The 57,671-nt window shown below is 65.7% G+C and carries 45 protein-coding genes and 4 tRNA genes (2 of these 49 cut by a window edge); 32 read left to right on the plus strand and 17 right to left on the minus strand.

Features of this window, described 5'->3' with window-relative positions; genetic code table 11:
- Positions 1–128 carry the 3' portion of a GNAT family N-acetyltransferase gene (locus LCI23_RS03380; protein ID WP_224944056.1) on the plus strand. The gene continues 529 nt to the left of window position 1, outside the view, so only the last 128 of its 657 coding nucleotides appear in the window; its start codon lies beyond the left edge, outside the window; it ends in the stop codon at positions 126–128.
- A 188-nt stretch (positions 129–316) separates the two neighbouring features.
- On the opposite strand, the gene LCI23_RS03385 is transcribed toward LCI23_RS03380, so the two are convergent.
- On the minus strand, positions 317–832 hold the full coding sequence (locus LCI23_RS03385) for an Lrp/AsnC family transcriptional regulator (RefSeq protein ID WP_224944069.1): 516 nt from the start codon (positions 830–832) through the stop codon (positions 317–319).
- Between the two features lie 181 nt (positions 833–1,013).
- On the opposite strand from LCI23_RS03385, the gene LCI23_RS03390 reads away from it, so the two are divergent.
- From LCI23_RS03390 to LCI23_RS03400, 3 genes are all read left to right on the plus strand, one after another.
- The gene (locus tag LCI23_RS03390; protein WP_224944072.1) at positions 1,014–4,568 is read left to right on the plus strand and encodes an indolepyruvate ferredoxin oxidoreductase family protein; all 3,555 of its coding nucleotides are present in this window, start codon (positions 1,014–1,016) and stop codon (positions 4,566–4,568) included.
- Positions 4,569–4,736: 168 nt separating this feature from the next.
- Entirely contained in the window at positions 4,737–6,308 is a 1,572-nt protein-coding gene (locus LCI23_RS03395; RefSeq protein WP_224944086.1) for a S41 family peptidase, read from the plus strand.
- Positions 6,309–6,415: 107 nt separating this feature from the next.
- Positions 6,416–8,176 (plus strand): M14 family metallopeptidase, encoded by a 1,761-nt coding sequence (locus LCI23_RS03400; RefSeq protein WP_224944089.1) that lies wholly within the window; start codon positions 6,416–6,418, stop codon positions 8,174–8,176.
- Here LCI23_RS03400 and LCI23_RS03405 read toward each other — a convergent pair.
- The 5 genes from LCI23_RS03405 to LCI23_RS03425 all read right to left on the minus strand — a co-directional run bounded on the left by LCI23_RS03405 (position 8,136) and on the right by LCI23_RS03425 (position 12,229).
- A complete protein-coding gene (locus LCI23_RS03405; protein WP_224944092.1) occupies positions 8,136–9,329 on the minus strand; it encodes a helix-turn-helix transcriptional regulator in 1,194 nt (397 codons plus the stop codon). The two genes, LCI23_RS03400 and LCI23_RS03405, sit on opposite strands and share 41 nt — an antisense overlap.
- Positions 9,330–9,468: 139 nt before the next feature.
- Positions 9,469–9,978: a histidine phosphatase family protein gene (locus LCI23_RS03410; RefSeq protein ID WP_224944095.1), complete on the minus strand. Its 510-nt coding sequence runs from the start codon at positions 9,976–9,978 to the stop codon at positions 9,469–9,471.
- Between the two features lie 131 nt (positions 9,979–10,109).
- Entirely contained in the window at positions 10,110–11,027 is a 918-nt protein-coding gene (gene ttcA, locus LCI23_RS03415; protein ID WP_224944098.1) for a tRNA 2-thiocytidine(32) synthetase TtcA, read from the minus strand.
- On the minus strand, positions 11,024–11,422 hold the full coding sequence (locus tag LCI23_RS03420) for a dihydroneopterin aldolase (protein ID WP_224944101.1): 399 nt from the start codon (positions 11,420–11,422) through the stop codon (positions 11,024–11,026). The genes ttcA and LCI23_RS03420 overlap by 4 nt, the downstream gene beginning before the upstream one ends.
- A gap of 12 nt (positions 11,423–11,434) precedes the next feature.
- A complete protein-coding gene (locus LCI23_RS03425; protein ID WP_224944103.1) occupies positions 11,435–12,229 on the minus strand; it encodes an SDR family oxidoreductase in 795 nt (264 codons plus the stop codon).
- A gap of 84 nt (positions 12,230–12,313) precedes the next feature.
- On the opposite strand from LCI23_RS03425, the gene LCI23_RS03430 reads away from it, so the two are divergent.
- The 18 genes from LCI23_RS03430 (at position 12,314) to LCI23_RS20565 (ending at position 32,714) form a co-directional block, all read left to right on the plus strand.
- Entirely contained in the window at positions 12,314–13,462 is a 1,149-nt protein-coding gene (locus tag LCI23_RS03430; protein WP_224944105.1) for a class I SAM-dependent methyltransferase, read from the plus strand.
- Positions 13,463–13,552: 90 nt separating this feature from the next.
- Positions 13,553–14,617 carry a J domain-containing protein gene (locus LCI23_RS03435; protein ID WP_224944107.1) on the plus strand — a complete coding sequence of 355 codons (1,065 nt, stop codon included), beginning with the start codon at positions 13,553–13,555 and terminating at the stop codon, positions 14,615–14,617.
- Positions 14,618–14,816: 199 nt separating this feature from the next.
- A complete protein-coding gene (locus LCI23_RS03440) occupies positions 14,817–16,481 on the plus strand; it encodes a tetratricopeptide repeat-containing response regulator (RefSeq protein ID WP_224944108.1) in 1,665 nt (554 codons plus the stop codon).
- A 33-nt stretch (positions 16,482–16,514) separates the two neighbouring features.
- Entirely contained in the window at positions 16,515–18,050 is a 1,536-nt protein-coding gene (locus tag LCI23_RS03445; protein ID WP_224944109.1) for an HDOD domain-containing protein, read from the plus strand.
- Positions 18,051–18,311: 261 nt separating this feature from the next.
- A tRNA-Tyr gene (locus LCI23_RS03450) sits at positions 18,312–18,396 on the plus strand.
- Between the two features lie 35 nt (positions 18,397–18,431).
- Positions 18,432–18,505 (plus strand) — tRNA-Gly (locus LCI23_RS03455).
- A 33-nt stretch (positions 18,506–18,538) separates the two neighbouring features.
- Positions 18,539–18,613: transfer RNA gene (locus LCI23_RS03460), tRNA-Thr, on the plus strand.
- An 85-nt stretch (positions 18,614–18,698) separates the two neighbouring features.
- Complete coding sequence (tuf, locus tag LCI23_RS03465) at positions 18,699–19,889, plus strand: elongation factor Tu (protein WP_224944110.1); 1,191 nt, start codon at positions 18,699–18,701, stop codon at positions 19,887–19,889.
- Positions 19,890–19,989: 100 nt separating this feature from the next.
- Positions 19,990–20,065 (plus strand) — tRNA-Trp (locus LCI23_RS03470).
- A gap of 36 nt (positions 20,066–20,101) precedes the next feature.
- Positions 20,102–20,491: a preprotein translocase subunit SecE gene (secE, locus tag LCI23_RS03475; RefSeq protein ID WP_224944112.1), complete on the plus strand. Its 390-nt coding sequence runs from the start codon at positions 20,102–20,104 to the stop codon at positions 20,489–20,491.
- Positions 20,491–21,105, plus strand: coding sequence for a transcription termination/antitermination protein NusG (nusG, locus tag LCI23_RS03480; protein WP_224944115.1), 615 nt, complete (start codon positions 20,491–20,493; stop codon positions 21,103–21,105). Before secE ends, nusG begins: the two co-directional genes overlap by 1 nt.
- Before the next feature lie 108 nt (positions 21,106–21,213).
- A complete protein-coding gene (rplK, locus tag LCI23_RS03485; RefSeq protein ID WP_020653552.1) occupies positions 21,214–21,645 on the plus strand; it encodes a 50S ribosomal protein L11 in 432 nt (143 codons plus the stop codon).
- Positions 21,645–22,343 carry a 50S ribosomal protein L1 gene (rplA, locus tag LCI23_RS03490; RefSeq protein WP_224944117.1) on the plus strand — a complete coding sequence of 233 codons (699 nt, stop codon included), beginning with the start codon at positions 21,645–21,647 and terminating at the stop codon, positions 22,341–22,343. The genes rplK and rplA overlap by 1 nt, the downstream gene beginning before the upstream one ends.
- A 310-nt stretch (positions 22,344–22,653) precedes the next feature.
- Positions 22,654–23,178 (plus strand): 50S ribosomal protein L10, encoded by a 525-nt coding sequence (gene rplJ / locus LCI23_RS03495; protein ID WP_211518320.1) that lies wholly within the window; start codon positions 22,654–22,656, stop codon positions 23,176–23,178.
- A 69-nt stretch (positions 23,179–23,247) separates the two neighbouring features.
- Positions 23,248–23,622 carry a 50S ribosomal protein L7/L12 gene (rplL, locus tag LCI23_RS03500; RefSeq protein WP_224944119.1) on the plus strand — a complete coding sequence of 125 codons (375 nt, stop codon included), beginning with the start codon at positions 23,248–23,250 and terminating at the stop codon, positions 23,620–23,622.
- 285 nt (positions 23,623–23,907) lie between these two features.
- Positions 23,908–28,017: a DNA-directed RNA polymerase subunit beta gene (rpoB, locus tag LCI23_RS03505; protein WP_224944129.1), complete on the plus strand. Its 4,110-nt coding sequence runs from the start codon at positions 23,908–23,910 to the stop codon at positions 28,015–28,017.
- 223 nt (positions 28,018–28,240) lie between these two features.
- Positions 28,241–32,488: a DNA-directed RNA polymerase subunit beta' gene (rpoC, locus tag LCI23_RS03510; RefSeq protein ID WP_224944132.1), complete on the plus strand. Its 4,248-nt coding sequence runs from the start codon at positions 28,241–28,243 to the stop codon at positions 32,486–32,488.
- A gap of 91 nt (positions 32,489–32,579) precedes the next feature.
- A complete protein-coding gene (locus LCI23_RS20565; protein ID WP_268824695.1) occupies positions 32,580–32,714 on the plus strand; it encodes a hypothetical protein in 135 nt (44 codons plus the stop codon).
- 78 nt (positions 32,715–32,792) lie between these two features.
- Here the strand turns inward: LCI23_RS20565 and LCI23_RS03515 are convergent, their stop codons facing one another.
- The 3 genes from LCI23_RS03515 to LCI23_RS03525 all read right to left on the minus strand — a co-directional run bounded on the left by LCI23_RS03515 (position 32,793) and on the right by LCI23_RS03525 (position 34,579).
- The gene (locus tag LCI23_RS03515; protein WP_224944135.1) at positions 32,793–33,188 is read right to left on the minus strand and encodes a hypothetical protein; all 396 of its coding nucleotides are present in this window, start codon (positions 33,186–33,188) and stop codon (positions 32,793–32,795) included.
- A 209-nt stretch (positions 33,189–33,397) separates the two neighbouring features.
- Positions 33,398–33,757: a hypothetical protein gene (locus LCI23_RS03520; protein WP_224944138.1), complete on the minus strand. Its 360-nt coding sequence runs from the start codon at positions 33,755–33,757 to the stop codon at positions 33,398–33,400.
- A gap of 171 nt (positions 33,758–33,928) precedes the next feature.
- Positions 33,929–34,579, minus strand: a complete 651-nt coding sequence (locus LCI23_RS03525; protein ID WP_224944140.1) for a hypothetical protein — start codon at positions 34,577–34,579, stop codon at positions 33,929–33,931.
- A 20-nt stretch (positions 34,580–34,599) separates the two neighbouring features.
- On the opposite strand from LCI23_RS03525, the gene LCI23_RS03530 reads away from it, so the two are divergent.
- The 3 genes from LCI23_RS03530 to sodC all read left to right on the plus strand — a co-directional run bounded on the left by LCI23_RS03530 (position 34,600) and on the right by sodC (position 39,116).
- Positions 34,600–37,377: a GAF domain-containing protein gene (locus LCI23_RS03530; protein WP_224944142.1), complete on the plus strand. Its 2,778-nt coding sequence runs from the start codon at positions 34,600–34,602 to the stop codon at positions 37,375–37,377.
- A gap of 126 nt (positions 37,378–37,503) precedes the next feature.
- A complete protein-coding gene (locus LCI23_RS03535) occupies positions 37,504–38,424 on the plus strand; it encodes a hypothetical protein (RefSeq protein WP_224944144.1) in 921 nt (306 codons plus the stop codon).
- Between the two features lie 170 nt (positions 38,425–38,594).
- The gene (gene sodC, locus LCI23_RS03540) at positions 38,595–39,116 is read left to right on the plus strand and encodes a superoxide dismutase family protein (RefSeq protein ID WP_224944146.1); all 522 of its coding nucleotides are present in this window, start codon (positions 38,595–38,597) and stop codon (positions 39,114–39,116) included.
- A 49-nt stretch (positions 39,117–39,165) separates the two neighbouring features.
- Here sodC and hpaR read toward each other — a convergent pair whose 3' ends face one another.
- The gene (hpaR, locus tag LCI23_RS03545; RefSeq protein WP_224944149.1) at positions 39,166–39,636 is read right to left on the minus strand and encodes a homoprotocatechuate degradation operon regulator HpaR; all 471 of its coding nucleotides are present in this window, start codon (positions 39,634–39,636) and stop codon (positions 39,166–39,168) included.
- A 144-nt stretch (positions 39,637–39,780) separates the two neighbouring features.
- On the opposite strand from hpaR, the gene LCI23_RS03550 reads away from it, so the two are divergent.
- Positions 39,781–40,722 (plus strand): bestrophin family protein, encoded by a 942-nt coding sequence (locus tag LCI23_RS03550; RefSeq protein ID WP_224944151.1) that lies wholly within the window; start codon positions 39,781–39,783, stop codon positions 40,720–40,722.
- Positions 40,723–40,770: 48 nt separating this feature from the next.
- Entirely contained in the window at positions 40,771–42,282 is a 1,512-nt protein-coding gene (locus tag LCI23_RS03555) for an acetyl-CoA hydrolase/transferase family protein (RefSeq protein WP_224944153.1), read from the plus strand.
- A 141-nt stretch (positions 42,283–42,423) separates the two neighbouring features.
- On the opposite strand, the gene LCI23_RS03560 is transcribed toward LCI23_RS03555, so the two are convergent.
- The 3 genes from LCI23_RS03560 to LCI23_RS03570 form a co-directional block, all read right to left on the minus strand.
- On the minus strand, positions 42,424–44,067 hold the full coding sequence (locus LCI23_RS03560) for a M28 family peptidase (protein WP_224944156.1): 1,644 nt from the start codon (positions 44,065–44,067) through the stop codon (positions 42,424–42,426).
- Positions 44,068–44,135: 68 nt separating this feature from the next.
- The gene (locus tag LCI23_RS03565) at positions 44,136–46,451 is read right to left on the minus strand and encodes a M28 family peptidase (protein WP_224944159.1); all 2,316 of its coding nucleotides are present in this window, start codon (positions 46,449–46,451) and stop codon (positions 44,136–44,138) included.
- A gap of 129 nt (positions 46,452–46,580) precedes the next feature.
- Complete coding sequence (locus LCI23_RS03570) at positions 46,581–47,246, minus strand: energy transducer TonB (RefSeq protein WP_224944161.1); 666 nt, start codon at positions 47,244–47,246, stop codon at positions 46,581–46,583.
- Positions 47,247–47,569: 323 nt separating this feature from the next.
- Between LCI23_RS03570 and LCI23_RS03575 the strand changes: the two genes are divergently transcribed.
- Genes LCI23_RS03575 through LCI23_RS03590 form a run of 4 tightly spaced genes read left to right on the plus strand, consistent with a single transcriptional unit; the run spans position 47,570 to position 52,385 of the window.
- Positions 47,570–48,220 (plus strand): response regulator transcription factor, encoded by a 651-nt coding sequence (locus LCI23_RS03575; RefSeq protein WP_224944173.1) that lies wholly within the window; start codon positions 47,570–47,572, stop codon positions 48,218–48,220.
- 7 nt (positions 48,221–48,227) lie between these two features.
- A complete protein-coding gene (locus LCI23_RS03580) occupies positions 48,228–49,154 on the plus strand; it encodes a hypothetical protein (RefSeq protein ID WP_224944177.1) in 927 nt (308 codons plus the stop codon).
- On the plus strand, positions 49,151–50,683 hold the full coding sequence (locus LCI23_RS03585) for a sensor histidine kinase (protein WP_224944179.1): 1,533 nt from the start codon (positions 49,151–49,153) through the stop codon (positions 50,681–50,683). Before LCI23_RS03580 ends, LCI23_RS03585 begins: the two co-directional genes overlap by 4 nt.
- Positions 50,684–50,696: 13 nt before the next feature.
- Positions 50,697–52,385, plus strand: coding sequence for a M14 family zinc carboxypeptidase (locus LCI23_RS03590; protein WP_224944182.1), 1,689 nt, complete (start codon positions 50,697–50,699; stop codon positions 52,383–52,385).
- A gap of 42 nt (positions 52,386–52,427) precedes the next feature.
- On the opposite strand, the gene LCI23_RS03595 is transcribed toward LCI23_RS03590, so the two are convergent.
- The 4 genes from LCI23_RS03595 to LCI23_RS03610 all read right to left on the minus strand — a co-directional run bounded on the left by LCI23_RS03595 (position 52,428) and on the right by LCI23_RS03610 (position 56,861).
- Positions 52,428–53,150 (minus strand): choice-of-anchor K domain-containing protein, encoded by a 723-nt coding sequence (locus LCI23_RS03595; protein ID WP_224944185.1) that lies wholly within the window; start codon positions 53,148–53,150, stop codon positions 52,428–52,430.
- 184 nt (positions 53,151–53,334) lie between these two features.
- Positions 53,335–55,131, minus strand: a complete 1,797-nt coding sequence (locus LCI23_RS03600; RefSeq protein ID WP_224944188.1) for a DUF885 family protein — start codon at positions 55,129–55,131, stop codon at positions 53,335–53,337.
- A gap of 16 nt (positions 55,132–55,147) precedes the next feature.
- Complete coding sequence (locus LCI23_RS03605; protein ID WP_224944193.1) at positions 55,148–56,293, minus strand: branched-chain amino acid ABC transporter substrate-binding protein; 1,146 nt, start codon at positions 56,291–56,293, stop codon at positions 55,148–55,150.
- Between the two features lie 82 nt (positions 56,294–56,375).
- Positions 56,376–56,861, minus strand: a complete 486-nt coding sequence (locus LCI23_RS03610; RefSeq protein WP_224944196.1) for an Lrp/AsnC family transcriptional regulator — start codon at positions 56,859–56,861, stop codon at positions 56,376–56,378.
- A gap of 147 nt (positions 56,862–57,008) precedes the next feature.
- Here LCI23_RS03610 and LCI23_RS03615 point away from each other — a divergent pair, with 147 nt between their 5' ends.
- A protein-coding gene (locus LCI23_RS03615; RefSeq protein ID WP_224944199.1) for an aminotransferase class V-fold PLP-dependent enzyme crosses the window boundary here: on the plus strand, positions 57,009–57,671 show its beginning. The gene runs 1,323 nt beyond the window's last position; the window shows 663 of its 1,986 coding nt (coding positions 1–663); its start codon is at positions 57,009–57,011; its stop codon lies beyond the right edge, outside the window.

Genomic DNA, 57,671 nt, shown 5'->3' on the forward strand with positions numbered 1-57,671 from the left:
TGCAGCTGCCGCCGCCCAGCCCGGCGAGCGTGATGGCCGAGGCGCTGGAAGAGCAGTGGGCGATGATCGACTACAACGTCAAGGCGAATGCGCGCGCTGCCGTGAAGTGGTTGTCGCCCAAGAAGTAGGGTGGGCGGCTGTACCCGGCACGACGGGCCGCCGCGCTGCTTGAAGCCGCCCACGCGTTCAGGCGGGGCTGCTGCTGGCGCTGTTGCTGCCGGGGACCGGCTCCTCGCCTGCTTGCTGGACGCGTGGGCGGCGTCGAGGTCGCGGCGGCTCGCGCTCACGGGTGGAGCCGCCCACCCCACAGAGGCGCTCAGCCGGCGACCGGCAGCGCCGTGGTTTCCTTGATCCGCTGTAGCGCAAAACTCGACTTCACGTCCAGCACCGCGGGGTGCTTGAGCAGCGTGCCCATCATGAAGCGCGAGAAGTGGTCCATGTCTTCCACGTGCACGCGCAGCAGGAAATCCATCTCGCCCGTCATCGCATAGCAGGCCACCACTTCCGGCCAGGTACCCACCGACACCGCGAAATCGTTGCGCGGCGAGGTCGCCGGCAGGCTGGGCGCACCGCGCGCGCCACCCGCCACTTCGCTGTGCTTTTCCAGGCGCACGTTCACGTAGGCCAGCAGCCCCAGCCCGATCTTGTCCGGGTCCACCAGCGCCACGTACTGGCGGATCACGCCGGCTTCTTCCAGGCGCTTGATGCGCCGCAGGCAAGGCGAGGGCGAGAGGTTGACCCGCTCGGCCACGTCCTGGTTCGACAGCCGGCCATCGGTCTGCAGCACCGCCAGGATCTTGCGGTCGGTCTTGTCGAGCTCGATTCTTGACATGTTTTCCTCGGTGGATTCGCGAACACGGCAATTTTATTGCGCAAATCATTTGGTGGGGGGAATTGTTTGGAATTTAATGCCGGAGGGGCCGGACTATACTGTGCGGCTTGCGGCAGCGCCCCATGGCCAACAAGAGCCCTGTGCCTGCCGCAGCCCTCGCGACAGTTGACGGAGACACCCCATGAACGCACCCCTCGAGCGCGCCGAGCTGGCGCTGCCCCAGCACGACATCAGCCTTGACGACAAGTGGACTTTGGCCCGCGGCCGCGCGTTCATGACCGGCACCCAGGCCCTGATCCGCCTGCCCATGCTCCAGCGCGAGCGCGACCTCAAGGCCGGCCTGAACACCGCCGGCTACATCACCGGCTACCGCGGCTCGCCGGTCACCGCCGTCGACCAGACCGCGATGAAGGCGAAGAAGCACCTCGACGCCCACCACGTGAAGTTCCACCCGGGCATGAACGAAGACCTGGCGGCCACCGCCGTCTGGGGTACCCAGCAGACCAACCTGTACAAGGACGCCAAGTACGACGGCGTGTTTGCCATGTGGTACGGCAAGGGCCCGGGCGTGGACCGCTGCGGCGACGTTTTTAAACATGGCAACAACGCCGGCTCCTCGCAGCATGGCGGCGTGCTGGTACTGGCCGGCGACGACCACGCGGCCAAGTCCTCGTCCACCGCGCACCAGTCCGACCACATCCTGACCGCCTGCGGCATCCCGGTGCTGTACCCGTCGTCGGTCCAGGAATACCTCGACTACGGCCTGCACGCCTGGGCGATGAGCCGCTACACCGGCCTGTGGGTGTCGATGAAGTGCGTGACCGACGTCATCGAATCGGGCGCCGTGGTCGACCTCGACCCGGACCGCGTGCAGATCAAGCTGCCCACCGACTTCGCACTGCCCGAGGGCGGCCTGAACATCCGCTGGCCGGACGCCGTGCTGGACCAGGAAGTCCGCATGAACAACCATAAATGGTATGCGGCCCTGGCCTATGCCCGTGCGAACAAGCTGAACAGGATCATCTGGGACAGCCCGCAGCCGAAGATCGGCATCATCACGGCCGGCAAGAGCTATGTGGACACGCGCCAGGCCTTGGCCGACCTCGGCATCGACGAGGAGGCGGCACGCGATATTGGCATCCGCCTCTATAAAATCGGCATGACCTGGCCGCTCGAATCGGAAGGCGTGCATGCGTTCGCGCGCGGCCTGGACGAGATCCTGGTGGTCGAAGAGAAGCGGCAAGTGCTGGAATACGCGCTCAAGGAAGCGCTGTACAACTTGCCGGACGGCGAACGTCCACGCGTGGTCGGCAAGTTCGACGACACCGGCGAATGGAGCAACCGCGACCGCAAGGGCCACGGCGACTGGCTGCTGCCCGCCACCTACGAGCTGAGCCCGGCGCAGATCGCGCGCGCCATCGCCTCGCGCATTTCGCACTACTGCGCCGGCCACCCGGTGGAGCAACGCGTGAAGCAGCGCATCGCCTACCTGGAAAACAAGGAGCTGGTGCTCAAGTCCATTCCGGCCAAGGCCAACCCGCAGACCGACCGCATTCCCTATTTCTGCTCGGGCTGCCCGCACAACAGTTCCACCAAAGTGCCTGAAGGCTCGCGCGCCATGGCCGGCATCGGCTGCCACTACATGGTGCTGTGGATGGACCGCGAGACCTCCACCTTCACCCACATGGGCGCGGAAGGAACGACCTGGATCGGGCAGTCCCCGTTCACCGACGAGAAGCACGTGTTCGTGAACCTGGGTGACGGCACCTACTTCCACTCGGGCATCCTGGCGATCCGCGCGGCGGTGGCGGCCAAGGTCAACATCACCTACAAGATCCTGTACAACGATGCCGTGGCCATGACCGGCGGCCAGAACGTGGATGGTCCGCTCGACCCGGGCATGATCACGCGCCAGATCGCCGCCGAAGGCGTGCGCCCGATCATCGTCGTCACCGACGAACCCGGCAAATACCCGGCCGACTATGCCTGGGCCGAAGGCGTCACCGTGCGCCACCGCGCCGAGCTGATGGACGTGCAGAAGGAACTGCGCGAGATGCCGGGCGTCTCGGCCGTGATCTACGACCAGACCTGCGCGTCTGAAAAGCGCCGTCGCCGGAAAAAAGGCGAGTTCCCCGACCCGGCCAAGCGCGCCGTCATCAACGAAGCCGTCTGCGAAGGCTGCGGCGACTGCTCGGTGCAGTCGAACTGCCTGTCGGTCGAGCCGCTGGAAACGGAACTGGGCCGCAAGCGCCAGATCAACCAGTCCTCCTGCAACAAGGATTTCTCCTGCGTCTCGGGCTTCTGCCCGAGCTTCGTCACCGTCGAAGGCGGCGGCCTGAAGAAGCCCAAGAAAGCGGCGACTGCCGAGGCCACGCCGCCGGCACTGCCGATGCCGGCCATCCCGCAGGTCGCCGAACCCTTCGGCATCCTGGTCGCCGGTGTCGGCGGCACCGGTGTCGTCACCGTCGGCCAGATCCTGGCGATGGCGGCCCACGTGGAAGGCAAGGGCGCCGTCGTGCTCGACCAGTCCGGCCTGGCCCAGAAAGGCGGCCCGGTGATGTCGCACGTGCGCCTGGCCGAACACCAGGCCGACCTGCACTCGACCCGCGTCGGCACCGGCAGCGCCGACCTCGTGATCGGCTGCGACCAGATCGTCGCCGCCTCGCGCGACGCCCTGAGCCGCATGGGCGAGGACCGCACCTGGGCCGCCGTGAATTCCACCGGCGCCACCACCGCGGCCTTCGTGAAGAACCCGGACTGGCAGTTCCCGGCCGAGGGCTCGAAGGGCGCCATCGTGCAGGCCTGCGGCGAGGGCAATGTGGACTTCGTCGATGCCGGCAGGATCGCCACCGCCCTGATGGGCGATGCGATCGCCACCAATATGTTCATGCTGGGCTATGCCTTCCAGAAGGGCCGCGTGCCCCTGACGGAAGCCTCGCTGCTCAAGGCGATCGAGCTGAACGGCGTCTCGGTGCCCTTCAACAAGGCCGCCTTCCACTGGGGCCGCAGCGCCGCCCACGACCTGGCCGCGGTGAACAAGCTGGCCACGCCGAGCCAGGTGATCGAGTTCAAGCGCGCCGAGAGCCTGGACGACATCATCGCCCGCCGCGTCGCGCTGCTCACCGCCTACCAGGACGCCGCCTATGCCGCGCAGTACAAGGCTTTTGTGGACCAGGTACGCGCCGCGGAAGCGAAGCTGGGCAAGGGCAGCCGCCTGACCGAATCGGTCGCGCGCTACTTCTACAAGCTGATGGCCTACAAGGACGAGTACGAAGTCGCGCGCCTGCATACCGATCCGGCGTTCAAGGCCAAGATCGCGAACATGTTCGAAGGCGACATCAAGCTGAAGTTCCACCTGGCGCCGCCGCTGCTGGCGAAACACGACAAGGAAGGCCGCGCGCTGAAGCAGGAGTATGGTTCCTGGATGATGGGGGCCTTCGGCGTGCTGGCGAAGCTGAAGCGCCTGCGCGGCACGCCGTTCGACGTGTTCGGCTACAGCGCCGAGCGCCGCACCGAGCGCGCCCTGATCGGCGACTACCGCCGCACCGTGGAAGCGCTGCTGCCGAAGCTGGACGCCGGCAACCTGCAGCAGGCGGTCGCCATCGCCAGCATCCCGGAAGACATCCGCGGCTATGGCCATGTGAAGGAGCGCCACCTGAAGGCGGCCAAGCAGAAGGAAGCGGCACTGGTCGCGGCCTTCCATGGCCTGCCCGCCGCCACGGCACGCGCGGCCTGATCTTGCGTTAATTCTCGCGCCCATGCCAGGAAGGCAAGCCGTCCAGCGCGGTCTGTCTTCCTGGCATTTTTTGTTGTCGATCAGAATAACTGTTACAGTTGGTTGCACTCCGCGCCAAGGCCGGCGTCTATAATCGGACGCATGAACTCGCCATATGCACATGGTCGTGTGCCGACCGCTCCCCGCCTGCTCGTTTCGCTGCTGGCAGCAGCCCTGGTCCTTGCCGGTTGCGGCGGCGGTGGCGGTTCGCCCGGCGCCACCACGGGTTCCGGCCAGACCGGCCAGCAGCCGGGCACGCCAACCATCCCCACCACGCCCACCACGCCAACCGGCGGCCCGACCCCGGAAGACCTGAACCCGAACCTGCTGGGCGACGCTTTCGGCACCTACTGGAACCGCTGCGCGGTGCCGCGCACCGGCGTGGACTTCCAGGGCAAGCCCTTCCCGGACAAGCAGGGCACCCTGCTCGACGAGCTGAAGTTCCTGCGCGCCTGGATCAATGAATCCTACCTCTGGTACAACGAAGTCCCGAACACCTTCAAGATGGCGGACTTCACCAATCCCGTCGACTATTTCAACGTGCTCAAGACTTCGGCGCTGACCCCATCGGGCCAGCCGAAGGACAAGTATCACTTCACCTATACCACCGAGGAGTGGGACAAGCTGAACGAGGCCGGCATCGACCTCGGCTACGGCGTGACCTGGAAGCGCAACAGCTCGACCGCGCCGCGCACCTGGCTGGTGACGCTGGTGGAGCCGGGTTCGCCCGCGGCCGCGGCCGGCCTGCAGCGCGGCGACATGCTGGTCAAGGTCGATGGCGTGGACTTCGTCAACGCGTCCGACGCCGCCTCGGTGACCACCATCAACGCCGGCCTGTTCCCGGAAACGCCGGGCGTCGCCCACCGCTTCACCCTGCAGCGCGGCAGCGTCAGCTACGAGGCGACGATGACGGGCGCCGAAGTGCGCATCGATCCGGTCAAGCACGTGCAGGTGCTGGACACCCCGACCGGCAAGGTGGGCTACCTCAGCTTCGAGACCCATAACGCGGTGTCGGAAAAAGAGCTGGTGGACGCCTTCAACACCTTCAAGGTGGCCGGCGTGAGCGACCTCGTGCTCGACATGCGCTACAACGGCGGCGGCCTGCTGTACATCGCCAGCGAGCTGTCCTACATGATCGCCGGCCCGTCCCAGACCGCCGGCAAGATCTTCGCGCGCCAGCAATACAACGACAAGACCCCGCCGCAGGGGGCGATTCCCTTCCTGGGCAGCGCCTATGGCTTCAGTTCCCCGAATCCGGTGCGCGCCGGTACGCCGCTGCCCTACCTGGGCCTGAACCGTGTCACCGTCCTTACCACGCCCGGCACCTGCTCGGCCAGCGAGTCGGTGATCAACGGCCTGCGCGGCGCCGACATCCAGGTCGATGTGATCGGCAGCCAGACCTGCGGCAAGCCCTACGGCTTCACGCCGGTGCCGAACTGCGGAACGACCTATTTCGCGATCGAGTTCAAGAGCGTGAACAACAAGGGATTCGGCGACTACGCGGACGGCCTGGCCGCGACCTGCCAGGTGGCCGACGACCTGTCCAAACCGCTGGGCGACCGCAGCGAAGGCCTGCTGGCTGCCGCCCTGAGCTACCGCGAAACCGGCACCTGCCCGCCGGCCAGCCGCGCGCGCCAGGTGCCGATGGAGCTGGTGCGCCATCCGGCCAGGGAAATCTCGATCCTGACGAAACCACGCTAGGGAGACGCACACCCGCGTGATATGGCCCGCCAGTGCGGGCCGTTTTCATTGTGGAAACAGGACTATAATCTTCGGCTTTGCCACCCGTCGATTGCTGGAGTCTTCCGATGATCCGTTCCGCCCTGCTGCTGTCCCTGCTGGCCGCGCTGCCCCTGGCCCATGCCGCCCCCGACCTCACGACCGTGTCCGAGCGCTCGGGCTTCCAGGCCACCGGCCGCTACGAGGAAGTCGTCAAGCTGTGCGCGGATTTCCAGAAGGCCTATCCGAAACGGGTGAAATGCACCGAGTTCGGCCGCACGCCGGAAGGCCGGCCGATGCTGGCCCTGGTGGTATCGAACACCGGAGCGTTCACGCCGCAGGCGGCGAAGAAGCAGGGCTTGCCCGTCACCCTGATCCAGGGCGGCATCCATGCCGGCGAGATCGATGGCAAGGATGCCGGCTTCCTGGCCCTGCGCGAGACCCTCGACGGCAAGCTGGCCAGGGGCGCCCTGGACAAGCAGGTGCTGCTGTTCATCCCGGTGTTCAACGTCGACGGCCACGAGCGCTTCGGCAAGTGGAACCGCCCGAACCAGCGCGGCCCGGTCGAGATGGGCTGGCGCACGACGGCCCAGAACTTCAACCTGAACCGCGACTACGTGAAGGCCGACTCGCCCGAGATGGGGGCGATGCTGAAACTGGTGAACGCCTGGGACCCGCTGACCTACGTCGACCTGCACGTGACCGACGGCGCCAAGTTCCAGCACGACGTCTCGATCCAGGTCGAGCCGGTGTATGCGGGCGACCCGGAATTGCGCAAGGCCGGCCTGGCCCTGCGCTCGGGCGTGATCGCCGACATCGCCAAGCAGGGATCGACCCCGCAGTCCTACTACATGTCCTTCGCCAGGACCGACGACCCGCAGTCGGGCTTCGTGGACAGCGTCTCGGACCCGCGCTTCTCGACCGGCTACTTCCCGCTGCGTAACCGCATGGCCCTGCTGGTCGAGACCCATTCGTGGAAGGACTACCCGACCCGGGTACGGGTCACCCACAACACGGTGGTCTCGATCCTCGAGCAGGTGGCCAGGAACGGCAAGGACTGGCTGCTTGCGGCTGCCGCGGCCGATGCGCGCGCATCGCGGCTGGCGGGGGCTCCGGTGGCGCTCACCTACCGCACCACCGAGAACAGCCGCATGGTCGATTTCCAGGGCTATGCGTACACCCGCACCGAGTCCGATGTGTCGGGCATCCTGATGACGCGCTATGACGAAAGCAAGCCGCAGGTCTGGCGCGTGCCGCTGCGCGAGGATGTGGTGCCGGACCGCGTGATCGCGGCGCCGCGCGCCGGCTACATCGTACCGGCCGCCCATGCCGACCTGGTGGCGGGCAAGCTGGCGCTGCACGGCATCGCCTTCCGCCGCCTGGACCGCGCAATCGCGCAGCTCGATGCCGAGACCTTCCGCGCCGACAAGGCGAGCTTCAGCGCCACTTCCTTCGAATCGCACCAGCGCCTGAGCCTGGAGGGCGCGTGGAAGGCCGAGGCGCGTGCGGTGGCCAAGGGCGCGCTGTTCGTGCCGGTGAACCAGCCCAAGGCGCGCCTGGTGGTGGCGATGCTGGAGCCGCAGGCGCCGGACTCGCTGCTGGCCTGGGGCTTCTTCAACAACGCCTACGAGCGCAAGGAGTACATGGAGGAATACGTGGCCGAGGAAGTGGCGCGCGAGCAGATGGCGGCCGACCCGGCGCTGGCTGCGGAATTCAAGCGCCGCATCGAGACCGATCCGGCGTTCGCGAAGAATCCGCACGCGCGCCTGGAATTCTTCGCGCGCCGCCATGCATCCTGGGACGAGCGCTTCAACCTGTACCCGGTCCTGCGCACGGCGACGGCTCCCTGAGCGCACGCCGCACCGCCGACGCCGGCAGGTTCATCAGGAGCCGCACCAGTTCCGGCTGGCGGTTGGTGGCGGTCTTCTGGTAGATCGACACGAGCTGCTTGCGCACCGTGTCATACTGCACGCCAAGCGCGTCGGCGATGCCCTTGAGCGGCACGCCGTCGGCCAGCAGCGCCGCCACCCGCGACTCCGCATGCGACAGGCCGAAGGCGGCCGTGAGCAGGGCCGAGTCGATCTCCTGGGCCGACCCCGGGTGATAGAAGAACAGCATCACCAGCGGCCGCAGTCCAAAACTGCCCATGGTCCGTTCCGGCACCAGCAGCGAAAAGAAGCCATACAGCACGTCGGGCGCCTCGCCCGGTCCGCTGCGCATGGGCAGCGTACGGAAGTCCCGGCCATCGGCCTCGCCGCTGCGCATCTGGTGTTCCAGCGCCGCGCACTGCTCCAGGAAAAGACGGTGGTAGGCTTGCGGCAGCACCAGACGCCGGCCGTCCAGCTGCGCCAGGCTGGTGGCACCAAGCAGGCGGCGCGCGGCCTCGTTGGCCAGCACTACGTCGCCCTCGGTGGTCAGGAGCATCACGGGCTGGCGCAGCCGGTCGACCAGGGCGTGGCCGACCAGGGCCTGGGCCGAATACACGAAGCGGGCCAGACCCATGCGCGCGGCGCGCTCCATGTGGGGGCGCAGGCGGTCCAGGAAGGCCAGGGCATCGGGCGGCAGCGGGCCTTCGCCGGGACGGCGCAGGAAGGCCAGCATCACCGTCGCTTCGCTGTTCTCGACCAGCTTGCAGATGCTCAGGTAGCGCGCGCCGTGCGGAATCAGGAAGCCCTGGTAGAAAGGATCGCCGGCGACGAAGGCGTCGTCGAAATGCTCGTGACAATGCAGCCATGTGTCCGGCCAGGCACTGCGCAGCAGTGCCACGCGCGGGTCGATGAACTGGTATTTCTGGATGTATTCCAGGTCGATCTGCGGCGCCATGTCGGCCCCGTCGCTGAACGACAGGGTGCCGTGCCTGGCGTCGAAGGCGAGCAGGTGGACGGCACGTCCGCCCACCGCCTCGTGCAGGCACTCGAGCACGCTTCGCCAGGAGGCACGGTCGTCCAGCGTGTCGTAAATCAGGTTGATGGCGCGCTCGAAACGCGCCTGCGACAAGTCCACAATCAGCTCCGTTCTAAATTCTGTACGCATCGTAACCGATGGCGCGAAGCATTGGAATTACCGGTTTTCCGGTTTTCCATTCGTTGCGACAATGCTTCAATCTAGCCGGATCGCTGTGCGTCCCTGGCGCGTGCGCGGTTCAGGGCAGCATCGGAGAGCTGAGCAGGACGGTGCGGACCGCACCATCGGCGCCAGGGGTGAGCTGGTACAGGCGGTCGTATTCGTCGTCGCCGATGTCGCCGCCGGGCGCGCCGCCAAACAGGCGCACCAGCTCGGGCAAGGTATTCGAATGGCCCACCACCAGTACCGGGCCCGACAGCGTCTTCACTTTCTCCACCAGCGCCTTCGGCGCGCCCGGGTCGTACAGCTGCACCTCGATGCCCAGGCGCTGGGCCAGCGGCTGCGCGGTCTGGCGCGTGCGCTGGGTCGGTGTGCTGTGGATGCTGGTGATGCCGGTGCGCCCCAGGATGGCGGCGATGACCTGTGCCCGTTTCTGGCCTTGCGTGGTCAGCGCCGGGTCCTGGTCCGCGGTCGCCTTTTCCCCGTGGCGCACCAGGTAGATGGCGCTTGGTTCGGCGAAGGCCGCGCAGGGCGCGAGCATGGCCAGGCTGAGCGACAGGCAGCGGAACAGGCGGGCGGGCAGTTTCATGGAGTCCTCGTATTGAAGCCAAGCGAAAAGAGGAGCGTAGCACGCCGCGGCCGGGATGCGACAGCCGATGCCGGCCGGCGCGCCCACGCCGCGTTGGTCCACGCGCCGGGCCGGCTGCGCGGCCCGTTCGATCAGAGCTGGGTCAGCGAGATCGTGTTCGGCGCCGGCGTCGAGCACGGCTCCTCGTCGAAGGCGATGTCGCCCAGCGGATTCGGCACGCCGTCGGTCTTCAGGTCGACGAAGCCGAACAGGCTGCGGTCCTGCAGGTGCGAAGGCACCACGGTGGAGAGCGACGAGAACACGTTTTCCACCCGGCCCGGATGCTTCTTTTCCCAGTCGCGCAGCATGGCCTTGATCTGCTTGCGCTGCAGGTTTTCCTGCGAACCGCACAGGTCGCACGGAATGATCGGGAAGCCTTTCACTTCCGCATAGCGCTCGGTATCGGCTTCCTTCACGTAGGCCAGCGGGCGGATCACCATGTGCTTGCCATCGTCCGAGACCAGCTTGGCCGGCATGCCCTTCAGCTTCCCGCCGAAGAACATGTTCAGGAAGAAGGTTTCCAGGATGTCGTCGCGGTGGTGGCCGAGGGCGATCTTGTTGCAGCCCAGCTCGTCCGCCACGCGGTACAGGATGCCGCGCCGCAGGCGCGAGCACAGCGAGCAGGTGGTTTTACCCTCCGGGACCAGGCGCTTGACGATGCTGTAGGTGTCCTGGTTTTCGATGTGGTACGGGATGCCCAGCTTCTCGAGGTAGGCCGGCAGGATCTCGGCCGGGAAGTTCGGCTGCTTCTGGTCGAGGTTGACCGCGACGATGTCGAAGTGGATCGGCGCGCGCTCGCGGAGGGTCATCAGGATGTCCAGCAGGGCATAGCTGTCCTTGCCGCCCGACAGGCAGACCATCACCTTGTCGCCATCCTCGATCATGTTGAAGTCGCCGATGGCCTGGCCGACCAGGCGGCACAGGCGCTTGTGCAGCTTGTTGTTCTCGTAGGCGATCTTGTCCGCCTTCTTCGCGTCGGCATTCACCTGGTCGAAATCCGCTTCGCTCATGCTGCTTCCTTCATCTGGAACACTTCCACGCCCACGCCTTCGCAATCCGGGTAGACGTCGGGCTTCATGGTCGACACCCGCGCCGCGCGCACGCGCGGGTGGGTCAGCATCGCCTTGACCATGTCGTCGCACAGGGTTTCCTGCAGGTGGATGTGGCCCCTGGCGATACGCTGCGCGATGGTTTCGCGCATGAAGTCATAGTCGACCACTTCCGCCAGCTGGTCGGCCTTCGGGGTGGACTGTTCCAGCGGAATGTAGAGGTCGACGTTGATCAGGACCCGCTGCTCCGCCTTCTTCTCGAAATCGTGCACGCCGATATTGATCATCACTTCGTAGTTGCGCAGGAATAGCCGGCGACAGTCGCGCAAGCTCGGGTGAATCAGGGCGGATAACATGCTAAAGCCTTATTAGGAATATTGATTGTTTTCAGTGAGGAACATTACGTCGCGTGATAATGGCGCCAGGTGCTGGCCGCCATCGACCAGCAGCGTGGTGCCGGTCAGCGCGCGCGCACCGGCCGCATAGACCACGGCCTCGGCGATGTCCTGCGGGGTCGAGGAACGCTGCAGCGGCGTCATCCGGTGCGCCTGGGCGAAGCCTTCCTCGCTCTGCTCGCCCGAGACCAGGGTAAGGCCGGGCGCCACGCCCACCACCCGCAGGCGCGGCGCCAGTGCCTGGGCCAGCATCGTGGTGGCCGTGTGCAGGGCCGCTTTCGACAGCGTGTACGACAGAAAATCCGGGTTGAGATTGTACAGTTTCTGGTCCAGCAAGTTCACGACCACGGCCTGGCTGTCCGCCGCGGTCATGGCGTGCAGGGCCTGGGCCAGCAGCAGCGGCGCAGTGAGATTCGCGCCCATGTGGCTGGCCAGCAGGGCGGGCGAAAACCCGGTGGCACTGTCGTATTCGAACAACGAGGCATTGTTGACGATGCAATCCAGGCGCCCCAGTTCGGCGGCCACGCGGGCCGGCAGGGCGCGCACCGCGTCCTGGTCCAGCAGATCGCACTGGAACAGGGCAGCGCGCCGGCCGAGGGCGCGGATGGCCCCGGCCGTATCCTGCGCTTCACGCTCCGACAGGCGGTAGTGCACGGCCACGTCCCAGCCGGCCGCGGCCAGCCCGAGCGCGATCGCGCGCCCCAGGCGGCGGCCGGCGCCCGTCACCAGGGCGACCTTGGGAATGCTGGCGGAAAGGAATGGCGTCATGCTGGACCTGTGCGAAGTGGCTGTGCTGATGTCGATGTTTGCGTGTGTTTGGCTGCCGGCAGGCCGTTTCGCTACAATGCCGGCATGTCCCTGCCCGCACCCACCCCCGACGCGCTCGCCGCGTCCCAGTCCCTGCAACAGCTGATCGCCGCCGACATCGAAGCACACGGCGGGGCGATCGCGTTTTCGCGGTTCATGGAACTGGCGCTGTATGCGCCCAGGCTCGGGTACTACAGCGGCGGCGCCTCCAAGCTGGGCGCGAGCGGCGACTTCACCACCGCGCCCGAGATCTCGCCCCTGTTCGGCGCGGCCCTGGCGCGCGCGGCAGCCGCTATTATCGCCCAAAGCGCGCCCGAGATCATCGAATTCGGCGCCGGCACCGGCAAGCTGGCGCGCGACGTGCTTGCCGCCCTGGACGAACTGGGCGTGGCCGTGCAGTCGTACACCATCATCGAGCTTTCCGGCGAGCTGCGCGCGCGCCAGCAGGAAGCCTTGCAAGACCTGCCGCAGGTGCGCTGGCTGGACGCCATGCCGGATGCATTCAGCGGCGTGGTGCTGGCCAACGAAGTGCTCGACGCGATGCCGGTCGAACTCGTGATCCGCCAGGACGGCCGCTGGCAGCGCCAGATGGTCACCGTCACGGACGGCGCCTTCGCCTTCGTGCAGGCGGCGCTGCCGGAAGCGCTGGCGGCCCAGCTGGCGCGCCAGGTCCCGGATGCCGAGGCGCTGCCGGACGGCTACCTTACCGAGATCCACCCGGTGGCCGAAGGCTTCATGGCCTCGCTGGCCGCCATGATGCGGGACGGCCGCGGCGCCGCCTTCCTGTTCGACTACGGCTTCCCGGCGCACGAGTACTACCTCGACCAGCGCGTCGGCGGCACCCTGATGTGCCATTACCGCCACCACGCCCACCCGGACCCGTTCTACCTGCCGGGCCTGCAGGACATCACGGCGCACGTGGACTTCACTGCGATGGCGCTGGCGTCCCAGGACGCCGGCCTGCCGGTGCTGGCCTACATGAACCAGGCCTCCTTCCTGCTCGGCTGCGGCATCGGCGAACTGCTGCTGGCCACCAGCCCCGAGGACGCGCTGCGCTTCCTGCCACAGTCGCGGGCGGTGCAGAAGCTGGTCTCGCCGGCCGAGATGGGCGAGCTGTTCAAGGTGCTGGTGGTGGGGCAGGGAGTGGCGCTGCCGGAGGCGCTGGCGCGGGCCGACCGTAGCCACCGGCTCTAGGATGCCGGACATCTTGCGCTCCGGATACAAATCCGGCTAAGCTGTACCACCGGCCTGTCCGTACGGCGGAACAGGCGCACCCTTGAAAACATGGCCAAGATCCATACCCACTACGACAACCTGAAGGTCGCGCGCGGCGCGCCTGCGGAAGTCATTCGTGCGGCATACAAGGCCCTCAGCCAGAAATACCATCCCGACAAGAATCCGGGCGACGAAAAGGCCGCCCGCATCATGGCGATCGTCAACACTGCCTACAACACCCTGTCCGACCCGGTGCGCCGCAAGGAACACGACGAATGGATCGCGTCGGAAGAATGGGAAGTCGAGTGGCTGGAAAGCAGCGGCGCGGAAGAGGGCGGCGGCCAGGCCGGCCGGTCCCGTCCCGACCACTGGGAGCCGCACTCCGCCGATGCGCCGGCGCGCCGGCGGCCGCGCCTGATGCGCGATCCGCGCTGGTGGCTGGGCCTGGCGGGCTGCTTCGTGGCCGGCGCCGGGGCCACCGCGCTGCTGCTGGAGGCACCACGCGAGGGCTGGCCGGCGGCACTGGCCTGGGCCGGCAAGCCGGCGGCCGCGGTATCGGTTCCGGCACCGGTGCCGGTATCGGCGCCTACTCCCGCTGCCACCCTCGCATCCGCATCCGCCCAGGCCGCCGCATCCGAGCGCGCCGAGCGTGCCGACGAGCCCGGCGCCGATGCCGAAGGCTGGGCACGCCCTGCCGGCGGCGAAGGCATGGCGCCACCACCCGAGGTCAAGGCACTGGCCGTGGCCCAGCTGGCGGTGCCGGCGCGCGTCCCTGGTTGCCCTACTGGCCTGCAAACCCTGCATGCGCCGGGCGGCGCCCCGTGGCCGGCGGAATCGGGCTACCTGCCGGGCTACCCGGCCGGCAACAACGGTGCGGAGATGCAGGTGCAGATCGACAATGGTGCGAACGCTTCGCCGATCTTCGTCAAGCTCTACGACCTCGACCGCCGCATCCACGTGCGTCACGCCTATGTCCAGCCGCATGGCAGTTTCACGATCGACAAGCTCAGCGCCGGCCGCTACGAAGTCCGTTACCAGAACATCCTTGGCGCCGATGGCAAGGGCACCTGCCCGGAGGCGGCCACGGGGCAGCCCCCGCTGCGCCAGGCGGCCGCCTTGGCGCCGGGCGGCTGACGGGCCACGCGGGCCGCAGGCCGCTTCCCGCCGGTGTCGCCGGCTGTGGTTTTTTCAACGCACTCCCCCTTGGCGGCCAGCGCTTTTGCGCTGCGTCTTTACCCAGATTCACTATTTATTTTCCAGCCGTACTATACTGGGCCGATGCAGCCCGCCCATGCAGCGGCTTCGCCCATGCCCAACGCAGGCTTACGGAACCATGAACGAACTGGAAGGTCTCACCGCGCTGATCATCGAGCCCCATTCGGGCATGCGCGCCAATATCCACACCATGCTCAACATGTGCGGCCTGACGCGCATCGAGCATGCCAGTTCATCGAACCTGGCGATCAAGCACCTGAGCCTGCGCAGCTTCGACATGGTCCTGTGCGAATACGACCTCGAAGGCGGCCAGGACGGCCAGCAGCTGCTCGAGGACGTGCGCCACCACAAGCTGATGCCGCTCTCGACCATGTTCTTCATGGTGACTGCCGAGGGCAACCACAGCAAGGTGGTCAGCGCCGCCGAGCTGGCTCCCACCGACTACATCCTCAAGCCCTTTACCGCCGACCGCCTGCTGGACCGCATTGCGCGCGCGCTCGACCGGCGCAGCGCCTTCATGCCGGTGTATACCCTGATGGAAGCGGGCGACCAGCGCGAGGCGATCGAGGCCTGCATCGAGGGTGCCCAGGTCCACCCGCGCTATGCGGTCGACTTCCTGCGCCTGCGCGCCGAACTGCACGTGTTCCTGGGCGAACCGGAGCACGCCGAGCCAATCTACCGCAAGCTCATCGACCTCAAGGCGATCGCCTGGGCGCGCCTGGGCCTGGCCAGGACCCTGTTCCTGCGCAAGCAGTACGACGAAGCCAAGGGGATGCTCGAAGAACTGGTCGATACCAACCGTAACTTCGTCGATGCCTACGACTGGCTGGCGCGCACCCATGCCGCGGTGGGCGAGCTGGACAAGTCGCAGGCCGTGCTGAACGACGCGGTGGCGGTGTCGCCGCATGCCGTGCGCCGCCTGCGCACGCTGGGCGAGACAGCCTTCGAGGCGGGCGACACGGCCGCCGCGGAGAAAGCCTTCAAGCAGGTGATCACGAAGGCCAAGTATTCCGAATTCCGCGATCCGGAAGATCATGTCAAGCTGGTGCGCACGCTGGTCAAGAAGGGCGATCCGGTGGCCGCGGCCGCGGTCATCCGCGACCTCGACCGCTCGATGGGCGGGCGCCCCAACACCCCGCTGTGCAGCGCGATCTCCTCCGCCCTGCTGCACGAGTACACCGGCAACGAAGGCCGCCTGAACGAAGCGCTTGCCAGCGCCCTGGCCGCCTGCCAGGAAGCGCCGTCGCTGTCGGCCGACATCAAGCTGGAACTGGCCCGCACCTGCCTCGAGAACAAGATGGAAGAGGGCGGCGCCGAGCTGGTGCGCGACGTGATGCGCAACGCCGCCAACGAGGCCGGCATGGCGCGCGCGGTCAGCGTGATGGAAGGGGCCGGCTTTCCCGACCTGGCGCGCACCCTGGCCCAGGAAAGCCGCCAGCACGTCGTCGACCTGGTCGCCGACGGCGCCGCGCGCGCCAGGAACGGCGACTACAAGGGCGCGGTCGGCCTGATGCAGGAAGCTGCCACCAAGCTGCCGCACAATCCCTCGGTGGCCTTCAATGCCGCGCTGGCGACCCTGCGCTGCCTCGAGCACGAAGGCTGGGACGACAAGCTCGGCCAGCAGGCGGTGGTCCTGATCGGCAACGTGCGCAGGCTCGACCCCGGCAATGCGAAGCTGGGTGCGCTGTCGGCGCTGCACCACCAGGTACTGAAAAAATACGCGCGCACCGCCCAGGGCCGCCCGGTCCGGCCGGCGCCGGCGCAAGCGGGCAGGGCGGCATGATGCGCGCGACCGGCAGGGTGAACAAAGCGGCACATGACTGATCAATCCCAGGTGCCGGAGAGCGCGACCCGCCGCGTGCGCGCGGCGCTGATGCACAAGGTCTGTGGCGACCAGGAAATGTTCGCCCTTGGCGCCTCGATCGCGCGCGTGGTCGAGATGGCATCCAGCGAAGACCATGGCACGCACGACCTGGCTTATTACGTGGTGTCCGACCCGGCCCTTACCCAGCGCATCCTGCGCCTGTCGAACACGATCCAGTACCGCACCGTGGGCGGCACCCCGGTGACCACGATCTCGCGCGCGATCTCGCTGCTCGGCTTCGACAACGTGCGCACCACCGCGCTGGCGATGCTGCTGGTGGATGCCCTCGACAGCTCGGAACATGCCGGCAGCGTGCGCCTCGAACTGGAAGCGGCCCTGTGCGCCAGCCTGGTCGGTCGCGAGCTGGCGCGCAACAGCGCCTTCCAGGGCGCCGAGGAAGCGGCGATCTGCGCATTGTTCAAGAACCTGGGGCCGCTGCTGGTGGCCAGCCACGAGCACGAGCGCTACCGCGAGATCGGCGCCCTGGTGGCGGCCGGCAAGCACACGGTGGGGCAGGCCTCGCAGATGATCCTGGGCTGCAGCTACGAGACGCTGGCCCAGGCCGTGCTGACCGAATGGAAGCTGCCGGATCAGATCGTGCGCGCCCAGGCCTCGCTCGGTCCGGGCCCGGTGCGGGTGGCCGCCAGCCGCGGCGAGTGGATGCGCCAGGTCGCGGCCTTCAGCCTGGATCTGGCGCGCCTGCTGGCGCGCACCCACGAGCCGTCGGGTTCGCCGGAGGCGCTGGCGCTGCAGGCCCGCTACGGCGAGGCGCTCGAGCTCGACCGCATCCGGATGGACGCCCTGATGGCGGCGGTACAGGACAGCATGCGCGGGCTGCTGGAGAGCATGGAGATGCAGCCGGCGCCCAAGAGCGCGCCCCAGGACCCGGGCCGCGGGCTGCCCAACGTGCTGCTGCTGGCGACGCTGGATGCGGGCGAAGACGAGCAGGAAGGCAGCTACCCGAGCGGCAAGCCGAAGAATGCGCGTGACCTGCTGCTGGCCGGGGTACAGGACGTGACGCAGCTGCGCGCCTCGGGCAGCAAGGTCAACGACGTGGTGCTGGCGGTGCTCGAGACCCTGCACGGCGCACTCGGTTTCCGTTTCGCGACCGTTTGCCTGAAGGATGCGCGTAGCGGCAAGTACCGGGCCCGGCTGGCACTGGGCGCGGACAGCGCCCGGCTCCAGGCCGGCTTCGCCTTCCCGGTACTGCCGACGCGCGACCTGTTCCACCTGGCGATGGAGAACAATGCCGACCTGATGATCTCGGACGCCACCAGCCCCAAGATCCGCGACCTGCTGCCGGAATGGCACCGCGACCTGCTGCCCGATGCGCGCAGTTTCATCGTGCTGCCGCTGGTGGTGGGCAAGGTGCAACTGGGCCTGTTTTATGGCGACCGCACCACCGACGCGCCGGAGGGCGTGCCGCCGGACGAGACGGCCCTGATCAAGGCGCTCAAGGGGCAAGTACTGGCCGCGCTGGCGCCGTAAGGCGGGGTAATCTCGGACAATGTCCGGAACTGAAAGACCCCACGCGTTCGGGGTTCGCCGGCACTTTCGCGACGCATCGCGTCGCCCCGCGCACGCGACATTTTCGCGTTCCCCGCAATTCCCGCGAAATCACCCTTGTGGTTTTGCATCCCGCCCGTTACAATCACGCCCCGAAGCAACGCTGCTATGCGAAGCGGACAAAGTCCGGTGAAACATAGTTGACAACACGTTGAGCTTGCTTCATACTCTGCGGTTCTTCGCGGTGGGGTGGCCGAGTGGTTAAAGGCAGCAGACTGTAAATCTGCCCTCTCTGAGTACGCTGGTTCGAATCCAGCCCCCACCACCAAAAAGAAGAGTCGAAGGAATTGAAAGTTGTGCCTCGCGGGTGTAGCTCAATGGTAGAGCGGAAGCCTTCCAAGCTTACGACGAGGGTTCGATTCCCTTCACCCGCTCCAGTGTGTGCGGTGTTTCTAACCGCAAAAAAACAAGCCCTTGTAGCTCAGTGGTAGAGCACTCCCTTGGTAAGGGAGAGGCCACGTGTTCAATCCACGTCAAGGGCACCAGAATTTTGTACGGCAGTCCGCAGCGCTTGTCCGTCAGGTGTGCCTGGTAATTCTCAAAAAAATCGTTAGATCTTAGGAGTCTCAAATGGCAAAAGGTAAATTCGAACGGACCAAGCCGCACGTCAACGTCGGCACCATCGGTCACGTTGACCATGGTAAAACCACCCTGACGGCTGCAATCGCAACCGTTCTGTCGAAGAAGTTCGGCGGCGAAGCCAAGGCCTACGACCAGATCGACGCGGCTCCGGAAGAGAAGGCACGCGGCATCACCATCAACACCGCGCACGTCGAGTACGAAACCGAAAACCGTCACTACGCGCACGTTGACTGCCCAGGCCACGCCGACTACATCAAGAACATGATTACCGGTGCCGCGCAGATGGACGGCGCGATCCTGGTGTGCTCGGCCGCCGACGGCCCGATGCCGCAGACCCGCGAGCACATCCTCCTGGCGCGTCAGGTTGGCGTTCCGTACATCATCGTGTTCCTGAACAAGTGCGACCTGGTCGACGACGCAGAACTGCTGGAACTGGTCGAAATGGAAGTGCGCGAGCTCCTGTCGAAGTACGAGTTCCCGGGCGACGACCTGCCAATCATCAAGGGTTCGGCACGTATGGCCCTGGAAGGTCAGCCGGGTCCGCTGGGCGAAGAGTGCATCATGCAACTGGCTGAAGCCCTCGACACCTACATCCCGACCCCGGAACGTGCCGTTGACGGCGCCTTCCTGATGCCGGTGGAAGACGTGTTCTCGATCTCGGGCCGCGGTACCGTGGTGACCGGTCGTGTCGAGCGCGGCGTGATCAAGGTCGGCGAAGAGATCGAAATCGTCGGTATCGTCGACACCGTCAAGACCACCTGCACCGGCGTGGAAATGTTCCGCAAGCTGCTGGACCAGGGTCAAGCTGGCGACAACGTCGGCCTGCTGCTGCGCGGTACCAAGCGTGAAGACGTCCAGCGTGGCCAGGTCCTGGCCAAGCCGGGCTCGATCAAGCCGCACACCGACTTCACCGGCGAAGTGTACGTCCTGTCGAAAGACGAAGGCGGCCGTCACACCCCGTTCTTCAACAACTACCGTCCGCAGTTCTACTTCCGTACGACTGACGTGACCGGTTCGATCGTGCTGCCGGCCGACAAAGAAATGGTCATGCCAGGCGACAACGTGTCGATCACCGTCAAGCTGATCGCTCCGATCGCGATGGAAGAAGGCCTGCGTTTCGCAATCCGCGAAGGTGGCCGTACCGTCGGCGCCGGCGTGGTTGCCAAGATCATCGCCTAATACGTGATGACCGAGGGAGGCGGAACAACGCTTCCCTCGAACAGCATTGCCTGGTGCGCGCGTACCATGTATAATGCTGGATTCAGCGAGAAGTTTTCGTAGGGGTGTAGCTCAATTGGCAGAGCGTCGGTCTCCAAAACCGAAGGTCGCGGGTTCGATTCCCTCCGCCCCTGCCACCGAATTCTGGTGCGCAGCACCGAAAGTAAAGAAGAATGTCCAATCAATCCGTGCAAACTGTCAGCACCTCGAATGACAAGTTCAAGGTCGCACTGGCGGTAGTTGCCACGATTGCAGGCGTTGTCGGGTTCTTTTACCTGAAAGGCCAGAACAAACCAGCCTTGGTCGCCGCCGGCGCCCTCGTGGCTGGTTTAGTTTTTGCTGTCCTGCTTTTGTGGACTTCGACCACCGGTCGTGATTTCCTGAGCTTCGCCAAGGAGTCGGTGCGCGAGACCAAGAAAGTCGTCTGGCCTACCCGTCGGGAAGCCACCCAGATCACCGGCATCGTGTTCGCCTTCGTGGTCGTCACCGCGATCTTCCTGTGGGGCACGGATAAGGTGTTGGAGTTCCTGTTGTACGACCTGGTCCTGGGATGGAAAAACTGATGAGCGATAACGTGCAAGACAACGCGCCGGGCAACGACCCGGCGCAAGACGCTGGTGCGGCTCCCGTGAGTGTCCCGGTCAGCAACAAGCGCTGGTACGTCGTCCACGTCTACTCCGGCATGGAAAAGAGCGTCATGCGCGCACTTACCGAGCGCATCGAGCGCGCCGGCATGCAGGAGCAGTTCGGCCGCATCCTGGTGCCGACCGAAGAAGTAGTCGAGATGCGTAACGGCACCAAGGCCGTTTCCGAGCGTCGTTTCTTCCCGGGCTATGTCCTGGTTGAGATGGAAATGACCGACGAGACCTGGCACCTGGTCAAGAACACCAGCAAGGTCACCGGCTTCATCGGTGGCAAGTCGAACAAGCCGACGCCGATCCCGGCGCGCGAGATCGACAAGATCATGCAGCAGGTCCAGGAAGGCGTCGAAAAGCCGCGTCCGAAAGTCCTGTATGAAGTGGGCGAGCAGGTCCGGATCAAGGAAGGCCCGTTCACCGACTTCAACGGCAACGTCGAAGAAGTCAACTACGAAAAATCGAAGGTGCGTGTCTCTGTCACCATCTTCGGCCGCGCAACTCCGGTGGAGCTGGAGTTCGGGCAGGTAGAAAAGGTGTAAAGCGCTTACATCGGAGCGTCGCAGCAGCAAGGCGGAATCCGGTAAGAGGAGCCCCGCCAGAGTAGTAGTGGTGGGGCGCTACTACTCAAACCAAATCAAGGAGCCATCATGGCCAAGAAGATTATTGGTTTTATCAAGCTGCAAGTCGCAGCTGGTAAAGCAAACCCATCCCCACCGATCGGCCCAGCACTGGGTCAGCGCGGCCTGAACATCATGGAATTCTGCAAGGCGTTCAACGCCCAGACCCAGGGTTTCGAGCCGGGCATGCCGATTCCTGTCGTGATCACCGCGTTCGCCGACAAGTCCTTCACCTTCGTGATGAAGACCCCGCCGGCAACCTACCTGATCAAGAAAGCCGCTGGCATCACCAAGGGTTCGCCGAAGCCACATACCGACAAAGTCGGTACGCTGACCCGTGCCCAGGCTGAAGAAATCGCAAAAACCAAGCAGCCGGACCTGACCGCCGCCGACATGGACGCCGCAGTGCGTATCATCGCCGGCTCGGCACGTTCGATGGGCATCACGGTGGAGGGTGTGTAATGGCTAAGCTGTCCAAGCGCGTTAAAGCAATGAAAGAAAAAGTGGACCGTAACAAGGTCTACGCGTTCGACAACGCTGTGTCGATCGTCAAGGAATTCGCCACCGCCAAGTTCAACGAGTCGATCGATGTCGCCGTTCAACTGGGCGTGGACCCGAAGAAGTCGGACCAGGTCGTCCGCGGCTCCGTCGTGCTGCCAGCTGGCACCGGCAAGACCGTGCGCGTCGCTGTCTTCGCATCGGGCGACAAGGCTGAAGCTGCCAAGGCAGCTGGCGCCGACATCGTCGGCATGGAAGACCTGGCAGAGCGCGTCAAGGCCGGCGACATGCCGTTCGACATCGTGATCGCTTCGCCTGACACCATGCGTATCGTCGGTACCCTGGGCCAGATCCTGGGCCCGCGCGGCCTGATGCCGAACCCGAAAGTCGGAACCGTGACCCCGGACGTCGCTACCGCCGTCAAGAACGCCAAGGCAGGTCAGGTCCAGTACCGTACCGACAAGGCTGGTATCGTCCACGCCACCATCGGCCGCAAGTCGTTCTCGGACGAAGATCTGAAGACCAACCTGGTCGCGCTGATCGACGCCCTGAACAAGGCCAAGCCGGCAACCTCGAAGGGCGTGTACCTGCGCCGCGTCGCGCTGTCGTCGACCATGGGCGCTGGCGTCCGTGTCGATCACGCTTCGATCGCTGCTGCTTAATAGCACTGAATTAAGTCCCCGCTGAACATCGCGGGGCGCATCTTTGGGCTGTCGGGGCAACGTACCGCTCCGGCAGGCAATCAAAGACCGTTGGGCCGAAAGCGTCAACCAGGGGAAAGACCGCGCAGCGCTCTGTCCCCTCTGGCTGTAAGCCGGAGGTTAATAGACCACCCAACGCAGATGGTGTACCCGAACAAGTTTTGTAGTCCACGCTGCGTGAGTTCATCCGCGTTAGATTGACTTCTTAACTTCGGACGCCGTGTTCGAACCGATGTGAACATGTTGTTCGCATCATTTAAGGAGATTGACCGTGGGTCTTAATCTGAATGACAAAAAGGCCGTCGTCGAAGAGGTAAGCGCGAAAGTTGCAACCGCGCAGACCATCGTCGTGGCTGAGTACCGTGGCATCCAGGTTGCTCACTTGACCAAACTCCGTGCAACCGCACGTGCCCAGGGCGTCTACCTGCGTGTTCTGAAGAACACGCTGGCTCGTCGCTCGGTTGAGGGTACGCAGTTTGCCGCGCTGGCTGATTCCATGACCGGTCCGCTGATCTACTCGATCTCGGACGACGCCGTTGCAGCAGCGAAAGTCATCAACGACTTCGCTAAAACCAACGACAAGCTGGTCGTGAAAGCTGGTAACTACGCTGGTAAGGCACTGGATGTCGCTGGCGTGACCGCGCTGGCAAGCATCCCGAGCCGTGAAGTCCTCATCGCCCAGCTGCTGGGCGTCATGCAGGCACCGGTGTCGGGCTTCGCACGAGTTCTGGCTGCAGTCGCAGCACAAAAAGGCGAAGGCGCCGCTGCTCCGGCAGCGGAAGCCGCCGAAGCGTAATCGCTTCGCGTCTTTCTGTTCAAGTAGAACCAAACCTGTACTACACACACACAATATTTGGAGTTTCAAATGGCAATTAGCAAAGAAGAGTTCCTGGACGCAGTTGGCGCAATGTCGGTCATGGAACTGAACGACCTGGTCAAGGCTTTCGAAGAGAAGTTCGGCGTGTCGGCAGCTGCAATGGCAGCACCGGCAGCTGGCGGCGGCGCTGCTGCAGCTGCTGCTGAAGAGCAGACCGAGTTCAACGTTGTTCTGTCGGAAGTCGGCGCGAACAAGGTCGGCGTCATCAAGGCAGTCCGCGAAATCACCGGCCTGGGCCTGAAGGAAGCCAAGGACCTGGTCGACGGCGCACCGAAGACCGTGAAAGAAGCCCTGCCGAAAGCTGACGCTGAAGCCGCCAAGAAGAAGCTGGAAGAAGCTGGCGCCAAGGCCGAGCTGAAGTAAACCATATGCATTGGGCACTCATTCAGGGTGCCCAGCGCGGGAGTCAAAGCTTGCGGAACCTGCCGAAAGGGAGGGGATGCGGCTTTGGCTCTTTTGTCGTCCCTGCGGCAAACACAAGCACTACCCTGCAGCACCCAGCAGCACCGGCTTCAGAAATATCGTAACACAGCAGTACGGCTGTCTTAATCACTTGGCGGGAAAGCAGAGGCTTCAGGCCTTGCGTGTGGTGTGACCACCACTGGCAATTCCTGAATTCTCATCCTTTCTGTCACTCACGGAGTGTCCATGCACTACTCATTTACTGAGAAGAAGCGCATTCGCAAGTCGTTCGCGAAGCGCGCCAACGTTCACAACGTTCCTTATCTTCTGGCTACCCAGCTCGAATCCTACGAGAATTTCCTGCAAGCGGACGCCGTTCCCTCCGTGCGCAAGAACGAAGGCCTGCAGTCGGCCTTCAGCTCCATCTTCCCGATCGTGTCGCACAATGGTTTTGCGCGTCTCGAATTCCTGTCCTATGTGCTGGGCGACCCTGCGTTTGACGTGAAAGAGTGCCAGCAGCGCGGCCTGACCTTCGCGTCGCCGCTGCGCGCCAAGGTGCGTCTGGTGATCCTGGACAAGGAATCGCCGACCAAGCCGGTCGTGAAGGAAATGAAAGAGCAGGAAGTGTACATGGGCGAACTGCCGCTGATGACCACGAACGGTTCGTTCGTCATCAACGGTACCGAGCGCGTCATCGTCTCGCAGCTGCACCGCTCGCCTGGCGTGTTCTTCGAACACGACCGCGGCAAGACCCACTCGTCGGGCAAGCTGCTGTTCTCGGCCCGTATCATTCCTTACCGCGGCTCGTGGCTGGACTTCGAGTTCGACCCGAAGGACATCCTGTTCTTCCGCGTCGACCGCCGCCGCAAGATGCCGGTCACGATCCTGCTGAAGGCCATCGGCATGACGCCGGAGCAGATCCTGGCGAACTTCTTCGTCTTCGACAATTTCACCCTCCGCAATGAAGGCGGCGAGCTGGAGTTCGTGTCCGAACGCCTGCGCGGCGAAGTCGCGCGCTTCGACATCGTCGATCCGAAGTCGGGCAAGACCATTGTCACCAAGGACAAGCGTATCAACGCGAAGCACGTCCGTGACATCGAAGCCGCCGGCATCAAGAGCATTTCGGTTCCGGAAGACTACCTGCTGGGCCGCGTGCTGGCCAAGAACATCGTCGACCAGGACACCGGCGAAGTCATCGCCGTGGCCAACGACGAGCTGACCGAAGAACTGCTGGGCAAGCTGCGCGACGCCAGCGTGACCGACATCCAGACGCTGTATACCAACGACCTGGACCAGGGCGCCTACATCTCGCAGACCCTGCGCACCGACGACACCGCCGACCAGACCGCCGCCCGCGTGGCGATCTACCGCATGATGCGTCCTGGCGAACCGCCGACCGAAGAATCGGTGGAAGCCCTGTTCAACGGCCTGTTCTACAGCCCGGAACGCTACGACCTGTCGGCTGTCGGCCGCATGAAGTTCAACCGCCGTATCGGCCGTGACGAACTCGTGGGCGACATGACCCTGTCGAACGAAGACATCCTGGCCGTGATCAAGATCCTGGTCGAGCTGCGCAATGGCCGCGGCGAAGTCGACGATATCGACCACCTGGGCAACCGCCGCGTGCGTTGCGTCGGCGAACTGGCTGAGAACCAGTTCCGCGCCGGCCTGGTGCGCGTGGAACGTGCCGTCAAGGAACGCCTCGGCCAGGCCGAAGCGGACAACCTGATGCCGCACGACCTGATCAACAGCAAGCCGATCTCGGCCGCGATCCGTGAATTCTTCGGTTCGTCGCAGCTGTCGCAGTTCATGGACCAGACCAACCCGCTGTCGGAAGTCACCCACAAGCGCCGCGTCTCGGCCCTGGGCCCAGGCGGCCTGACCCGCGAACGTGCCGGCTTCGAGGTGCGCGACGTGCACCCGACCCACTACGGCCGCGTGTGCCCGATCGAAACGCCTGAAGGCCCGAACATCGGCCTGATCAACTCGCTGGCACTGTATGCCCGCCTGAACGAATACGGCTTCCTGGAAACCCCGTACCGCAAGGTCGAAGGCTCAAAAGTCACCGACGAGATCCACTACCTGTCGGCGATCGAAGAAGGCCGCTACATCATTGCGCAGGCAAACGCCGCGATCAATGAAGAAGGCCAGCTGGTCGACGAACTGGTGTCGGCGCGTGAAGCTGGCGAAACCATCCTGGTCTCGCCGGAACGCATCCAGTACATGGACGTGGCCCCGGGCCAGATCGTGTCGGTCGCAGCTTCCCTGATTCCGTTCCTCGAGCACGATGACGCGAACCGTGCACTGATGGGCGCGAACATGCAGCGCCAGGCCGTGCCTTGCCTGCGTCCTGAAAAGGCCGTGGTCGGTACCGGCATCGAGCGCACCGTGGCGGTCGACTCGGGCACCACCGTGCAGGCCCTGCGCGGCGGCGTGGTGGACTACATCGATGCGGGCCGTGTCGTGATTCGTGTGAACGATGACGAAGCACAGGCTGGCGAAGTCGGTGTGGACATCTACAACCTGATCAAGTACACCCGTTCGAACCAGAACACCAACATCAACCAGCGTCCGATCGTGCAAGTGGGCGATCGCGTGGCACGCGGCGACGTCATCGCCGACGGCGCCTCGACCGACCTGGGCGAACTGGCACTGGGCCAGAACATGCTGGTGGCCTTCATGCCGTGGAACGGCCTGAACTTCGAAGACTCGATCCTGATCTCGGAAAACGTGGTCAAGGACGACCGCTACACCTCGATCCACATCGAGGAACTGTCGGTGGTCGCACGTGACACCAAGCTGGGCGCGGAAGAAATCACCCGCGACATCTCGAACCTGGCCGAGAACCAGCTGGCGCGCCTGGACGAGTCGGGCATCGTGTACATCGGCGCCGAAGTGCAAGCCGGCGACGTGCTGGTCGGTAAGGTCACCCCGAAGGGCGAGACCCAGCTGACCCCGGAAGAGAAGCTGCTGCGCGCGATCTTCGGCGAAAAAGCCTCGGACGTGAAAGACACCTCGCTGCGCGTGCCGTCGGGCATGGTCGGCACCGTCATCGACGTGCAGGTGTTCACCCGCGAAGGCATCCAGCGCGACAAGCGCGCCCAGCAGATCATCGACGATGAGCTCAAGCGCTACCGCCTGGACCTGAACGACCAGATGCGTATCGTGGAAGGCGACGCCTTCCAGCGTCTGGAGCGTATGCTGGTCGGCAAGATCGTCAACGGCGGTCCGAAGAAGCTGGCCAAGGGCGCGGCGATCACGTCGGAATACCTGGCGGACCTGGACAAGTTCCACTGGTTCGATATCCGTCCGGCCGACGACGACACCGCGAACGCACTGGAAGCGATCAAGGAATCGATCAACGAGAAGCGCCACCAGTTCGACCTGGCCTTCGAAGAGAAGCGCAAGAAGCTGACGCAGGGCGACGAGCTGCAGCCTGGCGTGCAGAAGATGGTCAAGGTCTACCTGGCCGTGAAACGCCGCTTGCAGTCGGGCGACAAGATGGCGGGCCGCCACGGTAACAAGGGTGTGGTCTCGCGTATCGTGCCGGTGGAAGACATGCCGTTCATGGCCGATGGCCGTCCGGCTGACGTCGTGCTGAACCCGCTGGGCGTTCCGTCGCGTATGAACGTCGGTCAGATCCTGGAAACCCACCTCGGTTGGGCAGCCAAGGGCCTGGGCTGGCGCATCGGCGAAATGCTGGCGGCGCAAGCGAAGGCGGCAGACCTGCGCACCTTCCTGGGAAAGATCTACAACGAAACCGGCCGCAAGGAAGACCTGGACAGCTTCAGCGATGAAGAAATCCTGAGCCTGGCGCACAACCTCAAGAACGGCGTGCCGTTCGCGACCCCGGTGTTCGACGGCGCCCACGAAGACGACATCCGCCGCATGCTGGACCTGGCGTTCCCGGACGACATCGCTGCCCACCTGGGCATGACCCCGTCGAAGAACCAGGTCACCATGTTCGACGGTCGCACCGGCGAAGCATTCGAGCGCAAGGTCACCGTCGGCTTCATGCACATGCTGAAGCTGCACCACCTGGTCGACGACAAGATGCACGCCCGTTCGACCGGTCCGTACTCGCTGGTGACGCAGCAGCCGCTGGGCGGTAAAGCCCAGTTCGGTGGCCAGCGCTTCGGTGAGATGGAGGTGTGGGCACTTGAAGCCTACGGCGCGTCCTACGTGCTGCAGGAAATGCTGACCGTGAAGTCGGACGACGTGAACGGCCGTACCAAGGTGTACGAGAACCTGGTCAAGGGCGATCACGTGATCGATGCCGGCATGCCGGAATCGTTCAACGTGCTGGTGAAGGAAATCCGTTCGCTGGGTATCGACATCGATCTCGAGCGCAACTAAGCAGGGCCAGCATGGCCGCCAGCCTTCGGGTTCGGCCTGCTGTCCTTGAAACGTCGCCCCGGCGCAGGCTGGGGCGCAAGCCCGGTGAAAAAGCCGGCACACTTGGATCCCCGCCTGCGCGGGGATGACGCTTTCAAGGGAAGCAGCTCAGCAAGCACCGGCGAAAATCGGTGAGAAGCTGGCGGATGTAGTTAGTACAGAATTCAATCACCTGGAGTGATACATGAAAGCACTGCTCGATCTATTCAAGCAAGTTCAGCAAAACGAGAGCTTCGACGCCATCAAGATCGGCCTCGCCTCGCCTGAAAAAATCCGTTCCTGGTCGTTCGGCGAAGTCAAGAAGCCGGAAACCATCAACTACCGCACTTTCAAGCCGGAACGCGACGGCCTGTTCTGCGCCAAGATCTTTGGCCCGATCAAGGACTACGAATGCCTGTGCGGCAAGTACAAGCGCCTGAAGCACCGTGGCGTCATCTGCGAAAAGTGCGGCGTCGAAGTCACGCTGGCCAAGGTGCGCCGCGAGCGCATGGGCCACATCGAGCTGGCCTCGCCGACCGCCCACATCTGGTTCCTGAAGTCGCTGCCGTCGCGTCTGGGCATGGTCCTGGACATGACCCTGCGCGACATCGAACGCGTGCTGTACTTCGAAGCCTACGTCGTGACCGATCCTGGCATGACCCCGCTGAAGAAGTGCCAGATCATGTCGGAAGACGACTACGCCGCCAAGTACGAAGAGTACGGCGACGACTTCACCGCTTTCATGGGCGCCGAAGGCATCCGTGAACTGCTGCGCTCGATCGACATCCACCGCGATGCCGAAGCCCTGCGCGTGGAACTCAAAGAATCGAAATCCGAAGCCAAGATCAAGAAATACGCCAAGCGCCTGAAAGTGCTCGAGGCGTTCCAGCGCTCGGGCATCAAGCCTGAGTGGATGATCATGGAAGTGCTCCCGGTCCTGCCGCCGGAGCTGCGTCCGCTCGTCCCGCTGGACGGCGGCCGTTTCGCGACCTCCGACCTGAACGACCTGTATCGCCGCGTCATCAACCGTAATAACCGCCTGAAGCGCCTGATGGAACTGCGCGCGCCGGAAATCATTACGCGTAACGAAAAGCGCATGCTGCAGGAAGCAGTGGACTCGCTGCTGGACAACGGCCGTCGCGGCAAGGCGATGACCGGCGCCAACAAGCGTCCGCTGAAGTCGCTGGCTGAAATGATCAAGGGTAAGGGCGGCCGCTTCCGTCAGAACCTGCTGGGCAAGCGCGTCGACTACTCGGGCCGTTCGGTCATCGTGGTCGGTCCGCAGCTCAAACTCCATCAGTGCGGCCTGCCGAAGCTGATGGCCCTGGAACTGTTCAAGCCCTTCATCTTCAACAAGCTGGAACTGATGGGTCTTGCGACCACCATCAAGGCTGCGAAGAAGCTGGTCGAAATCCAGGAACCGGTGGTCTGGGACATCCTGGAAGAGGTCATCAAAGAGCACCCGGTCATGCTGAACCGTGCGCCGACCCTGCATCGTCTCGGTATCCAGGCGTTCGAGCCGGTCCTGATCGAAGGCAAGGCGATCCAGCTGCACCCGCTGGTCTGCGCGGCGTTCAACGCCGACTTCGACGGTGACCAAATGGCAGTCCACGTGCCGCTGTCGATCGAAGCGCAGATGGAAGCCCGCACCCTGATGCTGGCCTCGAACAACATCCTGTTCCCGTCGAACGGCGAACCGTCGATCGTGCCGTCGCAGGATATCGTGCTGGGTCTGTACTACGCGACCCGCGAGGCGATCAACGCCAAGGGCGAAGGCATGATGTTCCCGGACGTGTCGGAAGTCATCCGCGCGTACGACAACAAGGAAGTCGAACTGGCGACCCGCATCACCGTGCGTATCGTCGAGCACCCGAAGAACGCCGAGGGTGACTTCGACCGCACCGTGACCCGCTACGAGACCACCGTCGGCCGCGCGATCCTGTCCGAGATCCTGCCGAAAGGCCTGCCGTTCTCGGTGCTGAACCGCGCGCTGAAGAAGAAGGAAATCTCGAAGCTGATCAACACGTCGTTCCGCAAGTGCGGCCTGCGTGCGACCGTCGTCTTCGCGGACAAGCTGATGCAGTCGGGCTTCCGCCTGGCGACCCGCGCCGGCATCTCGATCGCCGTCGACGACATGCTGATCCCGGACGTCAAGAAGGGCATGATCGCGACCGCCGAAGCGGAAGTGAAGCAGATCGAGCAGCAGTACGCTTCGGGTCTGGTCACCGCCGGCGAGCGTTACAACAAGGTCGTCGACATCTGGGGCAAGACCTCCGATGAAGTCGGCAAGGCGATGATGGACCAGCTGAAAGTGGAGCCGGTCACCAAGCGTGACGGCACCGAAGGCACCCAGGAATCGTTCAACGCGATTTACATGATGGCCGACTCGGGCGCCCGTGGTTCGGCAGCCCAGATCCGCCAGCTGGCCGGTATGCGCGGCCTGATGGCCAAGCCGGACGGTTCGATTATCGAAACGCCGATTACCGCGAACTTCCGCGAAGGCCTGAACGTTCTGCAGTACTTCATCTCGACCCACGGCGCCCGTAAGGGTCTGGCGGATACGGCACTGAAGACCGCGAACTCGGGTTACCTGACCCGTCGCCTGGTCGACGTGACCCAGGATCTGGTGGTGATCGAGGACGATTGCGGCACCAGCAACGGCACGCACATGAAGGCGATGGTCGAAGGCGGTGAAGTGATCGAGCCGCTGCGCGACCGTATCCTCGGCCGCGTCGCCGGTACCGACATCGTGAATCCGGAGACCCAGGAAACCCTGTTCGAAGCCGGCACGCTGCTGGACGAAGACATGGTGGAAGAGATCGAACGCGTCGGCATCGACGAAGTGAAGGTCCGCACCCCGCTGAATTGCGACACCCGCTTCGGCCTGTGCGCCAAGTGCTACGGCCGTGACCTCGGCCGCGGCATGCTGGTGAACAGCGGTGAAGCAGTCGGTGTGGTGGCGGCACAGTCGATCGGTGAGCCGGGTACCCAGCTGACCATGCGTACCTTCCACATCGGTGGTGCGGCATCGCGTGCGGCAGTGGCCTCGTCGGTCGAAGCCAAGTCGAACGGCACCGTGCGCTTCACCGCCACGATGCGTTACGTCACCAACGGCAAGGGCGCGCAGATCGTCATCTCGCGTTCGGGCGAAGTCCTGATCACGGACGACCACGGCCGCGAGCGCGAGCGCCACAAGGTGCCGTACGGCGCGACCCTGATCGTCAAGGACGGCCAGGTCGTCAAGGCCGGCACCGCGCTGTCGACCTGGGATCCGCTGACCCGTCCGATCATTACCGAGTACGCAGGTACCATCAAGTTCGAAAACGTGGAAGAGGGCGTCACCGTCGCTCGCCAGGTGGACGAAGTGACTGGCCTGTCGACCCTGGTGGCGATCGATCCGAAGCGCCGCGGTTCGGGCAAGGTCCTGCGTCCGCAGGTCAAGCTGCTGAACGAAGAAGGCCAGGAAGTGAAGATCGCCGGCACCGAACACGCCGTGACGATCGGCTTCCAGGTCGGCGCGCTGATCATGGTCAAGGACGGTCAGCAAGTCTCGGTGGGTGAAGTGCTGGCACGTATTCCGACGGAATCGCAGAAGACCCGTGACATTACCGGTGGTCTGCCGCGCGTTGCCGAACTGTTCGAAGCACGTTCGCCGAAAGACGCGGGCATGCTGGCCGAAGTCACCGGTACCGTCGCATTCGGTAAGGAGACCAAGGGCAAGCAGCGTCTGGAAATCACCGACATGGACGGCAACAAGCACGAGTTCCTGATCACCAAGGACAAGCAAGTGTTGGTGCACGACGGCCAGGTGGTGAACAAGGGCGAGATGATCGTCGACGGTCCGGCCGATCCGCAGGACATCCTGCGCCTGCTGGGTATCGAAGCGCTGGCCCGCTACATCGTGGACGAGGTGCAGGACGTGTACCGCCTGCAGGGTGTGAAGATCAACGACAAGCACATCGAGGTGATCGTTCGCCAGATGCTGCGTCGTGTCCAGATCACCGATGCCGGCGACACCGACTACATCGTCGGCGAGCAGGTGGAGCGTTCGGAACTGCTGGAAGAGAACGACAAGGTCAACGCCGTCGGCAAGCTGCCGGCGCAGTACGAAAACGTGCTGCTGGGTATTACCAAGGCCTCGCTGTCGACCGACTCGTTCATCTCGGCCGCATCGTTCCAGGAAACCACCCGCGTCCTCACCGAAGCGGCGATCATGGGCAAGCGCGACGGTCTGCGCGGCCTGAAGGAAAACGTCATCGTCGGCCGCCTGATCCCTGGCGGTACCGGTCTGGCATTCCACCGCGCCCGCAAGGAGAAGGAAGTGTGGGAGGCGGAAGAGCGCCAGGCACTGCTGCAGCAGGAGAAGGCCAACATGGCTGCCGAACTGCAGGCGATGGAAGACCAGCAGAATGCTGCGGCTTCGGTTGAGCAGCATCATGGCGATGGCGAGTGATCGCTGTAGCTAGCTGAAATGAAAACGGCACCCCGAGGGTGCCGTTTTTTTATACTCGGCGTTCCAACAAACGTCAGCCAGATCCTCGATCTTGTACACCTCGGACAGCAAGATTGCCGACAAGCGCATCGAGGTGATCGTTCGCCAGATGCTGCTCGATGAAAGACCAGCAGAATGCTGCGGCATCGGTCGAGCAGCACCACGCCAAGGACGAATGATCGTCTGAGCCAGCTGATAGCTGAAACAAAAACGGCACCCACGGGTGCCGTTTCATTCTCCGAGCCGCCTGGGACAGCACCGCTTGCTATTTCGCCGGGCCGGCCCCCCCGGTGGCGGGGTGGGCAGGGACGGCATCTGGCTGAGTGACCAGAACCAGATCCAGTTCGCAGGCGGCCGTACAACGGGTGTAGGTTGCGGTGCAGGCTGCATTGCGTTCCATGCTGCGGCGCTGGGCAGCGAGTTGGTCGGTCCTGACCGACGCCTCCGACCATGCTGTCGGGATGTTGTCCGCCGTGCGGGCGAACGGGTTGATTTCCTCCAGCCGTGGCCGCTTGTCGAGCTGGGTCATCTTGGCCGCACGGCTCATGCACTTGCCCTGTTCAACAGTGCACATCGGCTTGCAGACCGCCGGATTGTGAATAGCCTGGGCCATGGGGGAGGCCAGCAGGCCAAGCAGGCCAAGCAGGATCAAACGGTTCACGTACTTTCCTTTCGCTGAGGATTCCGGGGCCGCACCCTGGTGGGCGAAACCGGCGCTGACCGATACAGGCATACCGATCCATTCTAGAGCGAGTCGCGGCCAACATGTCCGTTGTGGCCATCGGCAAGGACAAGTTATCCGTCCGGGGTAGGAACCGATGGGGCGAGGCGGCGTGCTGCACCCGTTTCGCGTACCGGCCGCGAGGCGGTTTATTTTGCCGGCGCTACCTGCTCGCTAGCAGGCGCGACTGCCGGCGTGCACGCGCTGGAGCAGCGCTTGAAGTTCGCCGTGCAGGCATCCAGGCGTTCCTGGTCGCGCCGCTGGCCCGCCAGGCGGTCGGTCGAACGGGCCGAATCGGACCATGCCGCGCTGTTCCTGTCCGCGGTACGCGCGAACGGGTTCGTCTCTTCCAGCTTCGGCGCCTTGTCGAGTTCGCTCAGCTTGCTCGCACGGGCCGTGCATTGCTCCTTCTCGGCGGTGCATGCCGCTGTGCAGGCGGAGGGTTCCTGGGCGTGCGCCAGGGGAGCCAGAAGGCCGAGAAGGACGATAAGCAGCACGGAAGGTTTCACGGAAATTTCCCTGTCGTTGACGAAGCAGACTGTAAATGGCCATGCGCGCGAAGGCGGCTTTGCTCCCGTCACCTCAATGCTTGCGGCCAGGAAAGCCCATTCTAATGCGACTTCCTGCTGCCAAGACCTGGCGCAGGCCGGGCCACCCCACTTTATCCACCGGGGATAGGTTCAGCGCTTTTCGGCGGCACAGCTTGCGCGTGCGCTGCGCCGATGCCAGCGCCAGCCCATCGCGAAACCAACGCACACGAGACCGAAGGCCGCATAGGCCTGGACGTAGTAGCCTGGCCCGCGCTCCGCCACCAGGTGAGACGCGATGTCCACCGCATGGAGTTCCGCAAGGACCCCGATGAACCAGAGCGCGGCCGGGACAAAGCAGGCCGCTCCCAGCCAGGGTTTCAAACGCGCACCGACCAGGCACACGGTCGATGTCGCCAGCCCGACGACCCAGAACAGATCCGGCTCCGGCACCTTGTCGCTTACTTCAGCAAGCGCCGCACCGGGTAGCAGGCAGACGATGGCGAGCAGGAGTGCCGGAAATGAAAGGGAAGGAACTGCGACCATGCCGGCAAGCTCTCCTGGTCCAACTCGTTGGGGAATCGACACCGGCAGGCACTCCGCGCATCCCGCTACGCGCTTGCCAGCCTGCTTGTCCCGCCAATTCTTTCCTGGCCCGTCTTTTCCGGCACTGCGCCCGAGCAAGCTGAGCCAGGAAAACAGCGCGTCCCGCAGGAATTCCCCCCAGTTCCTGCCTAGCTCATCCGTACGCCCGTCCCCCGTAATGACTGCTATCATCCATTGTTGAGTTATCGGCTTTTCCACACCTTTCCCCCGTGAGCAACATGCCCTGGCCATTTGACGCGAGCGCGGACGCCGAGAGCGCCGCCGCCCACATGACGGAGATGGAGCGCCGCATGCGCACCTTCCCCTGGGAAACCACTCCCGTCGGTCCCGTCGCCGGCTGGCCGCTGAGCCTGAAGAGCGCCGTGCGCACCGTGCTCGACCTGCGCCTGCCGGCCCACCTCGCGTGGGGAGATACCTGCATCCAGTTCTTCAACGACGCCTACATCCCCATCCTGGGCGACAAGAAGGACAGCGCGCTCGGCAACGACACCAGCGTCACCTGGTCCGAGATCTGGCCGGTGCTCGCGCCGATGTGGGAGCGGGTACGCCAGGGCGAGTCGCTCGGCTCGGACGCGATGCCGCTGACGATCAACCGCTACGGCTACTACGAGACCTGCTACTTCAGCCATTCATACAGCCCGATCTACGGCGCCAGCGGCAGGGTCGAGGGCATCCTGACCACCTTTGCCGAGATCACCAAGGCGGTGCTGGGCGAACGGCGCCAGGCCTACCAGGTCAAGCTGGCCGACGCGCTGCGGCGCGAAACGGCCTTCGGCCCCACGCTCAAGGCCACCATCCGGCTCACCAGCGAGTACTTCGCCAACGCCAACGTCGCCTACGTCGAACTGGACGAACAGAAGCGCACCTTCGCCGTCAAGGAAGAGTGGAAGGATGGCATCGAGACCGGCGGCGCCCAGGGCACGCTGCCGGTGGACATGCTGTCGCCGCGCCAGCTGGAGGCGCTGCGCGCCGGCGCCACGCTCTGCATCAACGACGTGTCCACCGATCCGGAATGCGCGGCCGTCGCCAAGCCCTGCCTGATGCTGGGCATCCATTCGGTGGTGGTCATCCCGCTCAAGGACGGCGACCGCCTGCACGGCGCCGGCTTCCTCTACAAAGACCATCCCTACCGCTGGACCATTGATGAGCGCACCCTGGCCGAAGACCTGGCGCGCCGTACCTGGGAAGCGCTGCGCCGCATCCGCGCCGAGGAAGCGCTGCGCGAAGAGACCCGCATCCTCGAGCTGCTGCACCGCGCCGGCGGGGTGCTGGCTTCCACCCTCGACCTGGACACGCTGCTGCAGTCGGTCACCGACGCCGCCACCGAACTGACCGGTGCCGCCTTCGGCGCCTTCTTCTACAACGGCAAGGACGCCAACGGCGACGCCTACCTGCTGTACACCCTGAGCGGCGCCCCGCGCGACGCCTTCGCCAGCCTCGGCCACCCGCGCCCGACGGCGGTGTTCGGCCCCACCTTCGAAGGCGGCCCGCCGGTGCGCAGCGGCGACATCACCAAGGACCCGCGCTACGGCCGCATGGGCCCGCACCATGGCATGCCGCCCGGGCACCTGCCGGTGCGCAGCTACCTCGCGGCCTCGGTCTGCTCGCGCTCGGGCGAGGTGCTGGGCGGGCTGTTCTTCGGCCATCCGGAGCCGGACGTGTTCGACGAGCGCAGCGAACGCCTGATCTCCAGCTTCGTGGCCCAGGCCGCGGTGGCGATCGACAATGCGCGCCTGTACGACCTGGCCCAGCGCGCCGCGCGCGAGCGCGAAAGCATCCTGGCCAGCGAGCGCGCCGCGCGCGCCGAGGCCGAGCGCCACAGCACGATGAAGGACGAGTTCCTGGCCATGCTGGCGCACGAGCTGCGCAATCCGCTGGCGCCGATCACCAATGCCGCCCAGCTGCTCAAGATGCCCAGCGTGGACGAAAGCCTGCGCCTGAAGGCGGTCAGCATCATCGCGCGCCAGGTACGCCACATGACGGAACTGGTGGACGACCTGCTGGACGTGTCGCGCGTCACGCGCGGCCTGGTCAAGCTGGAAAACGAGAACCTCGACCTGAACGCCGTGCTGCGCTCGGCCGTGGAGCAGGCGCGCCCGCACATCGAAGCCAAGAACCACACGCTGGCCGTGGAGGCACCGGGACGGCCGGTGGTGGTGACCGGCGACCGCACCCGCCTGGTGCAGGTGCTGGTCAACCTGCTCAACAACGCGGCCAAGTACACGGCGGCCGGCGGGCGCATCGTCCTGCGCCTGGAGACGGAGGCGGGGCAGGCGCGCCTGAGCGTGATCGACAACGGCAGCGGCATGGATGCGCGCCTGCTGCCGCACGTCTTCGACCTGTTCACCCAGGCCGAACGCGCGCCGGACCGCTCGCAGGGCGGCCTGGGCATCGGACTGGCGCTGGTCAAGACCATCGTCCAGATGCATGGGGGCCAGGTCGAGGCGCACAGCGACGGCCCGAATCTCGGCGCCGCGTTCTCGGTGCGGCTGCCGCTGGCGTCCGATCAGGCGACCAGCGTGGCGGCGCCACGCATGGAGCGGCGCCGCCATCCGGTCTCGCCCTGCACCTTGACCATCGTCGACGACAACGTCGACGCGGCCCAGTCGCTGGCGGTGCTGCTGCGCGAGCAGGGACATACGGTGCACGTGTTCGACGGCGCGATCCGTACCCTGGCCTCGCCCGATATCGGCGGCACCCACGCCTTCATCCTCGACATCGGCCTGCCCGACATGACCGGCTACGAACTGGCGCGCCGCCTGCGCCGCGAGCATGCGCAGGCCAGCTTCATCGCGCTGACCGGCTACGGCCAGGCACGCGACCGCGACCTGTCGAAGCAGGCCGGTTTCGACCATCACCTGGTCAAGCCGGTCGACTTCCGGGCGCTGGCCGAGATCCTGGCCCAGTTGCCGCAGTGCGGGCCGGGCGCCGCCGGGGTGGCGCCGGAGGCCGGCAAGGCCGGTGCCAGCGGACCGCGGCTGAGCCTGTCGTCTTGACTTTATTTCTATAAATCAGCACTATTCTTCCATCATCGATCCTCCGTCATCACCTCCGTGTCCCGTAAAAAGAACAGTCGCCAGTGGGCGCGCCTGCGAATCCTGTGTTCCGGCGGCCTGCACCTGATGACCCTGATCCCCGATGCGCTGGAACTGGTGCGCGAGCTGATTCCCAACAGCGCGTCCCAGCTGTTCCTGGTCGCGGAGCGGGCGCCGGAAGACATGCACGAAGCGAACGTGCTGGGCGTGCTGCCGCCGCCCAACGGCTACTTCTATGGCGACTCGGTCGATTTCGGCGTGCCGCCGGCGGAAGCGCGGGCGCGCGCCGCCCACGTGCTGGAAGCGCGCCTGGGCCCGGCATCGCACCCGCTCGGCACCCTGACCCTGCTGCGCGACGACGGCCCGCCCTTCGACGCGGACGACGAGGAAGACCTGGGCCGGGTCGCCAATTATTTTGATTACGCGCTGCGCAATGCGGCCGCCGCCGGCAACGGCCTGTCTGGCGTAATCGAGGACGAGGCCATGCTGCTGGCCACCACCAACGGCGACATCCTGTTCCTGAGCGATTCGGCCGATGCGCTGCTTGGCCAGCTGGCCTCGCAGGAACAGCAGGTGTTCGACCGCCGCACCCTGCCGCCGTTCTGCCTGCGCCTGGTGGAGTCGGTGGTGTACGGTGAACGCTATCCGTGGCGCCTGCCGGCCGGCACGCTGGAACTGGCGGGCGGCGTGCTGGAGGCGCGCGCCCAGTGGATGAGTGCCGGCTCCTACGACGCCATCCACAGCCGCACGGTCGGTGTGTTCCTGAAGTTCGTGGTGCCGATGCCGCTGCGGATCTGGCGCGCGCTGGGCAGCGTGGAGCTGTCGCCGCAGCAGATGGAAGTGGCGTTCTGGATGGGCCTGGGCGGCGGACGGGAAGCGGCGCGCTCGCGCATGGACGTCAGCGACGCCGTGCTGCGCGACTGCGTGAAGGCGGTCTACGAGAAGTTCGGCTGCACCTCCGAGGCCGGCCTGCTGGCCATCCTGCGGCCCGCCATCTCGCGCATGTAGGGCGCCCGCCCGGACCTTCCCCCCACCCCAGGGGCTGGAATACAGACGTGTCGTTTTCTTATCATGCTGGTCGAGGCCGGCGTGCGGCCACCATGCGCTCCCCATCCGCCAGGATGGTCTACACTGGCATGGCTTTTCATTATTTCAACCGGATCCGAAGGAGACTTGTCATGAACATTCGATGGATGTGCGCCGCCCTGCTGGGCGCTACCTGTGCCCTGGCCAACGCGGCGGACATGAAGGTCGCGATGAAGATGGCGACCGACAAGGGCGAGGGCGCCGACGTCGGCACCGTCACCATCAGCGAGACCCGCCACGGCCTCGTGTTCACCCCGGCCCTCACCGGCCTGACGGCCGGCCTGCACGGCTTCCACGTGCACGAGAACGGCAGCTGCGCGCCAAACCAGAAGGATGGCAAGACGGTGCCCGCGGGCGCCGCCGGCGGCCACCTCGACCCGGCCAAGACCGGCAAGCACGGCCTGCCCTGGGGCGACGGCCACCTGGGCGACCTGCCGGCGCTGACGGTGGACGACAAGGGCGCCGCCACCAACCCGGTACTGGCCCCGCGCCTGAAGCTGGCCGACGTCAAGGGCAAGGCCCTGATGGTGCACGTCGGCGGCGACAACCACGCCGACCATCCGGCGCCGCTGGGCGGCGGCGGCGCACGCATGGCCTGCGGCGTGATCCAGTAAGCAGCTGCGCCCGCGCGGGATGGCGCCAGGGCGCCATCCCGCATCCTTCCTAACTTTCCGTGCGCGGCGGCAGCGCCACCTGCGGCACCTCGGTGTCCTGCGCCGCGATGAAATCCTCCAGCGCGCGCGCGAGGTCATCCACCACGCGCTTGCCCCAGGCCTTCTCCATCAGCCGGTACTGCTGGTCGATCAGCGGCGCGATCGCGTCGAACAGCGCGTCGCCCTGCGGCGCCAGGCTCACCATCACGCGCCGCGCATCGGCCGCCACCCGCGTGCGCCGCACCAGGCCCGTCTCTTCCATCCGCGCCAGCATGCCCGCCATGCTCGGGCTCAGGATCTGGCACAGTTCGCACAGTTCGCGCGGCTCCAGCTGGCCGTGCTCGTCCAGCGCGCGCAGGATGCGCCACTGCTGCTCGGTGATGCCGAAGTGGTTCAGCACCGGGCGGAAATGCGACATCAGCGCGTCGCGCGCCTTCAATAGCTGCTGGGGCAGGTTACGGTGGGTTATGCGGCGGGCCAATCTAGTCTCCCATTGAACTTCGTGACGGCCAACACGGCCGTGGACGGCATCTTCACTTGACTCGCTAATACATTAGTGATTTACTGCGAACATATTAGCGAATTTCGCTGACCTATCTCACTTTTTTTGCGCTAGCGACAACACGTGATTATCCGGGACCGGCCTTCGGGGCTCAAGCTGTTCGTGCTCCTGCGCGGCTCCATTCTTCCGCACATCCTGCCTGTCCTGGTGGTGAACATCGTGGTCGCGACCCTGGTCACCTGGCTGCACGGCAGCCTGGGCGACGTCAAGATCACGCTCACCACGATTCCCTTCACGCTGATCGGCCTGCCGCTGGCGATCTTCCTCGGCTTTCGCAACAACTCGGCCTACGACCGCTTCTGGGAAGGGCGCAAGCTGTGGGGCGAACTGCTGCTGCGCGCGCGCAACCTGGCGCGCCAGTGCGCCAGCCTGGTCGACGACCCGCGCCCCGCCCACATCCGCAACGGGCTGGAGGACGTGCGGGTGCGCATGGTGCTGCGCGCCGCCGCCTTCTCGCATGCGCTGCGCGACCTGCTGCGCAAGCTGCCGCCCGACCCGGCGCTCGAAGGGCTGCTGCAGCCGGCCGAGTTCGCGGCGCTGGCGCAGGCGCCGAACAAGCCCGACTACCTGATGCAGCAGATGGGCCACGACCTGGCGCGCTGCCTGAAGGAAGAGCGCATCGCTCCCTGCCTGGCGGTCAACATCGACCATACGCTGTCGGCCATGACCGCGGCCGCCGCGTCCTGCGAGCGCATCCGGAACACGCCGATTCCGTTCTCGTACACGCTGCTGCTGCACCGCACGGCCTACCTGTACTGCTTCCTGCTGCCCTTCGGGCTGGTGGACACGATCGGCTTCATGACCCCGCTGGTGGTGGCCATCGTGGCCTACACCTTCTTCGGCCTCGACGCCCTCGGCGACGAGCTCGAGGAACCGTTCGGCACCGACCACAACGACTTGTCCCTGAACGCCATCTGCCGTGCGATCGAGATCGACCTGCGGAGCGCGCTCGGGGACGAGGCGCCCCCGCCGCCGCTGGCGGCGGTCGACTACCGCCTGACCTGAACCCGTTCGGGACCGGCGGCGATTCTGCGAAGTACTGGAGAAGACAAGATGCACCATGACCAATACGTACAACACGACCGCATCCGCCTGCCGCAGCTGCGCGAGCGTATCACCAGCGCGGCCCGGGCGGCCACCTGGATCAAGGACGGCATGACCGTCGGCATGAGCGGCTTTACCCGCGCCGGCGACGCCAAGGCGGTGCCGCTGGCGGTGGCCGACCGCGCCCGCGAAGAAACCTTGAGAATCACCGTGATCACCGGCGCCTCGCTCGGCGGCGATACCGACCGCCAGCTGACCGAGTCCGGCGCCCTGGCGCGCCGCATGCCTTTCCAGACCGACCCGGCGCTGCGCGCCGCGATCAACAAGGGCGAGGTGATGTTCATCGACCAGCACCTGTCCGAGACCGTGGAACTGCTGCGCACGGGCCAGATCGCCCCGATCGACGTGGCCGTGATCGAAGCGGTGGCGATCACCGAGACCGGCGGCATCGTCCCCACCACCTCGGTCGGCAACAGCGCCAGCTTCGCGATCCTGGCCGACAAAGTGATCGTCGAGATCAACACCAGCATGTCGCCGGCGCTCGAAGGCCTGCACGACATCTTCATCCCGAAGCGGCGCCCGAGCCGCGAACCGATGCCGCTCACCAGCGTGAGCGACCGCATCGGCACCCAGGCCATCGAGATCCCGCCCGAGAAGATCGTGGCGATCGTCTTCACCGACAAGACGGACAGCGCCTCGACCATCCTGCCGCCGGATGCCGAAACCGCCGCCATCGCCGGCCACCTGATCGACTTCTTCGCCGACGAGATCGCCCAGGGGCGCCTGACCGAGCGCCTGATGCCGATCCAGGCCGGCATCGGTACCATCGCCAACGCGGTGGTGTCGGGCCTGAACGCGGGCCCGTTCAGGCACCTGACCATGTATTCGGAAGTGCTGCAGGATTCAACCTTCGAGCTGTTCGACTCGGGCAAGCTGGATTTTGCATCGGGCTCCTCGATCACGGTGTCCGACGCCAAGGGCCGCGAAGTGTTCAGCAACATCGAGCGCTACAAGGACCGCCTGGTGCTGCGTCCGCAGGAGGTGAGCAACCATCCGGAGGTGGTGCGGCGCCTGGGCATCATCGCCATCAACACGGCGCTGGAGTTCGACATCTACGGCAACGTGAATTCGACCCACGTTGCGGGCACGCACATGATGAACGGGATCGGCGGCTCGGGCGACTTCGCGCGCAACGCCTATCTGTCGGTGTTCGCCACCAAGTCGGTGGCCAAGGGCGGCAAGATCTCGAGCATCGTGCCGATGGCCTCGCACGTGGACCACAACGAGCACGACGTCGACGTCGTCGTCACCGAGGTCGGCCTGGCCGACCTGCGCGGCCTGGCGCCGCGCGAACGGGCGCAGCGCATCATCGACAACTGCGTGGCCGAACCGTATCGTCAGATGCTGCGTGAGTATGTGGAAGAAGCGAATCGGGGAGGAGGGCAGACCCCGCACGTGCTGGAGAAAGCCTTCGAGTGGCACGTGCGGTATCGGGAGACGGGGTCGATGCTGCCGGAATAATGGCCGCATGATCTGATGCGACCCGTAGGGTGGGCGGCTACGCCGCCCACGCGGTAATAGTTAGCGGCAAGATCACCGCGCACGAAATCGGAGCCTTAAGCGATCACCGCGTGGGCAGGGAACCTGCCCACCCTACGAAACTTACTTGCTGGCCGTCCTTCCCTTCCCAAACGGATCCCCCTCCTTCCATTGCGGCGCCTTCGGCGCGTCGGCCACCCTGCGTCCCAGATTCAGCGTAAACTGCGCCTGCTGCACCATGCCCGCCAGGTCCCAGCCCGGGTCATACTCGTCGTTCGCCTGGTGATAGCGCTCGCGGTAAGCCTTCTGCTTGGCGTTGCTCGCTTCCACATCCTTCACCCAACCGTGGCCCGCGCCCACCGAGAAGGCCGGCACGCCAGCCTTGGCGAAGCTGAAATGGTCGCTGCGGAAGTAGCCGCCGCCCAGGTCGGGCCGGCGCGGCGCGATGCTCAAGCCCATCTCCTTCGCGGTGGCGGCCGCCATCTCGCCCAGGTCGGTGCGCTCGCTGCCCGGGGTGTTGACATCCTTGACCAGGCCCACGAAGTTCAGGCTGTCCAGGTTCAGGTTGGCGACCGTCTTCTCGATCGGCCACAGGGGTTTGGCCGCATAGGCCGCACTGCCCAGCAGGCCCTGTTCCTCGGCTGCGACCCACAGGAACATCTGGCTGCGCTTGGCCGGGTTGCGCACGGCTTCCTGCGCCATCGCCAGCAGGGCGGCGGTGCCGGAGGCGTTGTCGACCGCGCCATTGAAGATGGTGTCACCGCTGTTGCCCTGCTTGCCCATGTGGTCCCAGTGCGCGCTGTAGATCACCACCTCGTCCTTGAGCTTCGGATCGGTGCCCGGCACCACGCCGGCCACGTTGAATTCGTTCAGGGTGCGCACCTCGGCGCGGGCTTCTCCCTGCACGCGCGCGTTCAGCGCCACCGGCCTGAAATCCTTGTTTTCGGCGGCGGCGCGCAGCTTGTCCAGGTCCTGGCCACCGGCCGCGAACAGCTTGCGCGCGGTGGCGTCGGTCATCCAGCCCTGCAGTCCGGTGCCGAGCACGCCCTCGGCCAGCTGGAAGCGTTCCGCATTCGCCCAGCTGTTCTGCACCACGCTCCAGCCATACGAGGCAGAGGCGTCGGTGTGGATCAGCAGGACGCCGGCCGCGCCCTGGCGCGCCGCTTCCTCCAGCTTGTAGGTCCAGCGGCCGTAGTAGGTCAGGCCTTCGCCGTTGAAGCGCTTCGGTTCGGCGGCGGTCGGCTTCGGGTCGTTGACCATCATGACCAGTACCTTGCCCTTGAGGTCCTGTCCCTTGAAATCGTCCCAGCCTTCTTCCGGCGCATTGATGCCGTAGCCGACGAACACCAGCCCGGCGTCCAGGCGGTGGTCGGCCTGGGCGTCGCCCGGGCCCCAGACCCAGTCGGCGCCGAACTTCAGCGGCAGCGGCTGGCCGTTGGCGACCAGGCCGATGCTGCTCTTCTCCGGCAGCGCGCGCACGCCGGCGATCTTCACCGGCTGGCGGAAGCTGCCCCCGTTGACCGGCTGCAGGCCGATCGCCGCGGCCTGGGTTTCCAGGTAGGTGACGGTCAGTTCGCCGCCGCGCTGGCCGGTGCCGCGGCCTTCGACCGCGTCGGAGGAGAGAAAGGCGAGGTGGGCGCGCAGCGGCGCTTCCTTGACGGTGGCGGCGGAGGCTGGCGCCTTTGGCGCGGCTGCCTGTGCCGGATAGGCCAGCGCCAGGCTGCCGGCGAGGGCGGTGAGAACCAGGGAGGAGACAATCTTGTGCATGGTTTCCTGCTGCTTGGGTTGATCGAATGGCACGGTGTGCAGCAGGCATTGTATGCCAGGCCGCTGGCTCAGTAGAACCGCAACACGTCCGAGGAAACCGTCATCCCGGTTCCCGCCAGCCGGTGCGGCGCACCCGGCGGCAGCAGGTGCACCGGCAGGCCTGGCATGCGCTCCTCCACCACCACCGCCAGGATGTCGTCGGCGGGGGCGTCGAGCGTGAAGCGCAGCAGCCGGTCCTGCATGCCGTACAGGGATAGCGACCACGGGCTTTCCCTGGTGGTGAGGAGGTGGCCGTTGAGGGTGGAGCGCTGCGGCTTGGTACCCGCTGCCCACATTTCGATGTGCGGCGCCCGGTTCTTCGAGCGCAGCGTGAATTCCACCTGGCGCAGCGCCGGGCGCTGCCCGGGCCTGGCCAGACGCGGGTTCTTCAGCATGAAGGCTTCCGGATAGGCGATGGTGTCCTCGCGCGGTGCGATCGCGAGCCACTGGCGCGGGCTGTTCCAGCCGAACACGTCGACATGGACCTCGGGTTTGTCCAGCTTCGGGAACAGTCCCTTGGTCCAGCGGTCGAGTGAGCGTCCCTGGCGCTCATCTCGCAGCAGCCAGTAGGCGCGCCAGCTGTTCATGTCCTTGAAATACACCAGGCGCTCCGGCGCGCGCGCCGGGTACTCGGCTTGCATGGCTGGCGTGCCTGCGGCCCGGCCTGGCGCCGCCAGGCCGGGCGCCAGCGCCGTGGCCAGCAGCAGCGCCGCCCCGACCACGCGTCCGAACGGCAGCAGCAGCAACAGGCTGGCAAAGCACAGCAGCATCACCGTCAGCACCAGCGCCGGCAGGTAGATGCCGTGCGGGGCCAGCGCGTTCCAGCTGGCGCGCAATGCGGGTACGAGCAGCAGGAGCGCGGGCGCCAGCCCGAGTGCCAGGATCAGGAACCGGGAGGTGGTGTCGCGCCGCGTTTGCAGCGCGGTGAACGCGCCCAGCGCCGCCACCAGTGGCCAGGCCAGCAGGTAGGCGGCATCCGGCGCCAGCGCCAGCACCCCGAGCAAGGCCATGGCCAGCCAGGCCATCGTCCCGAGGAACACGGAAGCGGCGCCCGCCAGCCGCCGCAGCAGGTAGAGCGCGCCGATGAACAGGCAGGCACCGGCCAGGGCGAACACCAAGGCCGCCCCGCCGTCCTGGTCCCGGGTCAGCGCGGCCAGTTCGTGGCGCCGTTCCCAGAGCAGCATGCGGGTGGCCAGCAACAGCATGGCCACGCCGAAGAATCCACGCAGCAGCGGGACGGCACCGGCCGCGCTGCGGGCCAGCATCGTGTGGTAGCCGCGCGCCAGCAGCAGGGCGGCCAGCGCCGCCAGGCCCCAGGACAGGATCGCCGGATGCCGCACCTGGCCCAGCATGGGCAGCGTGAACCAGGCATGCGGCTGGCGCGCACCGCGTGCCAGCGGGGCGTTGCCGAACTGCTGCGCCAGGCGCAGCATGCTGTCGCCCATCTGCGCCAGCAGGGCCGGGTCGGGACGCTCGGTAGCGAGCCGCCGGCCGGTGTTGGCAAACAGCAGGGCCGGGGCATCGATGTCCGCGAGCGGGCCGGTGCGCGGCATGTCCGGCAGCAGCCGGTACAGGCGCGCCATCAGTGCGCTGCCCGGCATGCCGGGCGTGGCCGCGGCCCAGCCGCGCAGCACCTGGCTGCCCGCGCCGCTTGCATCGGCCAGCACCAGCGGCCCGGCGCCGCTGGCGCCGTCGAACTTCAGGATCAGGCCGACCTCGCGCGCCAGCGGATGCTGCCGGACGAAGCCGCTGGCGCCGAGCGCCCCCACGTCTTCGCCATCGGCGAACAGCAGCACGATGTCGTTCAGGTGCGCCGAACCCGTGTGCAGCGCGCGTGCGGTCTCGATCAGGGCCGCCACCTGCGCCGCGCCACTGTTGCTGGCCGCCGCGCCAGGCGTCAGTGTGCCGCTGTCATAGTGGGCCGCGATCAGCAGGGCGGGACGGCGCAGCCGGTCCGGCGCGCTGCCTGGCAGGCGTACCACGATGTTGTGCACGACGCCCAGCGTCACGTGGGTACCGCCCCAGTGGCGGATGCTGGACTTCTGCACCGTGGCCGTCTGCACCTGCGGCGCCAGTCCGATGCCGCGCAGCTGGCCGACGATGTAGGCGCGCGCCGCCGCATTGGCGGCGGTGGCGATCGGGCGCGGCGCGGCGCCCAGCACCGCCACGTGGCGCAGCATGGGCGCAAGCCGTGGCGCGGCCTGCGCATCCGGCATGGGCGGGGCGGCCGGCCTGGTGGCGCGCCAGCCCAGCGCCAGCAGCACGAAAGCAATCAGCAAGCCGGCGCCCAGTGCAGCCCGGCCCAGGGCCCGCGCCGGCGCCGTCGGTATTCCAGCAGTAGACATGTCTCTCTCTCTCATTGTTGATGTTGTGGTCGGTGCTGCGGTGCTGCGGTGCTGCGCTCCCCCGGTGCTCATGCAAGAGGCGAAAAAAAGCCCGCGAACCAGGCGGGCCAAAAAGGGAATCAATGCGGCTTATTCGAGTGTCCAGACATAGGCGATCTGCCCCCAGCCCGCTTCGGCGACGCCGTTGTTCATGGCCGGCTTGAACTGGCACAGGCTCAGGGCGTTGAGGGCGGCGCGATCGAGCTCGCGGTGGCCGCTCGATGTCTGCACCTTGGCGTTCTGCACCCGGCCGTCGGGGCCGACCAGCAGCGCCAGTGTCACGGTACCGGTGTCGCCGTTGCGCGCCGCGGTCACCGGGTAGTCCGGCTTGGCGCAGCCGTCGGCATTGGCCAGCACGGCGCTGAACATCTGGCCCGGATTGCCGCTGCTGGCCGCCGGCTGGGCGGGCGGCGCGTCGCTGGCCGAAGGCAGGGCCGGTTCCGACGCCGGTTCGGCCTCGGTGGTGGCCTGCACGGTATTCTCGAGCGGTGGCGGTGGCAGCTCGACGTCGGGCTTCGGCACCACGATGTTTGGCTTGACGGCTTTTGGCTGGGGTGCCGGCGGTTCCGGCGGCGGTGGCGGAGGTGTCTGCGGCTGGATCCACACGGTGGCGTCCTCGATCAGCCTGGGCAGCACGATGCCTTTCGAATTCATCACGTTGATCAGGCCCATCGCCACCAGCACGTGCAGGCCGGCCACCAGGGTGAACTTGCCGGCCTTGCCGCCGGCGCCATCGTTGAGTTGCGTGAAGTGCATGACGAGCTCCTTGTTATCGGGCCCCGCGCACGGGTCGCAGGACTTTTTGCTTAAGGAAAGATATGCATCTGACAGGCTGATGGAATTAATATATGCTACGCCCTAGCAATGTGTAAAGCTATTTGTTGGTAATTATGCTTCCATTTGTAAGTTGGTCCGCCTTGGGGGCCCGATGAAATGGGGTCTCGCGTCGCGCCGCGTTGTATGAAATAATCGTCCTGCTACCCGCGTTCTTTCCGTCGCTTGGCACACATAGCTGCCAGAGATTGGTAAGCGGATGTCAGCGGGTCATGTCAGCAGGCGAAACAACAGGAGTGAGTGTGGTGTCCGAACAGAAAAAACCGATCCGTGTGATGCTTGCGGACGACCACCCGATCGTGATGACCGGGTTTGCCATGTCGCTCGAAGCGGCCGGCATGCAGGTGGTGGGGCAGGCCAAGACCCCGAGCGAAGCAGTGGCGCTGTATGCGGCGCAGCAACCCGATGTCGTGATTCTCGACATGCGCTTCGGGACCGAGCTGACCGGGCTCGATGCCGCCCAGAGCATCCTGAAGGACGATCCGCGCGCGCGCATCATCTTCCTGAGCCAGTTCGACCAGGACAGCCTGATCAAGGAAACCTACCGCATGGGCGCGCATGCCTTCGTCACCAAGGACTGCGATCCGTCCGACCTGGTGACCGCGGTACGCCATGCGCATGACGGCAAGCTGTATTTCCTGCCGCAGATCGCCTCGCGCCTGGCCAGCATGGCGGTGCGCGGCGACGTCACGCCACAGTCGCAGCTGGACGAGCGCGGGCTGGAAATCTTCAAGCTGATGGCCGAGGGGCTGACCAACGCCGAAATCGCCGAGAAGCTCGACCTGTCCACCAAGACCATCAGCAACATCAGCCAGTCGATCAAGGAAAAGCTGGGCGTGCACCGCCAGGCCAACATCACCCTGCTGGCCGTGAAGCATGGCCTGATCGAGCCCTGAACGAACGATGCATTTCCTCGCCTCCCTGTGCGCGGCCCTGGCTGCGCTCGCGCTGCTTGCCGGTCCCGCGCATGCGCAGGATGACGCGCGCAAGGACGAGGAGGGCGTGGGCTTTCGCTTCCAGATCCTGACCGGCGACGACAGCGAAGTCACGCGCCGCATCGCCGAAGACCTGTACAAGCGCCTGGTGCCCACCTTCGCCGGCTTCCGCACCGAACTGGCCCAGCACCGCCGCATGCTGTACGTGGCGATCGGCCCGGCCGCGCTGCGCGACGCGGTGGCGCGCCGCTGCGACTGCGTGGTGATCTCCGCGTTTACCTCGAGCCAGGTGTGGCGCGCGCTGACCGCCAGGACACCGGCCGCGCGTGCCGGCCTGCTCACCGCCGTGTATGCCGAGCCGGCGCCGGCCGACCAGCTGCGCCTGGCGGCCCTGCTGTACGGACGGCCGGCGCGGGTCGGCGCCATCCTCGGCACCGACACCGCCTTCCTGCGCCCGGCGCTGGGCAGCGAGGTCGAGGTTCAGCTGTTCGCTCCTGGCGACGACATCAACCATACGCTGAGCCGCATGACGCGCGCCGAGGTGCTGCTGGCCATGCCCGATGGCGACGTGTACAACCCCGAGAACGTGCGCAACATCCTGCTCTCGACCTACCGCCGCAAGCAGGGCGTGATCGGCTTCTCGGCCGACATGGTGAAGGTCGGGGCGCTGGCCACCACCTATTCGGAAATCGAGGACATCAACACCCAGGTGGCCGAGATCGCGGCCGCCTTCGTCGTCACCGGAGAGTTGCCGCCGCCGCAGTTCCCGCGCTACTTCCGCACCCTGGTCAACGAGGGCGTGGCGCGCTCGCTCGACGTGCGCGTGACCGACGCGGCGCGCCGCTTCTCGCACCTGCCGGCCCGCCTTGGCGCGCGGCCGGCGGCCAAGCCATGAAGCTGCGCGTATGGCCCGGCTGGCGTTTCTGGCGCGGCTGGAGCATCGGCCGGCGCATGACCTTCATCACCATGCTGCCGGTGACCTTCCTGTTCACCGCCTTCGTGTGGTATTCCTATTATTCGCACCGCGCCCAGGTGGCCGAGGAACTGGCCGAGCGCGGGCGCACGCTGGCGCGCGCGCTGGCCGAGACCAGCGAATACAACGTCATCTCGGGCAACCTGTCCGACCTGCGCCTGACCATCAACGGCCTGGTGCAGTCCGACAGCAGCATCTACCGCATCGAAGTGGTGGGTACGGACGGCATCCAGGCCGTGCGTGTCGATTCCGAATCGGCGATCGACGCCCAGTCGCACCATTACGAGGCGCCGATCAAGAAGCAGGTGGTGTGGATCAACCTGTTCACCGACAACGGCACGCCGCACGTGTCGGCGTCGAGCGATTTGCGTCCGCCCACCCTCACCACCGAGATCGTCGGCTGGGTGCGGGTAACGATGTCGCCCTCGAACATGATGGCCAAGCAGACCCGGCGCTTTCGCTTCGAGGTGGGCATGGCGGCGCTGGCGCTGGTGGTCAGCGGCGTGCTGGCCTGGGTGCTGGCGCGCTCGCTGACAGTGCCGCTGCGCGAGGCGATCGGCGCCCTGAGCCGCATCCGCAACGGCGACTTTCGCGTGCACCTGCCGGTCACGACCGGCGGCGAGGTGGGCGAGCTGCAGGCCTCGATCGGCGAGATGTCGCTGGCCCTGGACGAATCCAAGCGCGACCTGGAAAACAAGGTGGCCGAGCGCACCCGCGACCTGCTGGCCTCGCGCAACGAGGCGCTGCGCGCCGACGCCGACAAGCGCAAGCTGATCCAGAAAGTCAATTCCATCATCGAGGACGAGCGCAAGAGCATCGCGGTCGAGATCCACGACGAACTGAACGCATCGCTGATTGCCGCGCGCCTGGAGGCGCAGTCGATCGGCGCGCTGGCCGCCAAGGCGCCGCCCAGCACGGAAGTCGAGGAAATCGGACGCAAGTCGCAGGCCATCACCAAGCTCGCGCTCGACCTGTATGCCAACGGCCGCCGCCTGGTGCGGCGCCTGCGTCCGGAAGTGCTCGACATGCTCGGCCTGCACGGCGCGGTGGAAGAGATGGTGCGCCACTACGACGGCAGTTCCGGCTGCAGCTTCGATTTCCATGGCGAGGGCGATTTCTCCGGCCTGTCGAACGAGCTCGCGATTTCCGCCTACCGCATCGTGCAGGAAGCGCTGTCGAACGTCATGAAGCACGCCCAGGCGACGTCGGCCCAGGTGCGGCTGGTGCTGGACGAAGGCGCGCAGACCCTGCGCATCGTGGTCGCCGACGACGGCAACGGCTTCGATCCGGCCAGCGCCTCGGAAGGCATCGGCATCATCGGCATGCGCGAGCGCGTGTATGCGGTGCACGGCGTGATGGACGTGCGCTCCAGCCCTGGCGGCGGCACCGTGGTAGCGATCACGCTGCCCCTGCAGGCGCCGGCGGCGGTATCATCCATCCCTTCGATCTAACTACTTCCCATCCATGTCCACTGAACTGCTGACGCCCTACGAACAGGGTAACCTCAACCAGACCACCACCCACGCGCAATGCATCGCCTGGTACGACACCCTGGCGCACCTGTATCCGGGCGTGCTGCGCTTCGAGCAGGTGGGCGTGTCGGACGCGGGCGTGCCGATCCACGCGGGCGTGGTCAGCAGCGACGGCGTGTTCGCGCGCGCGGAAATCAAGGCTGCCGGCCGCCCGGTCTTCTTCAACAACAACGGCATCCACCCGGGCGAGCCGGAAGGCGTGGACGGCTGCATGGCGCTGGTGCGCGATTTCTGCACGCAGCCGGAACGCCTGGCGGCGCTGGGCAAGACCGTGTTCCTGTTCATCCCGCTGTACAACGTGGACGGCAGCCTGAACCGCGCCGACACCTCGCGCGTGAACCAGGACGGTCCCGAGCAGTTCGGTTTCCGCGCGATGAGCCGCCACCTCGACCTGAACCGCGATTTCGTGAAGTGCGACTCGCTCACCGCGCGGGTGTTCAACCGCCTGTTCACGGACTGGGACCCGGACGTGATGGTCGACACCCACACCTCCAACGGCGCCGACTACAGCTATACCATGACCCTGATCCACACCCAGCCGGACAAGCTGGGCGGGGAGCTGGGCGCATTCCTGCGCGAGACCATGCTGCCGGCCCTGTACGCCGGCATGGAGCAGCGCGGCTGGCCGACCTGCCCCTACGTGAACCCGGTCAAGGACAGCCCGGACCACGGCATCGCCGACTTCCTCGAGACGGCGCGCTTCTCGACCGGCTACGCGGCGCTGCACCACACCATCGGCTTCATGCCCGAGACGCACATGCTCAAGCCTTTCCGGGACCGCTACGAGTCGATGCGCGCGCTGGTCGACACGGCGCTGGCATTCACGGTGGCGAACGCGGACCGGATCCAGGCCCTGCGCCGCGCCGCCAAGGCGGCCAGCGGCACGCGCCGCGAGTGGCCGGTGCACTGGGCGATGGACGAGGCCAATCCGGACAGCTTCCGCTTCAAGGGCTACGAGGCCGGCTACAAGCCCAGCGTGCTGGGGAACTATGCGCGCCTGTGGTACGACCGCAGCAAGCCCTGGGAGCGCGACATCGCCTGGTACAACCGCTTCCCGGCTGACATCCACGTGCCGGCGCCGCGCGCCTACGTGGTGCCGCAGCAGTGGGTTGAAGCGATCGAGCGCCTGCAGTGGAACGGCGTGCGCATGGAGCGGGTGGAGGCGGACCGGGTGGAAGAGGTGGACTATTACCACATCGTGTCGGTGACGTCGCGTCCGAACGCCTACGAGGGCCACATGTTCCACGACGACGTGGTGCTGGAACGGCGCCGCGCCCGGGTCGCGCTGCGCGCGGGCGACTTCATCGTGCCGCTGGACCAGGACAATGCGCGCTATGCGGTGGAGACGCTGGAGCCGCTGGCCCACGACAGCTTCTTCCGCTGGGGCTTCTTCAACAGCGTGCTGGAAAAGAAAGAGGCGTATTCGGACTACGTGTTCGAAGACCATGCGAGCGAACTGCTGGCCACCGAGCCGGTGCTGGCAGCGAAGTTCGAGGACTGGAAGGGCGCCAATCCGGCCTTGCTGGACAAGCAGGAAGCGGTGCTGGACTTCATTTTCGCGCACTGCGAGCGCTATCGCGAACCGGAATGGCGCCGCTATCCGGTGTTCATGCTGGGCTGAACATGCGGGGCGCCAGGCGCCCCGCATGTCACGGCAGGCGCTTCAAGGCTTGCGGCGGCGCAGGAGACCCAGTCCCAGCAGGCCTGTGGCGAGCAGCGCCATGCTGCCCGGTTCCGGCACCTCGGCGGGCGGAGGCGTGACCACCACTGGTTTCGCCTTGAAGTCGGCCGTGATGTACATGGTCGAGGTCCGGCTTTCAGGATTGAACCAGTAGGTGCCGTCGAAGCTGCCGGCGCCGGCGAGCTGGTATTTCAGGTCGGAGATCTCGAGCCCGTCCAGGGCGAAGGACAGGCCGCTCAGGTCGGCCAGCGTCAGGCCCATCAGCACGTCGCCGGCCGGGTTCGCGGTATTCAGGATCGAGAAGTTGAACACTTCCTTGTCGCTCACCGCATTCGGCTGGTTGAAGCGGATGTTGAGCGTGTAGTCGACGTTGAAGCGGTCAGGCGTGAGCCAGTCGACAGTGGCGCGGTTGGTCCAGACCAGTTCGGCGAGCACCACGTCGTTGGCCTGCGCGAGATCGACATTCCATTGGCGCTCCTGGGCAAGCAGCGTCGAACCGTTGGTGAACAGGCCGAAGCCCCACGCGAGTTTCGAATCCGGCTTGCCGCTGCGGTCGAACACGTAGCAGGTTCCCCAGCAATGTGAGACATTCGAAAACTTGCCATCGGAACTGCCCTGGATCGTGGTGGCCTGGGCAGTGCCTGCACCGAGCAGGAGCGGCAAGACGAGCGCAGCGTGCAGCAGCGTGGAGCGGAAGAAATTCATATTTCCCTCAAATAAATAAAATTATGAATATGCAAGAATAAGTATGCCATATTGCAAATTATTCATTAACAGGAAACTATCTTTTTTATTGCGTTGCTGTGTAAAAAACAACATTCCGTGCTGATTGCACGTAAAAAAGCCGGGAGTGCAATGCACCGCCCGGCTCCCGATCGCGTCTGCAGTCTTATTTCGATGCGGCGATCCAGCGATCTACCTTGTTTTCCAGCACTGCCAGCGGCAGCGTGCCTTCGCCCAGCACGATCTCGTGGAATTTTGGCAGGCTGAACTTGTCGCCCAGCGCATCCTGCGCGCGCTTGCGCAGTTCCATGATCTTGAGCGAGCCGATCTTGTAGCCCAGCGCCTGGCCCGGCCACACCATGTAGCGCTCGATCTGGGCGCGCGCTTCGTGTTCCGAATAACCCAGCGTGTCCTGGAAATAGCGGATGGCCTGGTCGCGGCTCCAGCCCTTGGCATGCAGGCCGGTGTCCACCACGAGGCGTGCGGCGCGCAGCATCTCGTCGTTCAGGTGGCCGAAGTAATCCTCGGGCTTGTCGAACAGGCCCATCTCCTTGCCCAGGGTTTCTGCGTACAGGGCCCAGCCTTCGGTAAAGGCGTTGTTGCCGCCGAACTTGCGGAAGTTCGGCAAGCCCAGTTCCTGCACCAGCGCGATGTGGAAGTGGTGGCCCGGCTGGCCTTCATGCAGGTAGAGCGTGACCATGCCGGTGCTGCCGTACTGCTTCGGGTCGTTCACCACCGACCAGAACACGCCCGGACGCGAGCCGTCTGCCGCGGGCGGGGTGTAGTGGTCCGAGGCGGAGGCCCGCGTCAACTCCGGTTCCAGGCGCAGGTCGAGCGGTGCCTTCGGCCGCAAGGTGAACAGGGCCGGCAGCTTGGCGCGCACTTTGGTGTCGAGTTCGCGGAACACGTCGATCACCTGCTGGTCCGAGGTGAAGGGCTTGTACTTCGGCTGTTCCGACACCCAGCGCGGCAGGCCGGCCGCCGGGCCGGTATAGCCCATCTTCGGACCGGTCACGGCGTATTCGCCCTGGATACGCGCCACTTCCTTCAGGCCGATCTGGTGGATCTGTTCCGGCGTGAGGCTGGTGGTGGTCATCGCCGCCACCCGCACCGCGTACCAGGCGGCGCCATTTGGCAGGGCATTCCAGCCGGCGCTGGTGCGCGTCTTCGGCAGGTAATCCTTTTCCAGGTAGGCCGCCAGGCGCTTCAGGGCCGGATTGAGCTTGTTGCCGATGGTCTCGCGGTAGGCCTGCTGCAAGCTGCGCTTTTCGGCGGCCGTGAAGCTGGCCGGCATGTTCTTGATCGGCGTGTAGAAGATGCTCTCGTCGGCCTTGCTTGCCACCAGCTGCTGGAACTGGGGCAGGGCGGATTGCATCGGCTCGCGCGGTTGCACCACGCCGCGCTTGACGCCTTCGCGCATGTTGGCGATCGCCTGGTCGATGTGCGGCACCAGCTGCGCCAGGCGGCTCAGGTAGGCGCGGTAGTCGCGCACGCTGCTCAGGGGCTGGGCACCCTGGCCGCCCGCGTAGTTCGCCAGGATCACCGGCATGCTGACCATCTGGTCGACCGGCAGCAGGTGTTCGGGGAAGGCGGCCAGGCGCAGCGCGCTGTCGAGCTCGAACTTGAGGATGTCGTAGCTGGTCTGGTCGCGGCTGTCGAGGCGCGCGCGCGGGATGGCGGCCAGGCGCCTTAGGTAGCCGCGATACAGGGCGAACTGCTGCTCGCGCAGCTTGGGCGAGATCGACAGGCCGAGCTTGTCGTTGAAGCGGCTGTCGCCGTTTTCGGTGGCCCATACCGGCTCGAAGCGCGCCAGTGCCTCGTAGTATTCGTCGGCCAGCGCATTGAGCTGGCGGCCTTCCCGGCTGGTCGCCGTGGATGCGGACTGCGGCGCGTCGGCCGGCGCGGCCTGGGCTGGCGCGCAGGCCAGCAGCGCGGCCGCGGCCAGCGTGAAGCATGCTTTCATCGTGTGGTCTCCGGAATCAGTAGCTGGCCAGCGGCGTGAGCGCGCCGTTCTTGAAGGTATAGACGGTGACGGTGGTTTTCTTCAGGTTGCCCTTCGGGTCGTAGCCATAGGTGCCGACCACGCCCTGGTAGCTGATCGCATGCATGGTCGCGCCGACCTTGGCCGGGTCCAGCGAATTCGCGGTCTTCATGGCCTGGGCGATGAACTTCGTCTGGTCGTAGAACGAGGGCGCGTACACGTCGGGGTCGCGCTTGAAACGCGCCTTGTAGGCATCGATGAAGGCCTGGCCGCCTGGCTGCTTGGCGACGATGGCGCCAGCCTGGGCGCAGCGCACGTTCTCGCCGACCGCGGCGCCGCCGAGCTTGGCCATCTCGGGGCTGCACAGGGTGTCGCCACCCAGCAGCGGCACGTTCAGGCCGAGCGCCTTCATCTGGCGCGCCATCGGCGCGGCCTGTGGCGCATAGCCGCCGAAGAACACCGCGTCCACGCGCTTGGCCTTGAGCGAGGTGAGGATGGCGGCGAAGTCGGTCGCCTTGTCGTTGGTGTATTCGTGGCCGGCGATCCTGATGCCGTTGGCCTGGGCCTGGCGCTTGAATTCCATCGCCACGCCCTGGCCGAAGGCGCCGCGGTCATCGATCACGCCGATGTTCTTGACCTTCAGCTCCCTGGCCGCATAGGCCGCCACCGAGCCGCCCACCTGGGTGTCGCTGGCGACGATGCGGAACACGGTCGGATAGCCGGCCTGCGTGATCTTGGGATTGGTGCCGACGGTCGACATCAGGATGCCGTTGTCGTTGTAGACGCGCGACGCGGGGATCGCCACGCCCGAGTTGTAGGGACCGAGCACGAACTTCACCTTGGCGTCGGCGAACTTCTGGGCCACGGTCACGCCCTGTTTCGGGTCGCCCGCGTCGTCCTCGGACTGCAGCTCGAAGCGGATGGTGTTGCCGCCGACCTGGAGCTTCTGCGCGTTCAGTTCTTCGACGGCGAGGCGCACGCCGTTCTCGTTGTCCTTGCCGGCGAAGGCATTCGCGCCCGACAGCGGGCCGCTGACGCCGATCTTGACGACCTGTTCGGCGGCGCTGGCGCCGGCGGCATGCAGCGCGAGCAACGCGGCCAGCGCGGCCTGTGCAAGCGGCGCCTTGTGCAGTATGGATGGCATTCCCTTTGGTCTCCGTGTTATGCGAACGGATGCCATCATCGCATGAAACCCGGCCGTGGTTAAGCCGCCCGCATTCGCTTCTTCAAGCGGGCACGCCGTGCGAAATCAGCTCCAGCGGCAGCGCGGTGGTGCACTTGATCTGCTCCATCGAGAAGGCTGACGAGACCCCGGTCAGGCGCGCCGCCTTGATCAGCTTCTTGTAGAAGCGGTCGTAGCCCGCGATGTCGGTGGTGACCACCTTCAGCAGGTAGTCGACGTCGCCGCTCATGCGGTGGAACTCGAGCACCTCCGGCAGCGCCACCACGGCGGCGGCGAAACGCGCCAGCCATTTTTCGTCGTGTTCGCTGGTGCGCACGCTGACGAATACCGTGACCGGCAGCCCGACCTTGTCGCGGTTGACGATGCTGACCCGGCTTTCGATATACCCCTCTTCCTCGAGGCGCTTGACGCGTTTCCAGCATGGGGTACTGGACAGGCCGACCTTTTCGCTGAGGCCGGAAATGGAGAGGGTGGCATCCGCCTGCAATGCGGCAAGGATGGCACAATCAAACTTGTCGAGTGAGTTCATTTTCCCTATATCGATATATCGAGAATGTATATGCCAATCCGACACAATAAAGCGCATAAATGAGGATATCTTTGTCGGCGCGACTCCGTAACATATTCACGAACAATAACACGATCCGCAGCAACAAATTACCTTTTTGTAATTCCCATGAGCACTGAACTCTACCTCGACGCCAACGCCACCTCGCCTGTCCTGCCCGCCGCCGCCGCGGCCGCCATGGCGGCCATGCAGGACTGCTTCGGCAATCCGAGCAGCAGCCACGCCTGCGGCCTGCGCGCCCGCGCGCTGCTGGACGGGGCGCGGGCGCGGGCGCGCCGCGTGCTGGGTGCGGCCAGTGGACGGGTATTGTTCACCAGCGGCGCCACCGAGGGCATCCAGACCGCGGTGCTGTCGGCCCTGTGCGCGGTGCGCGAACGGCGCCAGCGCGGCGAAGCCTGCGGCGACCTGCTGGTATACGGCGCCACCGAGCACAAGGCGGTGCCGGAAAGCCTGGCGCACTGGAACCGCCTGCTCGGCACCGGCCTCGAACTGCGCGTGCTGCCGGTCGGCGCCGATGGCCGCCACCGCCTGGACCTGCTGCGCGAACTGGCGCCGCGCGCCGCCCTGGTCTGCACCATGGCCGCCAACAACGAGACCGGCGTGGTGTCCGACCTGGACGGTATCGCGCGCGTGCTGGCCGAGGCGCATAGCCCGGCCCTGTGGATGGTCGACTGCGTGCAGGCCCTGGGCAAGCTGGCGCTGGCGCTGGACGCGACCCGCATCGACTATGCGCCGTTCTCCGGCCACAAGCTGTATGCGCCGAAGGGCATC

The sequence above is a fragment of the Massilia sp. MS-15 genome, assembly GCF_020176695.1.
In the GTDB taxonomy this organism is placed as follows: Bacteria; Pseudomonadota; Gammaproteobacteria; order Burkholderiales; family Burkholderiaceae_D; genus Telluria; species Telluria hydrophila.

What these genes read in the sequence shown, in the direction of transcription:
- LCI23_RS03435 (WP_224944107.1), top strand. Translation starts at nt 13,553, where the DNA reads ATGGCCAAGATCCATACCCACTACGACAACCTGAAGGTCGCGCGCGGC.
- LCI23_RS03610 (WP_224944196.1), bottom strand. Translation starts at nt 56,861, where the DNA reads ATGAACTCACTCGACAAGTTTGATTGTGCCATCCTTGCCGCATTGCAG.
- LCI23_RS03565 (WP_224944159.1), bottom strand. Translation starts at nt 46,451, where the DNA reads ATGTCTACTGCTGGAATACCGACGGCGCCGGCGCGGGCCCTGGGCCGG.
- LCI23_RS03445 (WP_224944109.1), top strand. Translation starts at nt 16,515, where the DNA reads ATGACTGATCAATCCCAGGTGCCGGAGAGCGCGACCCGCCGCGTGCGC.
- LCI23_RS03570 (WP_224944161.1), bottom strand. Translation starts at nt 47,246, where the DNA reads ATGCACTTCACGCAACTCAACGATGGCGCCGGCGGCAAGGCCGGCAAG.
- sodC (WP_224944146.1), top strand. Translation starts at nt 38,595, where the DNA reads ATGAACATTCGATGGATGTGCGCCGCCCTGCTGGGCGCTACCTGTGCC.
- LCI23_RS03430 (WP_224944105.1), top strand. Translation starts at nt 12,314, where the DNA reads ATGTCCCTGCCCGCACCCACCCCCGACGCGCTCGCCGCGTCCCAGTCC.
- LCI23_RS03385 (WP_224944069.1), bottom strand. Translation starts at nt 832, where the DNA reads ATGTCAAGAATCGAGCTCGACAAGACCGACCGCAAGATCCTGGCGGTG.
- rpoB (WP_224944129.1), top strand. Translation starts at nt 23,908, where the DNA reads ATGCACTACTCATTTACTGAGAAGAAGCGCATTCGCAAGTCGTTCGCG.
- LCI23_RS03390 (WP_224944072.1), top strand. Translation starts at nt 1,014, where the DNA reads ATGAACGCACCCCTCGAGCGCGCCGAGCTGGCGCTGCCCCAGCACGAC.
- LCI23_RS03420 (WP_224944101.1), bottom strand. Translation starts at nt 11,422, where the DNA reads ATGTTATCCGCCCTGATTCACCCGAGCTTGCGCGACTGTCGCCGGCTA.
- LCI23_RS03425 (WP_224944103.1), bottom strand. Translation starts at nt 12,229, where the DNA reads ATGACGCCATTCCTTTCCGCCAGCATTCCCAAGGTCGCCCTGGTGACG.
- LCI23_RS03605 (WP_224944193.1), bottom strand. Translation starts at nt 56,293, where the DNA reads ATGCCATCCATACTGCACAAGGCGCCGCTTGCACAGGCCGCGCTGGCC.
- LCI23_RS03595 (WP_224944185.1), bottom strand. Translation starts at nt 53,150, where the DNA reads ATGAATTTCTTCCGCTCCACGCTGCTGCACGCTGCGCTCGTCTTGCCG.
- LCI23_RS03400 (WP_224944089.1), top strand. Translation starts at nt 6,416, where the DNA reads ATGATCCGTTCCGCCCTGCTGCTGTCCCTGCTGGCCGCGCTGCCCCTG.
- LCI23_RS03535 (WP_224944144.1), top strand. Translation starts at nt 37,504, where the DNA reads ATGACCCTGATCCCCGATGCGCTGGAACTGGTGCGCGAGCTGATTCCC.
- secE (WP_224944112.1), top strand. Translation starts at nt 20,102, where the DNA reads ATGTCCAATCAATCCGTGCAAACTGTCAGCACCTCGAATGACAAGTTC.
- LCI23_RS03530 (WP_224944142.1), top strand. Translation starts at nt 34,600, where the DNA reads ATGCCCTGGCCATTTGACGCGAGCGCGGACGCCGAGAGCGCCGCCGCC.
- LCI23_RS03560 (WP_224944156.1), bottom strand. Translation starts at nt 44,067, where the DNA reads ATGCACAAGATTGTCTCCTCCCTGGTTCTCACCGCCCTCGCCGGCAGC.
- LCI23_RS03600 (WP_224944188.1), bottom strand. Translation starts at nt 55,131, where the DNA reads ATGAAAGCATGCTTCACGCTGGCCGCGGCCGCGCTGCTGGCCTGCGCG.
- LCI23_RS03580 (WP_224944177.1), top strand. Translation starts at nt 48,228, where the DNA reads ATGCATTTCCTCGCCTCCCTGTGCGCGGCCCTGGCTGCGCTCGCGCTG.
- rplK (WP_020653552.1), top strand. Translation starts at nt 21,214, where the DNA reads ATGGCCAAGAAGATTATTGGTTTTATCAAGCTGCAAGTCGCAGCTGGT.
- LCI23_RS03585 (WP_224944179.1), top strand. Translation starts at nt 49,151, where the DNA reads ATGAAGCTGCGCGTATGGCCCGGCTGGCGTTTCTGGCGCGGCTGGAGC.
- rpoC (WP_224944132.1), top strand. Translation starts at nt 28,241, where the DNA reads ATGAAAGCACTGCTCGATCTATTCAAGCAAGTTCAGCAAAACGAGAGC.
- rplL (WP_224944119.1), top strand. Translation starts at nt 23,248, where the DNA reads ATGGCAATTAGCAAAGAAGAGTTCCTGGACGCAGTTGGCGCAATGTCG.
- ttcA (WP_224944098.1), bottom strand. Translation starts at nt 11,027, where the DNA reads ATGAGCGAAGCGGATTTCGACCAGGTGAATGCCGACGCGAAGAAGGCG.
- LCI23_RS03555 (WP_224944153.1), top strand. Translation starts at nt 40,771, where the DNA reads ATGCACCATGACCAATACGTACAACACGACCGCATCCGCCTGCCGCAG.
- LCI23_RS03590 (WP_224944182.1), top strand. Translation starts at nt 50,697, where the DNA reads ATGTCCACTGAACTGCTGACGCCCTACGAACAGGGTAACCTCAACCAG.
- nusG (WP_224944115.1), top strand. Translation starts at nt 20,491, where the DNA reads ATGAGCGATAACGTGCAAGACAACGCGCCGGGCAACGACCCGGCGCAA.
- rplA (WP_224944117.1), top strand. Translation starts at nt 21,645, where the DNA reads ATGGCTAAGCTGTCCAAGCGCGTTAAAGCAATGAAAGAAAAAGTGGAC.
- LCI23_RS03410 (WP_224944095.1), bottom strand. Translation starts at nt 9,978, where the DNA reads ATGAAACTGCCCGCCCGCCTGTTCCGCTGCCTGTCGCTCAGCCTGGCC.
- LCI23_RS03440 (WP_224944108.1), top strand. Translation starts at nt 14,817, where the DNA reads ATGAACGAACTGGAAGGTCTCACCGCGCTGATCATCGAGCCCCATTCG.
- tuf (WP_224944110.1), top strand. Translation starts at nt 18,699, where the DNA reads ATGGCAAAAGGTAAATTCGAACGGACCAAGCCGCACGTCAACGTCGGC.